General features: G+C 32.6%; 43 protein-coding genes and 1 pseudogene. 23 read left to right on the top strand and 21 right to left on the bottom strand.

The window, feature by feature from the left end; genetic code table 11:
* Nucleotides 1–148: pseudogene (locus LS72_RS10890) on the bottom strand (hypothetical protein); the annotation flags it as partial.
* 127 nt (nt 149–275) lie between these two features.
* On the opposite strand from LS72_RS10890, the gene LS72_RS07895 reads away from it, so the two are divergent.
* The 11 genes from LS72_RS07895 to LS72_RS07845 all read left to right on the top strand — a co-directional run bounded on the left by LS72_RS07895 (nt 276) and on the right by LS72_RS07845 (nt 14,585).
* On the top strand, nt 276–821 hold the full coding sequence (locus LS72_RS07895) for a hypothetical protein (RefSeq protein WP_052087393.1): 546 nt from the start codon (nt 276–278) through the stop codon (nt 819–821).
* 14 nt (nt 822–835) lie between these two features.
* The gene (locus tag LS72_RS07890) at nt 836–1,852 is read left to right on the top strand and encodes a hypothetical protein (protein ID WP_034555359.1); all 1,017 of its coding nucleotides are present in this window, start codon (nt 836–838) and stop codon (nt 1,850–1,852) included.
* Nucleotides 1,853–1,946: 94 nt separating this feature from the next.
* On the top strand, nt 1,947–3,050 hold the full coding sequence (locus tag LS72_RS10885; protein WP_194145578.1) for a Cj0814 family flagellar-dependent secreted protein: 1,104 nt from the start codon (nt 1,947–1,949) through the stop codon (nt 3,048–3,050).
* A 321-nt stretch (nt 3,051–3,371) separates the two neighbouring features.
* Nucleotides 3,372–4,532 carry a metallophosphoesterase gene (locus LS72_RS07880; protein WP_052087200.1) on the top strand — a complete coding sequence of 387 codons (1,161 nt, stop codon included), beginning with the start codon at nt 3,372–3,374 and terminating at the stop codon, nt 4,530–4,532.
* Nucleotides 4,533–4,562: 30 nt separating this feature from the next.
* Nucleotides 4,563–6,947 (top strand): tetratricopeptide repeat protein, encoded by a 2,385-nt coding sequence (locus tag LS72_RS07875; protein ID WP_052087199.1) that lies wholly within the window; start codon nt 4,563–4,565, stop codon nt 6,945–6,947.
* On the top strand, nt 6,940–7,182 hold the full coding sequence (xseB, locus tag LS72_RS07870) for an exodeoxyribonuclease VII small subunit (protein WP_034552172.1): 243 nt from the start codon (nt 6,940–6,942) through the stop codon (nt 7,180–7,182). Before LS72_RS07875 ends, xseB begins: the two co-directional genes overlap by 8 nt.
* On the top strand, nt 7,182–7,958 hold the full coding sequence (locus LS72_RS07865; RefSeq protein WP_034552169.1) for a carbon-nitrogen hydrolase family protein: 777 nt from the start codon (nt 7,182–7,184) through the stop codon (nt 7,956–7,958). The genes xseB and LS72_RS07865 overlap by 1 nt, the downstream gene beginning before the upstream one ends.
* A 94-nt stretch (nt 7,959–8,052) precedes the next feature.
* Nucleotides 8,053–9,903, top strand: coding sequence for an RNA polymerase sigma factor RpoD (gene rpoD, locus LS72_RS07860; protein WP_034552166.1), 1,851 nt, complete (start codon nt 8,053–8,055; stop codon nt 9,901–9,903).
* A gap of 40 nt (nt 9,904–9,943) precedes the next feature.
* Entirely contained in the window at nt 9,944–13,462 is a 3,519-nt protein-coding gene (gene dnaE, locus LS72_RS07855) for a DNA polymerase III subunit alpha (RefSeq protein ID WP_034552163.1), read from the top strand.
* Nucleotides 13,450–13,821, top strand: coding sequence for an SUI1 family translation initiation factor (locus LS72_RS07850; RefSeq protein ID WP_034552160.1), 372 nt, complete (start codon nt 13,450–13,452; stop codon nt 13,819–13,821). Before dnaE ends, LS72_RS07850 begins: the two co-directional genes overlap by 13 nt.
* On the top strand, nt 13,821–14,585 hold the full coding sequence (locus LS72_RS07845; protein ID WP_138155245.1) for a pseudouridine synthase: 765 nt from the start codon (nt 13,821–13,823) through the stop codon (nt 14,583–14,585). Before LS72_RS07850 ends, LS72_RS07845 begins: the two co-directional genes overlap by 1 nt.
* Here LS72_RS07845 and LS72_RS07840 read toward each other — a convergent pair.
* From LS72_RS07840 to secA, 3 genes are read right to left on the bottom strand one after another with little or no spacing between them, the layout of a single operon-like run.
* Entirely contained in the window at nt 14,549–15,424 is an 876-nt protein-coding gene (locus LS72_RS07840) for a radical SAM/SPASM domain-containing protein (protein ID WP_034552158.1), read from the bottom strand. The genes LS72_RS07845 and LS72_RS07840 overlap by 37 nt on opposite strands.
* On the bottom strand, nt 15,417–16,652 hold the full coding sequence (locus LS72_RS07835) for an ABC transporter permease (RefSeq protein WP_034552155.1): 1,236 nt from the start codon (nt 16,650–16,652) through the stop codon (nt 15,417–15,419). Before LS72_RS07835 ends, LS72_RS07840 begins: the two co-directional genes overlap by 8 nt.
* The gene (secA, locus tag LS72_RS07830) at nt 16,649–19,207 is read right to left on the bottom strand and encodes a preprotein translocase subunit SecA (RefSeq protein ID WP_034552153.1); all 2,559 of its coding nucleotides are present in this window, start codon (nt 19,205–19,207) and stop codon (nt 16,649–16,651) included. Before secA ends, LS72_RS07835 begins: the two co-directional genes overlap by 4 nt.
* Before the next feature lie 117 nt (nt 19,208–19,324).
* Here secA and lolA point away from each other — a divergent pair, with 117 nt between their 5' ends.
* The 6 genes from lolA to LS72_RS07800 all read left to right on the top strand — a co-directional run bounded on the left by lolA (nt 19,325) and on the right by LS72_RS07800 (nt 25,634).
* A complete protein-coding gene (gene lolA, locus LS72_RS07825) occupies nt 19,325–19,843 on the top strand; it encodes a LolA-like outer membrane lipoprotein chaperone (RefSeq protein WP_052087198.1) in 519 nt (172 codons plus the stop codon).
* A gap of 175 nt (nt 19,844–20,018) precedes the next feature.
* Nucleotides 20,019–21,302, top strand: coding sequence for a citrate synthase (locus LS72_RS07820; RefSeq protein ID WP_034552149.1), 1,284 nt, complete (start codon nt 20,019–20,021; stop codon nt 21,300–21,302).
* A gap of 95 nt (nt 21,303–21,397) precedes the next feature.
* A complete protein-coding gene (locus LS72_RS07815; protein ID WP_034552146.1) occupies nt 21,398–22,744 on the top strand; it encodes a class II 3-deoxy-7-phosphoheptulonate synthase in 1,347 nt (448 codons plus the stop codon).
* A gap of 154 nt (nt 22,745–22,898) precedes the next feature.
* Entirely contained in the window at nt 22,899–23,570 is a 672-nt protein-coding gene (hsrA, locus tag LS72_RS07810) for a homeostatic response regulator transcription factor HsrA (protein ID WP_034552145.1), read from the top strand.
* Nucleotides 23,571–23,629: 59 nt separating this feature from the next.
* Nucleotides 23,630–24,850, top strand: coding sequence for a sensor histidine kinase (locus tag LS72_RS07805; protein ID WP_238700773.1), 1,221 nt, complete (start codon nt 23,630–23,632; stop codon nt 24,848–24,850).
* Between the two features lie 31 nt (nt 24,851–24,881).
* The gene (locus LS72_RS07800; protein ID WP_034552139.1) at nt 24,882–25,634 is read left to right on the top strand and encodes a hypothetical protein; all 753 of its coding nucleotides are present in this window, start codon (nt 24,882–24,884) and stop codon (nt 25,632–25,634) included.
* Nucleotides 25,635–25,638: 4 nt separating this feature from the next.
* Here the strand turns inward: LS72_RS07800 and LS72_RS07795 are convergent, their stop codons facing one another.
* The 6 genes from LS72_RS07795 to LS72_RS07770 form a co-directional block, all read right to left on the bottom strand.
* Nucleotides 25,639–26,703: a tyrosine-type recombinase/integrase gene (locus LS72_RS07795; protein ID WP_034552136.1), complete on the bottom strand. Its 1,065-nt coding sequence runs from the start codon at nt 26,701–26,703 to the stop codon at nt 25,639–25,641.
* A gap of 221 nt (nt 26,704–26,924) precedes the next feature.
* On the bottom strand, nt 26,925–27,749 hold the full coding sequence (locus LS72_RS07790) for an ABC transporter substrate-binding protein (RefSeq protein WP_034552134.1): 825 nt from the start codon (nt 27,747–27,749) through the stop codon (nt 26,925–26,927).
* A gap of 31 nt (nt 27,750–27,780) precedes the next feature.
* On the bottom strand, nt 27,781–28,548 hold the full coding sequence (locus LS72_RS07785) for an ABC transporter ATP-binding protein (protein ID WP_034552132.1): 768 nt from the start codon (nt 28,546–28,548) through the stop codon (nt 27,781–27,783).
* Nucleotides 28,545–29,522 carry a FecCD family ABC transporter permease gene (locus LS72_RS07780; RefSeq protein ID WP_034552130.1) on the bottom strand — a complete coding sequence of 326 codons (978 nt, stop codon included), beginning with the start codon at nt 29,520–29,522 and terminating at the stop codon, nt 28,545–28,547. Before LS72_RS07780 ends, LS72_RS07785 begins: the two co-directional genes overlap by 4 nt.
* Nucleotides 29,512–31,668: a TonB-dependent receptor gene (locus LS72_RS07775; protein WP_138155244.1), complete on the bottom strand. Its 2,157-nt coding sequence runs from the start codon at nt 31,666–31,668 to the stop codon at nt 29,512–29,514. Before LS72_RS07775 ends, LS72_RS07780 begins: the two co-directional genes overlap by 11 nt.
* Before the next feature lie 244 nt (nt 31,669–31,912).
* Complete coding sequence (locus LS72_RS07770; RefSeq protein WP_034552128.1) at nt 31,913–32,842, bottom strand: hypothetical protein; 930 nt, start codon at nt 32,840–32,842, stop codon at nt 31,913–31,915.
* 267 nt (nt 32,843–33,109) lie between these two features.
* On the opposite strand from LS72_RS07770, the gene prpB reads away from it, so the two are divergent.
* From prpB to LS72_RS07750, 4 genes are all read left to right on the top strand, one after another.
* Entirely contained in the window at nt 33,110–33,994 is an 885-nt protein-coding gene (gene prpB, locus LS72_RS07765; protein WP_034552126.1) for a methylisocitrate lyase, read from the top strand.
* The gene (locus LS72_RS07760; protein ID WP_034552124.1) at nt 33,981–35,108 is read left to right on the top strand and encodes a citrate/2-methylcitrate synthase; all 1,128 of its coding nucleotides are present in this window, start codon (nt 33,981–33,983) and stop codon (nt 35,106–35,108) included. The genes prpB and LS72_RS07760 overlap by 14 nt, the downstream gene beginning before the upstream one ends.
* A gap of 9 nt (nt 35,109–35,117) precedes the next feature.
* Nucleotides 35,118–36,572, top strand: coding sequence for a 2-methylcitrate dehydratase (prpD, locus tag LS72_RS07755; RefSeq protein ID WP_034552122.1), 1,455 nt, complete (start codon nt 35,118–35,120; stop codon nt 36,570–36,572).
* 69 nt (nt 36,573–36,641) lie between these two features.
* Nucleotides 36,642–37,562 (top strand): DMT family transporter, encoded by a 921-nt coding sequence (locus LS72_RS07750; protein WP_238700772.1) that lies wholly within the window; start codon nt 36,642–36,644, stop codon nt 37,560–37,562.
* Here LS72_RS07750 and LS72_RS07745 read toward each other — a convergent pair.
* Entirely contained in the window at nt 37,559–38,083 is a 525-nt protein-coding gene (locus LS72_RS07745; RefSeq protein ID WP_331250514.1) for an SLC13 family permease, read from the bottom strand. The two genes, LS72_RS07750 and LS72_RS07745, sit on opposite strands and share 4 nt — an antisense overlap.
* Nucleotides 38,084–38,447: 364 nt before the next feature.
* On the opposite strand from LS72_RS07745, the gene LS72_RS10880 reads away from it, so the two are divergent.
* Nucleotides 38,448–38,612: a hypothetical protein gene (locus LS72_RS10880; RefSeq protein WP_194145577.1), complete on the top strand. Its 165-nt coding sequence runs from the start codon at nt 38,448–38,450 to the stop codon at nt 38,610–38,612.
* Nucleotides 38,613–38,631: 19 nt separating this feature from the next.
* Nucleotides 38,632–39,762, top strand: a complete 1,131-nt coding sequence (locus tag LS72_RS07740; RefSeq protein WP_034552119.1) for a hypothetical protein — start codon at nt 38,632–38,634, stop codon at nt 39,760–39,762.
* A gap of 23 nt (nt 39,763–39,785) precedes the next feature.
* Here LS72_RS07740 and LS72_RS07735 read toward each other — a convergent pair whose 3' ends face one another.
* From LS72_RS07735 to LS72_RS11405, 10 genes are all read right to left on the bottom strand, one after another.
* Nucleotides 39,786–40,079, bottom strand: a complete 294-nt coding sequence (locus LS72_RS07735) for a hypothetical protein (RefSeq protein WP_034552117.1) — start codon at nt 40,077–40,079, stop codon at nt 39,786–39,788.
* 21 nt (nt 40,080–40,100) lie between these two features.
* Entirely contained in the window at nt 40,101–40,640 is a 540-nt protein-coding gene (locus LS72_RS07730) for a hypothetical protein (RefSeq protein ID WP_034552115.1), read from the bottom strand.
* Nucleotides 40,641–40,674: 34 nt separating this feature from the next.
* Complete coding sequence (locus LS72_RS07725; protein ID WP_034552113.1) at nt 40,675–42,300, bottom strand: hypothetical protein; 1,626 nt, start codon at nt 42,298–42,300, stop codon at nt 40,675–40,677.
* A complete protein-coding gene (locus LS72_RS07720) occupies nt 42,281–42,724 on the bottom strand; it encodes a hypothetical protein (RefSeq protein ID WP_034552111.1) in 444 nt (147 codons plus the stop codon). The genes LS72_RS07725 and LS72_RS07720 overlap by 20 nt, the downstream gene beginning before the upstream one ends.
* 9 nt (nt 42,725–42,733) lie before the next feature.
* Nucleotides 42,734–43,210 carry a hypothetical protein gene (locus LS72_RS07715; protein ID WP_034552109.1) on the bottom strand — a complete coding sequence of 159 codons (477 nt, stop codon included), beginning with the start codon at nt 43,208–43,210 and terminating at the stop codon, nt 42,734–42,736.
* A gap of 101 nt (nt 43,211–43,311) precedes the next feature.
* Nucleotides 43,312–43,806, bottom strand: coding sequence for a hypothetical protein (locus LS72_RS07710; protein WP_034552106.1), 495 nt, complete (start codon nt 43,804–43,806; stop codon nt 43,312–43,314).
* Nucleotides 43,806–43,991, bottom strand: coding sequence for a hypothetical protein (locus LS72_RS07705; RefSeq protein WP_034552103.1), 186 nt, complete (start codon nt 43,989–43,991; stop codon nt 43,806–43,808). The genes LS72_RS07710 and LS72_RS07705 overlap by 1 nt, the downstream gene beginning before the upstream one ends.
* The gene (locus LS72_RS07700) at nt 43,981–44,250 is read right to left on the bottom strand and encodes a hypothetical protein (protein ID WP_034552102.1); all 270 of its coding nucleotides are present in this window, start codon (nt 44,248–44,250) and stop codon (nt 43,981–43,983) included. The genes LS72_RS07705 and LS72_RS07700 overlap by 11 nt, the downstream gene beginning before the upstream one ends.
* Before the next feature lie 96 nt (nt 44,251–44,346).
* A complete protein-coding gene (locus LS72_RS07695; RefSeq protein ID WP_034552099.1) occupies nt 44,347–46,098 on the bottom strand; it encodes a portal protein in 1,752 nt (583 codons plus the stop codon).
* Nucleotides 46,099–46,107: 9 nt separating this feature from the next.
* Nucleotides 46,108–46,578 carry a hypothetical protein gene (locus tag LS72_RS11405; RefSeq protein WP_238700771.1) on the bottom strand — a complete coding sequence of 157 codons (471 nt, stop codon included), beginning with the start codon at nt 46,576–46,578 and terminating at the stop codon, nt 46,108–46,110.
* Nucleotides 46,579–46,877: the final 299 nt, after the last annotated feature.

Here is a 46,877-nt window from a genome sequence, read left to right as displayed (position 1 = left end):
TGGCATTTCCTGTGCTAAGCAAAGAAAAGCTTGTAATACTCCTTAAACCAATTTGTTTTTTAAAGAGATTATCAATATTGAGTTCATCACTAGCTAAAACACAATTTGTTAAAAACAAAAACAATAGAGTAAGCAAAAGTTTTTTCATTCCAATCCTTATTAAAGATATTGACTAGAATTTTAAAGAATAAATCATTACAAAGTAAAGTAAAACTTGATTTTAAAATAAAAATATACTATAGTGAAAACTCAAAATTTTCAAAAAAGAAGAAATTATGTTTAAAAGGGTTTTGAGTATCTTAGTTTTAGGTTCTTTACCTTTAAGCTTAGCATTAGCACAAGAAGATGTTTTAGCGTTAGTGAGTAAAGGCAAAGTTACTAGTGAGAGTGCAGGCGTTACTAAATTAAACACTGAAGAGAAAAAACAGGTGAAGGGGGGGATTCGCTATAGTCCATATAGGGGTAATACATTAATTGATAATTATGGTAATTTGATAATGAAGTATGGCTATTATGAGTTTATTCTATCTGATTATGAACAAAGTCGAGGTATGGCTATTTTGAAAAATGGAGAAAGCACTTATCAAAGGGTTCAAAACTATTCAGACTTTAAATGGCTAACTGTTGTTGATCCAAGATATGAAAGAGCGATGATGTTTGTGCGAATTGATTATAAAGCAAGACAAATTATGACTGAAATTGTGGCTTATGATACACGATATAATACCCAAAGAAGGATTTATCAAGGACATCCCATCATTGAGAAGTTAAATGAAAGATTTCGTGAAGAATTAATCTTAAGAACAGCCTATGGTTTATAGATAATAGGGTAATTATGTTAAGCCAAACTTCTAATATTGCTTGGGCTATTTTAAGAGGTAATCAACCTACACAAGAGCAAAATAAAGCGGTTAAATTCCCTATAGAACCAGCACAAATAATGATAAAAGATTTATTGCATATACCTTTTCAAGGAATTTCAATAGTTGGAAATAAACTAGTAATAAAAACTTTATCAGGAGAAGCAGGAGATATTCCAATTTGGCCAAAGGTTGATTTAAATCCTATGCCAATAGATAAAAAATATCGTTCTTTAATAGACGCTGGCAGGATTAACTATGGTGTTATAGAGGAACATTCCCAAAGATTTACTAATGTAAGTGAAGAAAGATACCAAAGTGCTAAAGCTTATATTTATCAACAAATGGAAGAAATTGCTCTTGCTGTTTATGAAGAAGAGGGAAAATCAGAATTCTTTGATACATTGATTGCAGAAGGAGCGTTTAGGAGTTTTTTAGATTGGGCAGAAGATAGTAAAGAAAATAGACTAGAATCGAGTGCTAGAGAATTTGCTTCATCATTAAAGACAAAAGATAAAGAAAGGATTGTAAAAGCACAAGAGGATTTAGAGTATGAGTTAAGCATAGTGCAAATTGCCAGTGGCGGAATAACTACTATGTGGTGGTTCTTTGCACTTGCAGATAGCAAAATACCTACAGAAAATCTCCAAAAGATTAAAGATTCTTTAGGGATAATGAAAAGTTATATTCAGGATAATTACGATATTTCAAATATTAAAACTAAAAATGGTCTTATTATTGAAAGTAGTGTAGAAAAAGGAATAAGAACTTTAAGTGTTACACTCCCATTTGATAAAGTAGAGAATTTAATCTTAAGCTATAAAGAAAAGAATCACCAAACCCTTTTAGAAATGTTTAAGTATAAAGAAAAACTCTCTAAAGATTCTTCTATAAATTCTAGGGATTCTTTAATGCAAACTTTATTAAAAGAGGGCAAAGAAGAAAGAGAAAAGAGTATTGATAAAGATAGACAAACCCCTATGAATATTTAAGGAATATCTTTTGCTTTGATACCTTGTAATGAATGGAAGTATAAAGTATCAAAGCATATTGATAGATTTAATCTTGAAAAAGGAGAATATAACTATGATAGGTTCTTTAAACTCTAGCTTTTCTTTTAATAGTTATTCTTTAAACATTAGCAATAAACTTCGTATCAATAATACTAATGCAGATAATGCAGACAATACTAATATACAAAAAAATAACCAAAGCATAGAATCTAAAAAATCCTCCTTAGATTCTAAAGAAGTTTTAGGTTATAAAGTCGATAAAGAAGGGTATTTTACCAAAGAATTTAATAAAGCAGCAGGAATACCAGAGGATTATAAAATTCACTCCTCCACAATGCAAAACTTAGTAGCAAAAGAGACAGATGGTAGAAAGGTTTTTCGAGAATATAAAAGCATAGATATAGCCCAAACTTTGGGTAATGCCTATAAGATAGTTTCTCAACTTTTAGAAAAAAGTCCTAAATTGGCTCTAAAAGAGAGTTTTAGTGGGGAGGATTTAGCAGAGCATTTTCCACAAAACTACAAGATAGATAAACAAAGTGGAAAGGTTAAAGAAGTATATTCTTATAAAGAAGTTAAAAACATCTTAGCTAATGATGGCTTTAAAGGTGTTTCTAGTAATGAAAGCATTGCCCCTAGCTTTTTTACTAAAGATGATAGTGTTATTTCAAAGCCTTTTGATATTAATGTTTTCAATAATGGAAGTTTTGATGTTATGCTTCAAAAATACACCGATAAAGACGGAAATATTACTAAAGGTGGGCTTTTAGTAGGGTTTTTAAGTAGCAATATGCATACTGGCACAACGCCTACTCCTTTAATTGCTGGAGAAGTAACTATTTGGGGGAAAATGCAGGGACTTGACCCCTCTATGAGTAAAAGTGCGGTAGAGGATATAAATAAAGAATTAGATTCATTATTGGATTTTGATCACTTTGGAGAATTTTTAGAAGCTGTTAATGGCACAAATATAAAGGAGTTTAAACAAAAGATGTTTAAGCTTAAGATTAATTCCCAAGTAACAGGGGAAAATAACAAAAGCATTTTTGAACTAATGGATACTATAGAGGAAAAAGTTAAATATCTACAATATCTACTTAATAGCAAAAATTTAAAGGCAAAAAATCTAAAATCTCAAAACTTAAAACTAAAACAATCTCTTAATGTCGAAGCGTAGAATAGCTGATGAGCTTTCGTGTTTCCGCAATTAAATTCCATTATCCAAAAAAATTAAAGCCCCCCCCCATAATGAAAAAACTTGATATAAATGTTTAAATTTATCACTATCTTTCACGCTTAAATATAATTCTCAATTTGTGATTAAAGCATACCTTAAAACTTATCAAGATTGTAAAATAGCCTTATTAGAGCGGCAAAGTATCCCTTATAGATTAAGCAGTATCTTGAAAATTCTCTTAGAGAATGGTATAAATTTGAAATTTTAGAACTCCTTAAGAGAGATTAAATCTGTTTATAGACAAATAAAGGATAAAATTTTATGAAAAATCTATTCCCCTTTTTAGCTTTAATAGTTTTTTTGATAATGCATCTTGGCATTTATTTTTTGTTATTTAAAAGAATGATAAAGACAAGATTCCCACTTTTGCTTTTAAAATATTTTTTAGTCTTTAACTTTTTGGGAATTTTGTGTTATTTTTGGGGACGTTATTATCTCAATATACCCTTAAGTCTTTATTTTTTAGTCTCTTTATCTATTGGTGTAGCTTTTGTTTTATTTGTTGTTATGCTTATTTATCAACCCTTATCTTTAATCCCTTATTTTAGTAAGAAGCGGAGAGGGTTTTTTAGAAATATTGTCAATATAGGAAGTGGAATCTTCGCAGGTGGTTATTTGGGTTGGGGTATGATTGAAGCGGGGTTAAAACCTAAGATAGAAGTCATAGAACTCCCATTATCAAAATTACCCGCATCTTTTAGTGCTGTGCAAATTAGTGATTTACATATTGGGGGATTAATAGAAAAAAATGCGGTAAGAGAGATTGTTAAACAAACTAATGTGCTTGAAGCCGATGTTATATTTCTTACAGGCGATATTATTGATGCTAAAATCTCTCAAGTTTCAGAAGCACTGCAAGAATTATCAAATTTAAAAGCCCCGCTTGGTATTTATTTTATTACTGGTAATCACGAATATTTTCATAATATTGGTGAATTATTAGGAACCATTAAGTCAATGGGTATAAAAATTTTAGAAAATCAAAATATTCTTTTAGAAAAAAATGGAGAGCCTTTAATTAATCTTGCAGGAGTTTATGATTTATTTGGTAAGAGAATTGGCGTTTTAGAGCCTAATTTACAAGAAGCTTTAGAAAATAGGCAAGAAACTTTACCAACTATCCTCTTAGCCCATCAGCCTAAATTTATCTTTGAAGTAAAAGAAGAAAATCAGGTAGATTTAGTTTTAAGCGGACATACGCACGGCGGTCAAATTTTTCCTTTTAGATTTTTAGTAACTCTTGATCAACCTTATTTAGCAGGACTCTATCAACATAATGCAAAAACACAAATCTATGTAAATCGCGGAACAGGGTTTTGGGGTCCTCCTATGAGAATTTTAGCAAGGGCTGAAATTACTTATTTTAAATTTTTACCAGCACAAGAAAAGTTTGATGAGAGTTTTAATGCAAAAAAAGTATAATACACAGAATTTTAAAGAGCTTGGAAGTATATGAAACAAAAATTTATTCTTATTTTTTTGTATTTTTGTAGCTTAGAATTTGCATTTGGGCTAGAGCTATATATTAATGGCGGTAAAGAAAACAATAAAAACTTCGCAGTTTTAAATATTATTCACGATAAACCTTTTTTATGCCAAGAAACTTTAAATAGAAATTCCGAAGTAGAAAGTATTTTATGCAAGTTTGATCAAAAACTAGCATCAAGGGTTTCAAGTAGCAATACTTTGTTTTTTGTAATCGAACCAGAATTGCAAAAAAAAGGTTTTTATCTGCGAATAACCCCTAATAAAAAAATAAAACTTTTTAACACAGCCTTTAATATTAATACCCCTTATCCTATCCCTTTAGAAACCAATATAGAATCTAAAAGGTGGCAGATTGTTGGTTATGAGGATACCTTGCCCTTTTTAGAGGATAAACCAAGTGAGGGTTTAAATTTTCCTATTACTTTTAATGATATTATTGGCTATCCAAGTATTGGTGTTTTAGATGTTAGAATGTCTCCTATAAGTGATAATACAGGGAGTGCTGATAAAGATTCTTTTTTAAAAATTCAATCCCTAATAGCTAATAAGTCTTATAGAGAAGCCCTAATAGCTATTGATGAAATGTCTTCTTTATTTCCTAATACCATTTTTAAACGTGATATTTTGTATTTAAAGATAATAGCTTTAGATGGTTTAGCAAGTGAGGAAAACTATGAGGATATTATTACACTTGCTAAGACTTGGCAAAATGCCTATCCCACAGATATTCACATTTCAGAGATTTTATATATTATAGCTAAGACCTATGCAAAGATGGATTTCTTTGAAGAGGCTAGTTATTATTATAGACGATTGTTTGATGAATACAAAGGGGATCAATTTGAACTCCTAGCGCGATTAGATTATGGAAAAAATCTTTATTTAAGGGGGGAGAGGAAATTAGTATTAAATCTTTATCAATCCGTGCTTAATGAAACACAAAATTTAGATATTGCTTCTTTAGCTTCCATCGCTTTAGGGGAATACTACAGAGAAATGGATAAAGAAGAAGCCCAAAAATATCTCCAGAGTGTTTTACAGGCTAATCCAACTTTCTTTGAAAAAGATGTCCCAACTTATTATAATATGTTAAAACAATGGACAGAAAAAGGCATTTATACAGTTCCAGCACAAATTGCAGAATTACTATTTTTATCCCTTGATGAAGATTATCCAGAATACAGAGATATACTTAAAGATGTCGCTATATGGTATGATAAATCAGAAAATCTCCCTAAGGCTCATCATTATTATCAGCTTTTATTACAAAACCCAACAGATGGCAAAGAAGAAGAGGAAATTAAGGAATTAGATGATATTTTGCTCTTAAAACTTGATGAAGATGATGTAGAAAAACGTTTGGAACATTATGACTATGTTCTTAAAAACTATGAAGGCAAAGAAGAAGCTAAAAAGGCTTTAGAGAAAAAAATAGAAACCTTATTTCAAGAAAAACATTATGAAGAAATTTTTGCCTTGCGTAATGAATTAGAAGAAAACAATCCTTTATTATTAGGTGCAGTGGCTGCTTTAGTCAAAGATTCCCTCTCTGAAGATAACTGCAAAAGTGCTGCTTATTATGGTAACTTATATGCAGAAAAAATTCCTCTTGAAGAGAGTGAAAAATTTGATTTATTACAATGCCTTTACCAAAACCAACAATATATTCCTGCTCAAAAAATTGCACAAGAAGCATTACAAAAAATTACCAAAGCAGAGAATAAAGAAAAATGGCTTTATTATTTAGGGTGGGTGGAATACCAACTTCAAAATTATCCTAAAGCGGCTCTTGCGTCCAGAGATGCCCTTAATCTCCTAAGTAAAGAAAAATATAATGATATTGCGTGGGTGTTATTTATGGCTTTAAATCACGAAAAACGTAAAGAAGAAGCTTTTAACCTTTTACCAATTTTAGAAGAAAAACTAAAAGACAATGAAAAAATGATTGAAATTTATCGCATTGTCTTACTTAATGCACTTGAAAAAAAAGATGATACGGCTATTAAAATCTATGCTCAAAAGATTATTGACCTACAAAATAAATACCAACATTATGAATATTCTCCTTGGGTTGAATTAAGTTTAGTTGAAACTCTTAATCGTGAAGCTAAGTTTCAAGAATCTTTACAATTGCTTTTATCAGCCCAAACACATATCTCAAAACCACAAGAAAAAATACAAATCTACTATTTACAAGGTTATTTAAATCACAAATTAAATAAGATTCCAGAAGCAATACAAGCTTACACAGAATGTGAAGCAGTAGATATTCAATCTCCTTGGAAGAATCTTTGTATAGATGCAAAAAAACTTTTAGAGAGTGAAACAACAGAGCAAAACAATGAATAAAAACAAAAAAAATGACAATATTAAAAGCGATAGTTTTGAAGATTATTTGATGATTGTTCAACAATATATTGAAAAGCTAGGTGATGAAAATATAACCTTACATCAGAGTATGGAATTTTATAAAGAAGGAATGCAAGCCTTAAAAAAGGCACAAAAAATGCTTGAAGATGCAAAAATACGATGCCAAGAATTAAAAGCACAATTTGATGAGCAAGTTGATAAAAAGGAAGTATAATGAAAATTGCTGCACTTCAGCTATCAGCCCTTAGAGGTGAAAACGAAATAAGATCTTATTTGCAAGTTGCATTAGAACAAAAAGTAAAAATCATTCTTTTTGGGGAGTATTTATTAAGCCCATTTTTTAAAAAATTTGAAAATACAAAGAAAAGCTTACTGATTCATTCTATACAATCTAGCAATGAGCAGTTGATAAAAATCTCTAACTCTTACGCTCTTACCATAGTAACGCCGATATTTGAAGTAGTGGGGAATAAAATTTATAAATCTATAGCCATTATTAATAAGGGAAAAATTCTTTTTTATCGAGCACAAAGATTGATGCCCTATGAACATTGGAATGAAGCAAAATTTTTTGCTAATACTATTCCTAAAAATATCAAAATCCCTCCCGTTTTTAATATGGGCGGACTAAAGTTTTCTATCCTATTTGGTTATGAGTTACACTTTGATGAGTTTTGGTTACAATTTAAAACTCATCAAGTCGATTGTGTTTTACTCCCTAGTGCTTCTACTTTTGATTCTTCTTTACGTTGGAGAAGTATTATTAAAATGCGTGCTTTTTTAAATAATTGTTATATTCTAAGGGCTAATCGTATAGGGCAACATCAAGATGAAATAACACAAACTTTATGGAATTTTTATGGGGATTCTTTACTAGTTAATCCTAATGGTGAGGTTATAGATTGTTTAGGCGATAGGGAAGAGCTATTAATTGTAAGTTTGGATAAAAAATATTTAAAACAAATGAAAGAATGTTGGCAATTTCGTTAAAAATAGAATAAAATATTCTTAATAAAGTTTTAAATAATTTTATGTATAATCCAGGACTTTTGACAAATCATATATACTGCTTTTGGAGTTTGCTATGTCTGCGAAAAATGTTAATCAACAGCTTGATGAGTTATTTAAAAATACAACAAAATACATTTCTTATGAAAAGGTTGCACAAGTCTTAGGTAAATTACCAACAGCTGCTCAAGCAAAAAGAGTGCTAGAATTAGCTAAAAAATATAATAAGCAATTAATGTCTGCTTCAGAAGTTGCAAAACTCCTTAATCAAGATGAGGCAAAGAAAATAAAAGAAGAAAAAAAACGACTTTTAGATGAGGAATTAGAAGAAGAATTTGATTTTATGAAAGAGCGAGAACTATTAGAATGGAGTCGTAGTGATAGTCCAGTAAGAATGTATTTAAGAGAAATGGGACAGATTCAACTTTTAACTCGTGAGGATGAAGTAGAGCTTAGTAAAAATATAGAATTGGGTGAGAATATTATTTTAGATGCGATTTGCTCTGTGCCTTATTTGATTGATTTTATCTTAGATTATAAAGAAGCCTTGATTAATCGGGAAAGAAGAGTTAAAGAGCTTTTTAAAAGCTTTGATGATGAAGAAGCAGAAGAGGGTGAAGAGGAGGAGGAGGAAGAGATAGAAGAGGGAGAAGAAGGTGGAGAGGCAAAAAAACCTATTAGCAAAAAAGATCAAAAAAGAATTGAAAATGTTTTAGTGAGCTTTAAAGCTTTGGAGAAAGCTAAGAAAGATTGGTTAAAAACTTGGGAGCAAAGCAATGAGAAAAAAAGCGATAATGATATGCTTTTTCTGCTTATTTTAGCCCATAAAAAACAATTCCTAAAAGAAAAATTATTAGATTTAGGTCCTACTAGTAAATTGATTAATGAGCTTGTGAAGGCTATGGAGAATACTATAAAAAGCGATGAGGGCTTTGATAGGGAATTGAAACGTTTAGAATACCGCTTACCCCTTTTTAATGATTTATTGCTTAATAACCATAGGAAAATCTTAGAGAATATTACACAAATGAGTAAAGCAGAAATTACCGCATCTGTGCCAGAGACTACAATGGTATCTACTTATATGGAGATAAAAAAACTCTTTCAAACTAAAGCAGCCAGTGAGGGAAGCTTTGATTTAGAGCCAGAAAAACTCAAGCAGATTTTAGAACAAATTAAACGTGGAAAAGATATAGCCGATAAAGCAAAGACAAAAATGGCAAAGTCTAATTTGCGTCTTGTGGTAAGTATCGCTAAACGTTACACTAATCGTGGATTGCCTTTCTTAGATTTAATTCAAGAGGGGAATATCGGGCTTATGAAAGCTGTCGATAAATTTGAATATAAAAAAGGTTATAAATTTTCCACTTATGCAACTTGGTGGATTAGGCAAGCGATTTCAAGAGCAATAGCCGATCAAGCAAGGACTATTAGGATACCTATTCATATGATTGAAACCATTAATCGTATCAATAAGATTATGCGGAAATTCTTGCAAGAGGAAGGTAAAGAGCCAGACATTGAAAAAATAGCAGAAGAGGTTGGGCTTCCTGTAGATAAGGTTAAAAATGTTATTAAAATCACCAAAGAACCCATTAGCCTTGAATCCCCTATTGGCAATGGAGAGGATGGAAAATTCGGAGATTTTGTTGAGGATAAGACTTTAGCAGGACCTATGGAGCAGATTTTAAAAGAGGATTTAAAGTCTCAAATTGATGATGTTTTAGACCAGCTTAATGAAAGAGAAAAAGCTGTTATTCGTATGAGATTTGGACTTTTAGAGGATGAATCAGATAGAACCTTAGAAGAAATTGGAAAAGAATTAAATGTAACAAGAGAGAGGGTAAGGCAAATAGAATCTAGTGCGATAAAAAAACTTAAACACCCAAAAGTAGGGAGAAAACTCAAAAATTATATTGAGGATTAAAAAGATCTTTTAAAGCTTAAAAAGTTTAGAGGGGGCATTAATGAGCAAAACAGAAATACAAAATTCTAACACAACGTTAGAGGGTTTTACACATCTACATTTACACACAGAATATTCTTTATTAGATGGGTTAAATAAAATCAAAACATTAGCAAAATGTATTAAAGAATTAGGAATGAATAGCGTTGCAGTTACAGATCACGGAAATATGTTTGGTGCTATTGAATTTTATAAAACAATGAAAAGCGAGGGTATTAAACCTATTTTAGGAATGGAAGCTTATTTGCACAATGCCGAGGAAATAGGCGATAAGAGCAACCAACGTTTTCATTTATGCCTTTATGCAAAAGATTTAGAGGGTTATAAGAATCTAATGTATTTAAGCTCTCAAGCTTGTTTGTATGGCTTCCATATGAAGCCACGTATTAGCAAAAAAATGCTAAGGGAGTATAGCAAAGGCTTAATTTGCTCTTCAGCTTGTTTAAATGGTGAAGTGCAATGGCATTTAAATCTTAAAAAAGAGGATAACAAAGGAAGAAAAGGCTATGAAAGAGCTAAAGAAGTAGCTTTAGAGTATCAAGATATTTTTGGGGAGGATTTTTATTTAGAACTTATGAGGCACGGTATTGAAGAGCAACAACTCATTGATACACAAATTATTCAAATTTCTCAAGAAACAGGGATTAAAATTATCGCTACCAATGATACACATTACACCAAACAAAGCGATTCTACAGCTCAAGAGGTTGCATTTTGTATTGGTTTTGGCAAAGACTTTAATGATCCTAATCGTATGCGGCATACCGTGCAAGAATTTTATATTAAAAGCCCCGAGCAAATGGCAGCTCTTTATGCAGATATTCCAGAAGCCCTTGCAAATACGCAAGAAATTGCTAACAAATGTAATTTAGAATTAAATTTAGGGAATCCAACTCCACCTACTTTTAAATTTACTAAAGAATATTCTAAACAAGAAGGGTTAGATTGTATCGAAGATAGTGAATATTTTACCCATAAATGCAAAGAGGGTTTAAAGAAAAGATTAGAAAAAATCCCTAAAGAAAAACACCAAATATATGAAGAACGTTTAGAGCACGAAATAAATGTTATTAATGCTATGAAATTCCCGGGATATATGTTAATTGTTTGGGATTTTGTGCGAGCTGCTAAAGAGAGGGGAATCCCTGTAGGACCTGGTAGAGGAAGTGCTGCAGGGAGCTTGGTTGCCTTTTGCTTAGAAATTACTAATATTGATCCTTTAAAATATGATTTACTTTTTGAGAGATTTTTAAATCCCGAACGCGTAAGTATGCCCGATATTGATATGGATTTTTGCCAAAGCAGACGCGGAGAGATTTTAGATTATGTAACAGAAAAATATGGGCGGCATAATGTAGCCCAAGTTATTACTTTTGGTATGATGAAAGCAAAAGCGGTTATTAGAGATGTAGCAAGGGTGATGGGTATGCCATATGGCGAAGCAGATTCTATGGCAAAACTCATCCCTAAAGAATTAGACATTACACTACAAAAAGCTTATGAAAAAGAACCAAAAATTAATGAATTAATCCAAAAGAATCCTTTAGCAAAAAAGGTATGGGAATTTGCCCTAATCTTAGAAAACACTAAACGCAATCCCGGAACTCACGCTGCTGCTGTTGTCATAGATTCTGAGCAAGAACTTTGGAATAAAGCCCCTTTATATTGCTCTACACGTGATGGTATCATCGCAACGCAATATTCTATGAAATACTTAGAAGATGTAGATCTAATAAAATTTGACTTTTTAGGCTTAAAGACTTTAACACTTATTGATAATTCTTTAAAACTTATTAAAAATAGATTTGAAAAAGAAATTGACTTTTTAGAAGCAGATATGGATGATCAAAAGGTTTATGAGACTTTACAAGATGGTAACACTTTGGGTGTTTTTCAAATAGAATCAAGTATGTTTCAAGGCATTAATAAACGATTAAAGCCTAATACTTTTGAAGATATTATAGCTATTATTGCTTTGGGACGTCCTGGTCCTATGGAATCTGGAATGGTAGATGATTTTATTGATAGAAAGCACGGCAGAAAACCTATTTCTTATATGTTTGCAGAACTAGAGCCTATTTTAAAACCTACTTATGGAACCATTGTCTATCAAGAACAAGTTATGCAAATTGTGCAAAAAATTGGTGGCTTTAGCTTAGGAGAGGCAGACTTAATACGAAGAGCAATGGGAAAAAAAGATGCTCAAATTATGGAAGATAATAAAAGCAAATTTGCACAAGGAGCACAAAAACAAGGATTTGACGGGGTTAAAGCCGAAGAACTTTGGGAATTAATTGTTAAATTTGCTGGTTATGGATTTAATAAATCACATTCCGCTGCTTATGCGATGATTACTTTTCAAACTGCCTATTTAAAAACTTATTATCCAAAAGAATTTATGGCAGCCCTATTAACTTCAGAAAAGAATGATACCGATAAAGTTGTAGAATATATTGAAGAGGCTAAAAAGATGAATATTCAAGTCTCCCCACCCAATCTACAAAAATCTGAATTAGAATTTAGTGTTGCAGATATTGATGGTGAGAGTAATATCTTATTTGGTTTAGGTGCTATTAAAGGAGCAGGTGAAGTTGCTATTAATATTATTTTAGAGGAGAGAAAAAAGAATGGAGAGTTTAAAGATTTAAAAGATTTTTTAAAAAGGATTGATTCCCAAAAGGTTAATAAAAAAGCTTTAGAATCTTTTATTAAAAGTGGGGCTATGGATTGTTTTGGATATACGAGAAAAACACTCTTAGAGCAAATAGAGACTATAACAGAAGCTTCAAAATCTGCCCAACTCGCTAAAAAAGTTGCTGAAAATTCACTTTTTGGAGATAGTGAGGAATTAATGGCAGTTGATATTAATCTAATAGATAAAGAGGAATATTCCCTTAAAGAGATCTTAGAGCTTGAAAAAGAGAGCTTAGGGTTTTATGCTTCAGGACATCCTCTTGATGAATACAAAGAGGCTATTAAAAAACTTCATTGTGCCTTTACGAATCAAATCCAAGATATTGCAGAAAATAGCAGTATTTTGTTAGTGGGTAAAATTGAAGATATTATTAGTAAATTTTCAAAAAGTGGCAAACGTTATGGAATCTTAAAGCTTCAAGATCTCTATGGAAGTGTAGAGCTTACTATTTTTGAACAAACTTTAAGCAAGCTTGAACTATGGGATAGGGAAAAGCCCGTTGTGGTTAAATGCACAGTGCAAGAACAAGAAGAAACCAAAAAACTTAAAGCCGATAAAATTTTGCATTTAGAAGAGGCACATAATGAAAAGGTTGAATTTGCTATGCAAAAGGCTGATACCAGTGATCCTTTAATTCTCCTTTTAGATACGCAAAGTAATGAAAATACTATTATCATTTTGCGGGAAGCTGCTCTTAAGCATAAAGGAAAAAGAGAGCTTAGGATTCGTTATCAAACCAAAACACAAGAATTAGAAATGATAAGCTCTTTTTATGTGCATAGTCAGATTAAAGAGGAATTGAAAGAATTGCAATGGGTGGGTTAAATTTCAATCATTTCAAATTAGAAGCAAATTTTTGTGATGGGATTGATGAAGTTTGTAAGCAATGCAAGAATCTCCAAAGCCAATGTGTTTGCAATATTCCCTTAGAAGTTAAAAACAGGGATTCTTATACTTTATGGATAAACTCTCAAAAACGTAAAGGAAAAGATATTACACTTTGTGGAATATTTTATGAAGAAAAATCCACTATGCAAAAGGTTTTAAAAAAAATCAAGAAAACCCTTGCTTGTGGGGGGAGTTTAAAAGTCTATAAAAAAGGGTATTTACTAGAGTTTCAAGGGGAGCATTTAGAGATTCTTAAAAAACTTTTAAAAAAAGAATTTTTTTGCTTTAATAAATAATGCGTCTTAATCAATATATCGCCCATCATTCTACATATTCAAGGAGAGAAGCCGATAAGCTTATCCAAGAAGGTAGAGTTTCTATCAATAAAAGGATTATTCAAGATTTTTCTTATCAGGTTGAAAATCAAAAAGTCTATGTCAATGATAAATTACTAAAAGAAAGGGAAGCATACACTCTTATTGTTTATAATAAACCAAAAGGTGAACTAGTTAGCAAAAAAGATGATAGGGGACGCAAGACCATTTTTGATTCCTTGCCTAAGAGATTTGCTCATTTTACACCTATTGGTAGGCTTGATTTTGCTAGTGAAGGGCTACTCTTATTAAGTGATGATATAAGTGTTGTAACAAAACTTATGGAGAGCAAATTAGAGAGAGTTTATTTATTGAAATTTTCTGGTTTTATTAAAGAGAGAGTTTTTGATACTATGGAGAGTGGGTTAAACTTAGAGGATGCTACCAAAGGTGGGCATTTTAAAAGCCCTATCCAATCTATGGAATTTTCACCTTTTTTAGGCTATGAAGTCATTAAAAATACAAAAAAATTTTCAAAGCTTAAAGTGATTATCAATGAAGGTAAGAATAGGGAGTTAAGGAGGTTTTTTAGCCATTTTGGGTTAGAAATACTAGATTTAAAACGCATTGCTTATGGCTTTGTCTCTTTAAATAATCTCCCCAGTGGAAAAGTTAGGTTTTTAACAAGGGGGGAATACAATAAACTTCATCAATTCCTACAAGGAGACTTAGAGGCTAAATATTGAGGATAACTGCAAGATTGACAAAGCAATTCTACAAGATTATTATCTTTAAATCCCTGCACTAAAGATTTTATTCTTTGCTTTTGTAAAATCTCCTCTAAAGATTCTTCTAAAATATTGCCTAAGTTGATAATACCCTTAGTATCAAAGCAACAAGGAACAACTCTCCCATCACAAAGGATTCCAAGCTGCTTTATACCCCCATAACAAAATCCTTTTTTATATGAAATTGTAGAATCTACATTTGCCCACTCAAAACATCTTGCTTGATGAAGAAAAATTTTGTAATTTAGGCGAATCTTCAAAGCAGAGGTTTCTCGAAATGCAAAATATCGCTTTAGCAAATTATAAACTTCTGTATTGAGGGCAGGGGGATTGAAATTTTTATCTAAATTCCAAAGTCTTAAATTAATAAATTTTTCACTTTTTAGTTCTTGGTGCATCTTACAGAGTCTTAAAATCGGTTGAAAATATTCCTTAAGATTAACAGCTTTACTTTGGTATAAAGCACTCATTAAGGAAATATTAATTTGGTGGATACAAGGAGTATTTAAAAGTAAATCAATGTTATCTTCAAGATAAAATCCACTACTAGTTATTTCTAGTTTTAAATTATAAGATTGTGCGATTTGTAGATATTGCGATAGATTTTTAACACTAAGGGGATCACCTAAAATATGTAAAGCACAGAGTTTTGTATAAGGTGAAACTTTTTGTGTAACTTTCTTAAAATCCTCAAGTGGCATTAGCTTTTTTACTTGTTTTTTAGGTGTACAAAAGGAACAATCAAGTCCGCAGAAGTTTGTAATTTCTATAAAGATTTTTTCAAATTTTTCACTCATTGCGTAAAACTTGTAAAGGATCCATTTGTATAGCTTTTTTAGCAGGATAATAAGAGGAAAGGAATATAATTATGAGTGAGCCACTGATAATAAAAATCAAATCAATTAAAGAGAGTTCTAATGGGAGTTTCGAACTTCCATAAACATCAGCAGGGAGGGAAATTACAGAGAAATTTGATAAAATAAAAAGAATGATAGCAGCAAGCGTGCAACCACAAAGCATTCCACTAATCCCAATAAGATTCCCTAGATAAAGAAAAGTTTTTTTAATTTCTTGAATACTTGCTCCCATAGTCAGTAAAAGGGCAATTTCTTTTCTTCTATTCATTATTGTCATTAATAAAGAAGTAATAATATTTAAAGAAGCTATCAATATAATAAGCATTAAAACAATAAAAAGCGCTCTTTTTTCTAACGCTAAAGCGGCAAAAAAATTCCCATTTTGTTCCCACCAGCCAATGATTTTCGTCTGCGGGTATCTTTCTTGAAGCAGTAAAATATCTTTTTGGGGATTATTAGAGTAGATATGTATCCCATCATAAGTATCTTTAGGCATATTTTTAATAATACTTAAAGATTCAAGAGTAGTATAAATATAGCCTTTGTCATAAGCTAATAACCCAGAATGAAAAAACCCATTAACATTAAAACGTTTTATAGTTGGGGAAATACTCATTGCATTAGGCATTGCATTGGTAAAAATTAAAAGCAAATTAGATTGGTATTGTAATCCATAATATTCTTTTAACCCCTCACCAACAATTACATCAAAAGTATTTGGTATATAAGGTGCTTGGTAGATTTGTTTATAAGAAGTTTGTGCTTCTTGGTAAGCTTTAGCAAATATAGGATTTATTAAAGCCTCTCTTTGAAAATCTACACCAAAAACAATACCACCTTCTAATCTCTGTCCCATTTTGGAAAATGCTTGTGTTTGGATAAAAGGGCTAAATTTCAAATGAGGAAAATCCGTTTCTAAAGTTTCTAAAGTTTGTTTGTCTATTTTCTCTAAATAATTAGAAAACATTGTTAGGGGATAATTCATCACAAAGAGTTTGCGTTCAAACTCTTTATCAAAACCATTCATTAATGCCATTGCAACAATTAAAACCATTACACCTACACAAATCCCAAAAAATGCAAGAATAGCGGATATAGAAATAAAGGGTTGTCGTTTGTTAAAACGTAAATAACGTTTGATTAAAAAAGGGATTATTGGGGAACTCATTGAGCTAAGATTCCTTGTTTAGGACCGCTTTTTCCACAACAATTTTTATATTTTTTTCCACTTCCACAAGGGCAGGGTTCATTTCTAACAGGTTTTTTAGACATAAATGAAGAATCATTGGTTTGTAGATGAGTATTATTTTGTTCAAGTTTTAATTTAGTGTGTTTTGCCTCTTCTTGTATATCTTCATTAAGAGGGTTTAGTTGAACTTTATGTAGCATTTTAATACTTGTGTATTTAATTTGCTTAATAAGATCTAAAAAAAGATTAAAACTCTCTTTTTTATACTCCACTAAAGGATCTTTTTGGTTATACCCCCTTAAGCCAATCCCTGTTTTTAAGTTATCCATTGTATATAAATGCTCTCTCCATAGATTATCTAATGTTTGTAAATAGATAAGCTTTTCTATTTCATTCCGCGTTTTTTCATTTAAAGAAGACATTTTTTCTTCATAGGCTTGTGTTAAAACCCTATCTAAATAGGTTTCAAAATTATTATGCTTTTGGTAATATTCTTTAAGTGCTTCTGCTTCTAGGGTAATATTAAAATCCTCTAAAGCTAATCCACAAAGTGCATTTAAATCATCCTCATTACTAAAAACTTCAGCTTTTTGCAAGAGCAGGGCAATACATTCTTGTCTATTTTCAATAATACGATGCGTGATATTTTGGTTAGGATCTAAAAGCTCATTCCTTACACGATAAATAGCCTTTCTTTGCTCATTAGCCACATCATCATATTCCAAAAGATGCTTTCTTGCTTCAAAATGCATACTTTCAATTTTTTTTTGTGCGCTTTCAACAGATCTTGTTACAAGTTTAGATTCTATATGCTCTCCCTCATCAAGCCCTAATTTATCCATAATATTTTTAATCCTATCACTACCAAAAATCCTCAATAAAGAATCCTCTAAACTTAAATAAAATTGACTTGTTCCAGGATCTCCTTGTCTTCCACTTCTACCCCGCAATTGGTTATCAATTCTTCTAGATTCGTGTCTTTCTGTCCCTATAATATAAAGCCCCCCAAGCTCTCTTACTTCATCATCAATCTTTATATCCACTCCTCTTCCTGCCATATTTGTAGCAATGGTTACCGCCCCCTTTTTTCCAGCATCTTTGATAATCTCTGCTTCTTGTGCGTGTTGTTTAGCATTTAAAACAGAATGCGGAATCCTTTGTGCCTTTAAAAGTTCGTGGATTTTCTCACTTTTTTCAATCGAAGCGGTCCCTACTAATATAGGTTGCCCATTTTTATGAAGTTCTATGATTTTTTGTATGAGAGCTTTAAATTTCTCTTTTTCTGTTTTATAGATTAAATCATTCAAATCCCTTCTATGAACAGGAATATTAGTTGGAATAGAAATTACTTCAAGATTGTAAATTTGTAAAAATTCACTAGCTTCTGTTTGTGCTGTCCCTGTCATACCCGATAACTTTTCATAAAGCCTAAAATAATTTTGGTAAGTAATATCTGCAAGGGTTTGAGATTCTTCTTTTATTTTTACATTTTCTTTAGCTTCTAAGGCTTGATGCAATCCCTCACTAAATCTCCTTCCCTCACTTAATCGTCCCGTAAATTCATCAACAATAACGACTTCCCCATCACGCAATACATAATCTTTATCCTTTTTAAAAAGATTATTAGCTTTTAAAGCTTGGTCTAAATGGTGGGCTAAAATTGCATTTTCTATACTATATAGGTTATCAATATTAAAAAGCCTCTCTGCTTCGCTAATCCCAGATTCTGTTAATAAAATAACACGATTTTTCTCATCAATACTATAATGCTCTTCTTCTTTCAATTTTAAGGCAACTTCATTAGCGATTTTATAATTATCCAAAGTCCTATTTGCAGGACCAGAGATAATAAGCGGTGTCCTTGCTTCATCAATAAGGATTGAATCTACTTCATCAATAATGGCAAAATAATGATGTTTTTGCACTTTTTGTTGAAAATCATATTTCATATTATCGCGTAAATAATCAAATCCAAATTCATTATTAGTGCCATAAACAATATTACAAGCATATTGTTTTAGCCTATCTTCATCATCATAATATCCACCCACAATAACCCCAACACTAAACCCTAAAAACTCATATAAGGGTCGCATAGTCTCTGCATCTCTTTTAGCTAGATAATCATTAACCGTAACAATATGCACACTTTCCCCCGTCATTGCATTAAGGCATACTGGTAAGGTTGCTACAAGAGTTTTTCCTTCTCCTGTTTTCATTTCAGCAATTTTACCTACATGTAATACCATACCCCCAATAAGCTGCACATCAAAATGACGCATATTGAGAATCCTCTTACTAGCTTCTCTTGTAATAGCAAAAGAGCGAAAAAGCACTTTTTGCAACTCTTCTTGGGGATCTGCTGATTGTCGAACTTGACTCTTTAATGCCTCAAAGGCTTCTTGCAACTCTTTATCATTTAAGGCTTCATAGTGAGATTCTAAATTATTAATCTTTTTAACTTCTTTTTGATAATGTTTGACAAGACGATCATTCCTACTACTAAAAAAATTTTTTGTAAGATTTGCTATCATTATAAATAACCTTCTTTCTCGAATTTAAAATATGGGGATATTAAAAGCAAGATTTTATCATAATTGCGATACTAGTTAGCTAAAATGCTAAAAATAATCAAAATTGAGGAAAATTTAATGAAGAAAATAATTGTATCTTTATGTTTTTTGAAAATCTTATCGTCTGCGGTAGAATTAAATGAGATTCAAAGCTTTGAAGCACAATTTATCCAAACACTTACTTCCCAAAATGAACAGATTCTTTATGAGGGAGAAATTTATATTCAAGCTCCAAGTAATGCTTTATGGAGATATACTAAACCAATCCCTAAAGATATTTATATCCAAGAGAGCATAAGCATCATTTATGAACCAAAACTCCAACAAGCCATTATTACAAATATCCAAGAAAATCTTAATATTTTATCCCTCATACAACAAGCAAAAAAAATTGATAAAAATACCTATGAAGCTAAGGTTGCAGGAGTAATTTATACAATTTTAGTTCAAGATGGTATCCCTAAGGAAATCACTTTTATAGATGCTTTAGAAAACAAAATACATATTGTTTTTAAAAATATAAAACTTAATACATTAAAAAATGAAAATATTTTTGATTTCAATCCTGGCAGTGATATAGATATTATCTATAATTAATGTGTAAAAATAGTAAATCATTCTTTAACTATTTAAGTAAAGATAAATTTTATTTGACTTTTTTTTTAAAATTCCGTAAAATCAAAAGGCATAAGCACCAAAGATAGAGGTAAGAAACTTAGGGTTTATAACCTACAACTTACTGATTAACATACAATAACTTTAAGGAATTAAAATGGGAACAATAACACTAATTAATAATGAAACAGGTGAAAAATTTGACTTTGAGCTTATTGAATGCACAAGGGGACCCAAAGCAGTTAATTTTAGTAAATTATTTGAAAAAACCAATATTTTTTCTTATGATCCCGGTTATAGCTCTACTGCAGGCTGTGAATCAACTATTAGTTATATAGATGGCAAAAATGGTCAATTACTTTATAGAGGACTACCTATTGAAGAATTAGTAGAAAAATATAAATTTACTGATGTTGCCAAATTATTAATTACAGGAGAATTGCCAAAAGATGATATTCAATCCCAAGAGTTTGATTTAGAACTTAGACACCGCTCTTTTTTACACGAGGGATTAATCAATATCTTTAGCGCCTTTCCAGATGGTGGGCATCCTATGGCAAATCTTAGTTCCGCAGTATCTGCGTTATCTACTTTCTACTTTGACCATAAAGAAATGGGTGATGAAGATGATTACCAAACTATGGCAAGAAGAATCATCGCCAAAATCACAACTTTAGTCGCTTCTTCTTATCGTAATTCTGTTGGTATTCCCTTTGTTTATCCAGATGTTAGTCGTAGTTATGTAGAAAACTTCCTTTATATGTTAAGGGCATATCCTAATGGAAGATTGAAATATTCTTTATCCGGAGAAGAAGAGATTTTACCCCTTGAAGTGGAAGCATTAGATAAAATCTTTACCCTACACGCAGACCACGGACAAAATGCTTCTACTACAACGGTTAGGAATGTAGCTTCAACAGGAGTTCATCCTTATACAGCTATTTCAGCAGGTATTAATGCTTTATGGGGACCATCACATGGAGGTGCCAATGAAAAAGTACTAGATCAATTAAGAGAAATAGGGGATGTTAAAAATGTGGATAAATTTATCGCAAGGGTGAAAGACAAAAGTGATCCTTTCCGACTAATGGGATTTGGACATCGCGTTTATAAGAGTTATGATCCTAGAGCTAAAGCAATTAAAGGCTTGAAAGATGAATTAGCTAAAAAGGGGATTAAAATGAATGATCGTTTCAGTGAAATTGCAGAAAAACTTGAGGAAGTAGCTTTAAATGATGATTATTTCAAAGAAAGAAATCTTTATCCCAATGTAGATTTTTATAGTGGCATTATCCTAACAGCTCTAAGAATCCCTGTGTCACTTTTTACCCCCATTTTTGTAATTGGTAGAATGCCTGGTTGGTGTGCACAAGTTATGGAACATATCAAAACTCCAAATATTAGAATTACTCGCCCAAGACAGGTTTATTTAGGCAAATAATACTATTACTAATTTACTAAGTAGAACCCCTTACTTAGTCCTTTTTAATCTTTTTTAACTACAATTACATTTACAATATATATAGAGGAAATTTTATGCAAGAGTGGAATCTAAAAAGTTGGAGAAAAAAAGTTGCCTTACAACAACCAATTTATAATGACATAAAACTATTAAAAGAAGTTGAAGAAGAATTAAGTAAATTCCCCCCCCTAGTATTTGCAGGTGAGGCGAGGGCTTTAAAGAAACATTTAGCTAAAGTCTCTAGGGGTGAAGCCTTTTTGTTGCAAGGTGGAGATTGTGCAGAAAGTTTTGCGGATTTTAATACCATCAAGATTCGTGATTTATTTAAAGTTATTTTACAAATGGCGGTAGTTTTAACTTATGCAGGTGCTTCTCCTGTGGTAAAAGTTGGACGACTTGCTGGACAATTTGCTAAACCAAGAAGTAATGATACAGAAACCATTGACGGTGTTACATTACCTAGCTATCGAGGGGATATTATTAATGGAATGGCTTTTGAAGCTAAAGCTAGAGAGGCTGACCCTAAAAGAATATTGCAAGCCTATCATCAATGTGCTGCTACCTTAAATCTCATTCGTGCATTCGCACAAGGTGGATTAGCCAATTTAAACAAAGTACAAAAATGGAATCTTGATTTTGCACACGGAGCTTCTACGGATAGATACCTACAAATGACAGATAAAATCAATCAAGCTCTAGCTTTTATGGAAGCCTGTGGTATTAATACTACTAATACACCTACCTTGCGTGAGACAGAATTTTATACTTCTCACGAAGCTTTGTTGCTAAATTATGAAGAATCCCTTACAAGACAAGATCATCTTACTGGGCAATGGTATGATTGCTCTGCACATATGCTTTGGATTGGTGAAAGAACGCGTAATTTAGAGGGTGCTCATTTAGAATTTTTACGCGGTGTAGATAATCCTTTAGGGGTAAAAATAGGACCTAATGCAACAAAAGAGGATATTTTAGGCATTTGTGAGATTTTAAACCCAAATAACGAGGCGGGGAGATTAAACTTCATTATTCGTATGGGGGCTACAACCATTAAAGAAAAATTACCTAAACTCTTAGAATCTATTAAAAATGAGGGCAGGGAGATACTTTGGAGTATTGACCCTATGCACGGAAATACTATTAAAGCAGGGAGTGGGTATAAAACACGCAATTTTGACAGCATTTTAGAGGAAGTTAAAAGTTTTTTTGAGATTCATAGAAGCATCGGAACTTATGCAGGTGGTGTGCATTTAGAGATGACAGGTGAAGATGTAACAGAATGTGTAGGAGGTATGCAAGCCATTACAGAAGAAAATTTAGGCTGTAACTATAATACACAATGCGATCCTCGATTAAATGCTAATCAAGCAATTGAATTATCTTTCTTAATTGCCGATATTTTAAAAAATCGCCAAATATAATCAAGATAAAAGTTTAAAAAAGTCAATGAGAGATACTTAAAAAATTAGATTTATTTTTATCCTTAAATTTAATTTTTTATAAAACTTTTTTTAAAATTAGCTAAATTTATGCTATAATGGCAGCGGTATCAAATTTGTAAAGCAAGGATATTTAATGCGTATCTTAATTATTGAAGATGAAATTAGTCTTAATAAAACAATTACTGAAGGACTAAATGAGTTTAATTATCAAACAGATGTAGCAGAAAATCTCAAAGATGGTGAATATTATATTAGCATTCGTAATTATGACTTAGTATTAGTTGATTGGATGTTACCAGATGGAAGTGGATTAGAAATTATTCAACAAGTCAAAAGTAAATCCCCTAGAACCCCTATTATAATAATTTCTGCACGAGATGATGCAGAGAGTGAAATAGAGGCTTTAAAAGGTGGTGCGGATGATTTTTTAGCCAAGCCTTTTGATTTTGGTGTTTTGGTCGCGAGAATTGAAGCGAGATTGCGATTTGGAGGAACAAATCTAATTGAAATTGAAGATTTAATCATTAATCCAGATGAAGAAAAAATTACTTATAGAGGGCAAGAAATAGAACTTAAAGGAAAGCCCTTTGAAGTTTTAACACATCTTGCAAGACATAGAGAACAAATTGTATCAAAAGAGCAATTATTAGATGCTATTTGGGAAGAACCAGAGCTTGTAACTCCTAATGTTATCGAAGTCGCTATCAATCAGATTCGTCAAAAAATGGATAAACCTTTAGATATTTCTACCATAGAAACTGTAAGACGCAGAGGTTATAGATTTTGTTATCCAAAAGGAGTATAAGAGGAGATTATACAAAGCAAATTATAATCTCTTTTGTTGCTTTTTTAACGATATTTTCTTTGTTGCTTTATTCCTATCTTTATTATGCAACCTATACAAGCGTTAAACACAATATTTATAAATACATTGACCATATTTTGCAAAACAATATTCATTATAAAGCAGGAAAAATTTTTTATATTCAAGATTTAAATCCACTAACCAATGAAAAGCTAAAAATAGAAGTCTTTGATGAGAAAATACCAAAAAATCTTTATGAAAGCATTCAATCTCATCAGAGTTATTACTATTCCATCTCTACACCTTATTTACACAATAAAACCCTAAAGATTACCCAAAACATAACCAAAGAAGTAACTTTTTTAAATACCTTATTAGAAGGAATCATTGTTGTATTTTTTTTCTGTCTCATCTTAATTCAGCTTTTTGCTTTAGCTTTTTCTAATATTCTCTATAAACCTATTCAAAAATTATCAACAACTCTAAGTAAGCTTAAAGAGTATGATTTAGAATTAATTGATGAGAGGGTATTGCCCTTAGAATTTAACCCTCTTGTAACCTCTATCAATAATCTTTTGCAAAGAATTAAAAATTACTTTAACACACAAAAGCAGTTATTTATCGGTATAGCCCACGAACTAAAAACACCTCTAGCTGTTATTAAAACTAAATGCGAAGTAACACTCATTAAAGAGCGTGAAAAAGAGATTTATATTAATGCTTTAAAGGAAAACATTCATAGCATCAATGAAATTAATACTATTGTTAAAACTTTATTAGGATTAGGTCGCCAAGAGAGTGCGCAATTTGAAAAATCTATCCATCTTGATATAACCAAAGCCCTAAGGAATATCGCAGAAAATTTTAAAATCTTAAGCCAAAAAGAAAAGAAAAATTTTACCTATAAACTGCAAACTCAAGGACTTTTCTTAATGATTAAACCAACACTCCTAACCCAAGTTATACAAAACTTTTTACAAAATGCTTTTAAATTTACCCCAGAGGGTAAAAATATATTTCTCCAAAGCCTTATTGTCGATAATGAGATTTTAAAGATTGTTGTAATTGATGAAGGATGTGGTGTAGATTCAGAGTTAGAAGATATTTATGCACCCTTTAAAAGAGCCGGGAATAAAAGTGGGGCAGGGCTAGGACTATTTTTAGCCAAAAATGCGGCTACAAATCTTGGTGGATCTATTTCTTTGCAAAACCGAATGGACAAAAAAGGTGCCATTGCAACTTTTGAATTAAAGATTCCAAAGTGGAATAATAATTGCTAATTTTTGTTTAATTTTAAGATAAGGAAATTTTATGCTTAAACTAGCCTTGCAAGGGTTATTAATTGCTCTATATAGTGTTTCCTCCTATGCTCTCCCAAAGGTAGATTTTAAGAATTCTTGTGTCCCCCTAGAGCAATTTTCCCCTTCCCAAAAAGAGGTTTTACTCCACGCTTATTTAGCTGGAGAAGCAGAAGGATTTGGTTATACTTTAGCAGCCATAGCTTGGAAAGAATCTTGTGCTGGAGTTTATAAAATGAATTTTCAAGACCCAAGTGCAGGAAATTTTCACGCTTATATTCCAGGAGTTATTAAACGTTATCCCGAACTCAAGCAAAATGGATTTACTCAAAATATGGTTGGAGCTATGTTAGTAGATGATGATGATTTTGCTGCAAAAATTGCTATTACAGAGCTAAAATTTTGGTATAAAGAACACAAGGGGAATTGGAAAAATATTATCAAATCCTACAACAAGGGTTATACTTGGCAAAAAAACTCTCAATCTAACACTCAAGCAGAGTTTTATTATACAGATATTGCTAACAAAATTAAACAACTTCAAGGCTACTTTCAAACACCCCAAATGCAAAGTATTGCTTTAAATCTTTCTAAAAAATCTAAGAAAAATGATCAACCTTTCTACGCCCTCAAAGAAAAGCCCAACAAAGAAGATAAAAAAGAGATTTTTTCTTTACCAATCTACCAAAGAGCTAATGAATTTGCAGCTCCACTTATCAAAAAACCAACTATTTTTAAAGAATTTGACTTAATAGACATTGATTAAATTATTATTCTATAATCTCTGTTGTAGCCCTTAATTTTTGTTTATCAAAATGTGTATAAATCCTTGAAGTATCTAAACTTGCGTGTCCTAAGGCTTCTTGCACCAATACTAAATCTTGAGATTTTTGGTAGAGTAGGGTGGCAAAGGAATGCCTTAACATATGTGCGCCATTTTTTTCTTTGCGAATCCCATTAGTTATTAAGACTTGCTCTACAATCCTACTAACATAAGCTTGAGTAAGCTTTTTGCCTTTATGATTACAAAAAAGTAAATCATCTTCAATTTCAAGCGGTCGAGATTCTACCCAAGCTGAAAAATCTGAAGCTATATTTTTTGCTTTAACCATAACGACACGTGGTTTATTGCCTTTACCCCGAACTTGTATAATATAAAGTTCCTTATCAAGCATAATATCTTTAACCTTAAGGTTTAAGGCTTCTCCAACGCGTATCCCTGTGTAAATAATAATTTTTAATAAAAGTCTATTCCTAGCACCCAAATTCATATGCTTAAAAGGAAAAGAATCAATCCCATCTAAAAACCTTTTTACTTCCTCTTCATTCATATAAGAGGGAAGCTTTTGTCCGCTTTTACCGCGTAATCCTCCCCAATTCTTTAATTCAATACGAAAAATATAAGAAGAGCCATCTTCTTCCTCATTTTGCTTATCTACAAAGCCAAAGAAGTTAATTAACGCGATTCGATAGTTTTTTTTAGTCGCATCCGATAACGCACTTGTATGGATAGTTAAAAATTCTTTTAGCATTTCTTCATCAACTTCCTTTAAAGAAGCAAATCCCAAATAAGTTAAATACTCATACAATTTTAGAAGTGGATTTACATAAGTATTAATGCCAATTAATCCCGCATTTCTACATTGTTTGCAAACTTCTTGCAAGGTTTCTATATTTTCAACCCCTTTACGCAATATATTAAGACTCGTGATAATTTCCTTTTTATTATTGACTTGATGATTAGAGAGGCTATTAAGTTTGCTATAAATAAATCTCTCAATCCAAAATAATAGATTCATCGCAAAATCATCTTTAAAATCTATAGGATAACGCATAAGCTTCCTTTTTCTTAACCTTTTTCTTAAAAATTTATTAAAGTTTAAATACAGCCATAATTAATAAGTTGTGATTATAGCAAAAAAAATATTATTTTGTATTGAAAACTATAATTTTCAAACTTTTTTATTTAAAGAGTGCCTTTACATTAATGATTTACCCATAAGTATCAAAGATTTCCCTCTCCTCTTTTAGATTGGCTATGTTGCCAATCTTTTAATCATCTTTTAGAATTTTGGGTTATTTTTGTTTTAAACTCTGCGATTCTATCTGTGATTTTTGGGCTTAGTCGCAGTAAAATATAGGTATTAGAATTAAAGAAAATGGCAGAATTTTTAAATGCTGGAGTATTTTTTAAAAGAGGATTAGCTTCTTTAAACTTTTCAACATTCCCTATTCCAACTCCAAGGATTAAAATATCAGGCTTTGCTTTTGCCATAAATTCACTAGAGATAATAAATCTCTCAATCTCACTTTTAGGGCTTAGATTGCTAATTCCAATGAGATTTAAAATATCAGCCATTAAAGAGTTATCCGAAAAAGCCATTAAGGGATTACTAGAATAGAGATAAAACGCACTTTTTCTAATGGGGTTTTCTCTTAGTTTTTCTAATTCTTGATTAAAGTTTTTAAGTAAACTTTCCCCCTCCTTTTCTTTATGAACTAATTGAGATAATGTTTGAATATTGCTTTGAATATCCTCTAGCCTATCAGCCTTTAAATACAAGCTTTTTATCCCAAACTTTTTAAGCTCGTTTTCTAAATTTAAAGAATAAGAGCTTAGTATTACTAGAGTTGGCTTAAGTTGAACGATTTTCTCTAAAGAAGGATTAGAAAAAGTCCCAACAGAAGTAATTTTACTTGTTTTCTCCTGTGGATAAATACTAGAATGTTGCAAATTAGCAATTCCTACAATTTTATCCCCACTCTCTAGCATAAAAAGCGTTTCGATACTCGCTGGGTCAAGCACAACTAATCTTAACTCTTCTGTATTAGCAAAAACAAGTCCAACAAAAGCACACCATAAAAAAATTATCTTTTTCATTCTTTTCCTTTTATTTCAATCTCTACCCCAATTACTTGATTGCTAAAATATAGGGTTTGTCCTCTTGCATAAGCACTTTACAATTTAAATCATAAATTTCTTTTAATCTCTCTTCTGTAAAGAGTTCATTAACTTTTCCATCATAACAAATTTTGCCCTCTTTGATAAAAAGAATACGCGAACAAAACATAGACGCTAAATTCAAATCGTGCAAAATCGCTACAACTGCTATATTACGCTCTTTAATTAGGGATTCACACAAATTTAAGAGTTCAATAGCATAATTTAAATCAAGTGCAGAAGTTGGTTCATCTAAAAACAAGATTTTTGGATTTTTTAGAATCGCTCTTGCTAAAAGCACCCTTTGAAATTCACCACCGCTTAAAGAAAGCACATTTCTTTCTAAAAAGTCTTCAAATTTTAAACTCTTAGCTAACTTCACCGCTTCATCCTTGTCTTTTTGGCTATAACCGCTAAAGCTATGCTTAAGCCCTACATATTTACTCATTAGCAAAACATCAAGCACTTTAAGCGGTGTTTTAAGTTGTGAGCTTTGTGGAACATAGCCTGAAATTCTAGCAAACTCCTTTAAGCTAAAGTCTTTTAAATCTTTACCTAAGACACAAATTTCCCCACTCTCATAATCTAAATTTTTCAACATATTTTTCATCAAGGTGCTTTTGCCACCACCATTAGGTCCTAAAATCCCTAGAAATTCCCCCTGCCCTACTTCAAAGCTTATGTTTTTAAGCAGAGATTTTTGGTAATAAGAAAAATGCAAATTTTTAACTTCTATCATAGCATACTCCTAGATTTCAGTGCTAAAAACAAAAAAATAGGTGCCCCAAAAAACGCAGTAAGGATTCCAATAGGTAAGATAACAGGGGCTAAAAGTGTCCTTGCAAGAGTATCACAAATAATCAAAAACAATCCACCTAAAAGTGTGCAAAGTGGAATCACAAGTGCATTATTATAATTTTTTATCGCTAAGCGGACAATATGAGGAATGATTAATCCTACAAAACCAATAAGCCCAGTAAATGCGACCGCAAAGGAGACAGCTAAACTAGAGACAACAAGTAATTTGATTTTAAGTCTAGTGGCATCAACACCTAAATTTCTAGCTTCATCATCACCACTTAAGAGAATATTAAGCTCATTTTTATGTTTATAAAAATAACAGATACAAAAAGTTAAAGGAATAAAAAGCAAAACTACCCTAAACCACGATGCAAAACCAATATTCCCCATAAGCCAAGTAACAATCTTAAAAGAATCTTCACCAATAAGATAGGTAAAAAACGAAGTAAAAGCACCTAAGAATGAAGAAGCTGCTATGCCTATAATGAGTAATGTAACTAAACTAGCCCTATTTGAAACCTTAAAGATCCCAAAAGAAAAAATAGACGCACAAATAAAGCCAACAATCCCAAAATAAACATCCCCTAAACCAACAAGATAAGCAAGAAAAGCCCCAAAAGTTGCCGCAGAAGCTATGCCTATGATATAAGGATCTGCTATGGGATTTGAAAATATTGTTTGTGTAATAGCTCCACTACTTGCAAGTAACATTCCAATAAGAATCGCCATTATAATACGCGGAAGTCTCCCCTCTAATATAATCATTCTTTGAATTTCATCTCCTCTTACAAGAAAGTTAAAAAGCTCAATGGGGCTTAGATTTTCATCACCTAAGCATAAACTAGCAAGGATAATAAAAAAATAAGCGACAAAAATAATAGTTGTAAAGATAAAGGGCTTTTTAGAATACATATTTAAGTTCTAAATAATAGTTTCTTCCACTACCCACCAAGTATTGATTATCTACCGAGTTTTGATAAGTATAATAGCTCTCATCAAAAAGATTATGAATACCGCCTAAAATTTGCCAATCCTTATAAGTATAGCTTGCACCTATATCTGTTAATAAATACTCCTTTATCCAGCCCATATTTGAAATTTTCCCAGTGTTTGTATCCTTTGGCAGAATCCTGCCACCATCTTTTGCCCTTGAATAATAACTCCAATCAGTGAATATTTGAAAATACTTATTTAAGGCATATTCAAGTGAAGCTGTGGCTTTTACCTTTGAAACATAAGGCACCCTCTTACCATCATTTACACCTTTTGAAACCTTTGCGTCTAAAAAGTTAAGGCTTTGCTTAAGTGTGAGTCCATTTGAAAAATTTTGGTGCAACGCAAGCTCTACACCTATGCGTCTTGTCTTGTCTATATTATAATACCTCCAAAAGGATCCCGTTGCAGAATGGGGATCTCCTGTATAAGAGATTTCATCCTTGCTTTGAGTATAAAAGGCTACTACATTTAAACCATAAAAATCCCACCAAAGGTCGTTTAAGCCCATCTCAAAGGTATTATACTTTTCAGAATTCAAATTAGCAGTATAGTAAGGGGGTAAGTTTGGGTTTGTCCTTGTATTGTTACGATTCATAAATTGTGCTGGAGCTGGGCTTACAAAGCCTCTTTCATATTTGAAGTATATTAAACCTGTATTAGAATATTGAAATTTAGGGGTAAGCTCAAAGGCAAAATTATGGGTATTTTTCTTATCCATACTAAAATTTGTGGTTGTATCAGTAGGAGTGCCATTAGGAGGAACACGCATAGCCATCTCACTACGATAAGTCCTATCCCCTCTATAAGTAGCATATTCATACCTCACTCCCCCTCTAAGAGAAAATTGCTCTGTAAATTGATGAGAATCTAAGACAAAAAGCGAATGGCTTTGCTTCTTCATATCCATAATAGTTGTCATTTTATGATATACAATAGGTCCTACATTGCCATAACTAACCCTACTATCTCTTTTTGCATCGTGATGTTCAAAATCATAACCAACAACGAAATAAGAATTATCCCTATAATGGTATTTATTCTTAAGCTTTAGTCCTGTTAAGGTATCTTTAAAAGAGCTTCCACTTTGGGTTAGATTATAACTAGTATTATTCTGTGTCTTTAAAGCTTGAATATTTTTTATATATTTTATAGTTTGACTTTGCCAAAAAGTATTAGCGTTAAACTCCCATTCATCACTAAAGTTATGGGCGAAATCAAGACTAATCTCTGGACGCGTGATTTTTTGCAAAACATCATCGGCTCCTGCTTGTGTTGGATTTGAATCCACTTGAGCTTTTGTTAAATAACCGGTGCTTGATTTTTTATTCCTAAAAAATCCATATCCAAGCACTAAATTTGAATTATTTTCAAAATCTAAATAAGCCTTAGAATTTACAAAAAACCCTTTTTCGTTACTTCCATTTTGAAAACCATCTTTATTAAAACCATTAATATCCGCAGAAACAGCAAAATTTTCGTTAATTTTTTTACTTAGATTAGTATTGAAGCTTCCACCCCAATGCCCAGCATCAAAAAATTGATTTTTCAAAGCCACACCTAAACTATCTTGCTTACTTTTTTTGGTAATGATATTAATCACTCCACCTCTAGTGCCATTTCCATAAAGCACCGCACCTCCTCCAGGGATTATCTCTATCCTTTCAATATTCTCTAAATTGATAACTTCAAGAGGCGTAACGCCGTGTGAATTATCTAGCACATTAATTTCTCTACCATCAACTAAAACTTTCACCGCAACATTTGCTTTGCTCCCCTGCCCCCTCATATCAATATTGCGTCCAAGCCCACTATTAACAAAGGAGATTCCCGGAACTCTTTCTAAGGCTTGTTCTAATGAAGAATAACCTTTTTTAGTTAATTCCTCTCCTTCAAGGACTAAAATATTCCCCACTTTTAAATCCACATTTTCTTCAAGCCCGGTAGAGGAAACAATTACATTAGGAATTTTATAATTCTCTTCAGCATTAACACTTAATGCCAAAGAATACACAATTAAGAAACCTAAAAAAGACTTTTGGTGCAAAAGGTTTTTACTATCCATATAAATACTCCATAAAAGATAAATTTAACATAATTATAATAATAAGAATGTATATTAAAATATAAAACGGATTGTAAGAAACCATTGATAAAAATCCACTTAAATTGATAAAAAACTTTTAACCAAAATTATGAAAATATAAGAGATATTCCAAATTATACTTAGATATGGGATTTTAGTGGCAAAAACCAAACTAAATCAACCAAAGTATAAAAGTATAAGGCTTTAGTAGCTTATCCCTGCCCTACTTCCTATAATCTAAACTCAAACTTTTAAGGAATAAGTCTTTAAATAAACTCTTCTCCTTTATCACTTCACAGCTTTGTTCAAAGCTTAAATTCCTCTGAATACAATCCAACAAAAGACAAAGCGTTTCAATAGCCCCATTAGAAGTGATATGTATCGGACATTCTTTAGCGTTAGTATAATGCCTATGAAGCTTTTTGACAAACTCACTATTACAAATTTCTATAATCAAAGATTCCATAGGTGCTTTAAAAAACATTTTTTCCTCTTTAATATTAATAGAAGTATAAATAAGATCTAATCCATAAATTTTTTTATCATAAGAATCAAAAAAATAAAGATTTTTATTAAGATTATCTTTAAAGGTTTCAATCATTAATTCAAGAATTGCTATTTTTTGGGAATATGTATAGAAATTCCCTATATTAGCAAAGCAAAATTCCAATAAAGATTTAATCGAATACCACTCACTAACCGCAAAAGAGTAATTTTTCATTTTCTCCCACCTTTTAATCCTATAAACTTCTATATCCTCATTTTTACTCTCTTTATACACCGCAGGACAGATAAAATCCCTATAAGCAGGATTAGGAAAGCTAGGGTGGATAATCAAAGACCCCTCATTCTCATTTTCAAAGATATATTTCAATCCCCCATAATACCCATCATCAATAATTTTAATTTCTTTTGTTTGAATCTTATGCAATAGGTTAAAAAAATCTACATCCTCACAAAACCAAATCTCTCTAGGATAATAAAAAAGCTCACAAATCTTTTCTTTAATCTCCTCACTAAGCTCTTTTTTGGTTTTAAGATTAATCCAGCTTACAAGCGTCCTCCTATCTTTATGTAGAATCTCTGCAAACTTATTGATACTCAATCTTGACTTTTTAAAAATCTCTCCTAATCTCTCCATTGAGTTTAACATATTCTAGCTCCCCATCTTTGCAATGTTACTTTTAGTAATACTTTACTCTTATTTTTAGGTAATTAAAACCCAAAAATATAGTATAGAAAATCTACACTTTGTATAAAAGTTGAATATATTTTTAAGAAAAAGTTTATTTGTACTGCATTTTACCAAAAGAAATAGCATTTATTTTTATAGAAATTGGTTTTATAATGCCTTAAACACAATTATATAAGGAGTATCACTAAATTTAACTTATGAAAACCATCACATAAAGGAGAATAAATGAGTGCAGGAAAGAGATTTAGAGAAGCTTTAAAAGAAAATTCACCGCTACTTATAGTAGGGACTATTAATGCTTATAGTGCATTACAAGCTACGAAATTAGGGCATAAAGCCTTATATCTTTCAGGAAGCGGAGTTGCAAGTGCGAGTTATGGACTACCCGATTTAGGCATAGTAGGGCTTGAAGATGTGTGTATTGATGTTAGACGCATTACCTCTTGTGTAGATACTCCCTTGCTTGTTGATGCAGATACAGGCTTTGGAGGTGCTTTTAATATCGCAAGGACTATCAAAGAGCTAATAAGAGCAGGTGCAGCAGCAGCCCATATAGAAGACCAAGTAGCACAAAAAAGATGCGGACATAGACCCAATAAAGAGCTTGTTAGCACCGAAGAAATGTGCGATAGGATTAAAGCGGCGATGGACGCAAAGATTGATAATAATTTTGTGGTAATGGCAAGAACAGACGCACACGCCATAGAAGGGCAACAAAAGGCCATACAAAGGGCTTTAGCCTATGTAGAAGCGGGTGCTGAAATGATTTTTGCCGAAGCTATCCATACTTTAGAGGAATACAAAGAATTTACCAACACCATTAAAGTGCCTGTTTTAGCAAATATTACAGAATTTGGCAAAACCCCCTACTTCACCGCTAAAGAGCTTAAAGAAGTAGGAATCTCTATGGTGCTATATCCACTCTCTGCTAATAGAGCGATGAATAAAGCAGCGGTTTTAGTGTATGAGAGCATACTCAAAAATGGACACCAAAAAGAAGTATTAGAGCTTATGCAAACAAGAGAAGAGCTCTATACAATGCTTGATTATTATGCTTATGAAAACAAACTTGATAAACTTTTTAAAGGAGAAAAAAATGAGCTTAAGTGAAGCGAAAAAAAAGCAAGGCGGCTTAGCCGGAATTATAGCTGGAGAGAGTGCGATTTGCACTTGCGGATTAGGCAATGGGTTAAATTATTATGGTTATGCGATTGAAGATTTAGCAAAAAATGCAGAATTTGAAGAAGTCGCTTACCTTTTACAATTTGGAGAACTACCCACCCTCTCACAACTCAAAGAATATAAACAAAAGATTATCGCACAAAGGGCTTTAAGTGAGGAATTAAAGGCAATTTTAAGGGCAATCCCCAAAAACGCCCATCCTATGAATCTTATGCAAACTGCAGTATCAGCTCTAGGGGCATTAGAGGGGGAGAAAGAGGATTTTAGTAATCAAGATGAAAAAATCATTAGACTTTTAGGAATCCTGCCCTCAATCCTTGTATTTTGGCATCATTATGCAAATTTTGGCAAAGAAATTAGCTTTAATTCTAAACAAGAGAGTATAGGAGGATATTTTTTAGAAAAACTTTTAGGAAAAGAACCCAAAGAGGATTTTATCAAAGCTATGCACTGCTCCCTTATCCTTTATGCAGAACACGAGTTTAACGCTTCTACTTTTACCGCTAGAGTTTGTGCTTCCACCAAAAGTGATATATTCTCTGCCATATCCGCAGCCATAGGTGCTTTAAGAGGACCATTGCACGGAGGAGCAAACGAAGCAGCGATGTATTTAATACAAAGCTTTAATAGTGTAGAAGAAGCCCTCAAAGGCGTGAATGAAAAACTTAGCAATAAAGAACTCTTAATGGGCTTTGGACATAGGGTTTATGGAGCAGGAGGAGACCCTAGAAATGCTTTAATCAAAGAATGGAGTAAGCACTTAGGGGGCGATACCCTACTCTTTAAAGTTAGTGAAGCTATTGAAACTCTAATGAAAGAGAAAAAACCAAATTTGCCCCCTAATGCAGATTTTTATAGTGCATCAGCCTATCACTTTATGGGGATTAAAACAGAGTATTTCACCCCTATTTTTATTATGAGTAGGGTAAGTGGGTGGAGTGCACATATCAAAGAACAAAGGGCAAATAACAAAATCATCCGCCCAAGCAGTGAGTATATCGGCGTAGAACCTAGAGAATTTGTAGAGATTGACAAGAGATAAGGAGAACAAATGAGTAATATGGGAATCTTAGAGGCAAAAAGACCAGAATTTGATGAGTTGCTAACAAAAATCGCTAAATATGTGGATGAATATGAAATCACTAGCGAATTAGCCCTAGAGACTGCCAGATATTGTTTAATGGATACTTTAGGTTGTGGGCTTTTAGCCCTCAAATACCCCGCTTGCACGAAGCTTTTAGGACCCAGTGTTGAGGGAGCAGAGTTTAGACCACTAGGGAGCAAAATACCCGGAACTTCTTATCAGCTTGAACCCATAAGAGGGGCTTTTAATGTAGGTGCTATGGTAAGGTGGCTTGATTTTAATGATACTTGGCTTGCGGCAGAATGGGGACATCCAAGCGATAATTTAGGAGCGATTTGGGCGGTTAGTGATTATATAAGTCGCAAAAATATTAGCGAGGGTAAAGAGCCTTTGAAAGTAGGTTGTGTGTTAAAGGCTATGATAAAAGCTCACGAAATTCAAGGAGTTTTAGCACTTGAAAACTGCTTTAACAAAGTAGGAATGGACCATGTTTTACTTGTCCGTATCGCCTCTAGTGCAGTAAGTGCGAAGCTTCTAGGTTGTAGCTTTGAAGAGATTAGAAACGCAATCTCTCACGCTTTTATTGATGGGGGGGCATTACGAACTTATCGCCACGCTCCAAATACAGGGAGTAGAAAGAGTTGGGCAGCAGGGGACGCCTCAAGTAGAGGCGTGGATTTAGCCCTCAAGGCAAAGAGTGGTGAAATGGGCTATCCCTCTGCTCTAAGTGCTAGTTTTTGGGGTTATGAAGATGTGAAAATGAAAGGTGCAAAGCTTACCATTCCTCAAGAATTTGGCTCTTATGTAATGGAAAATGTATTATTTAAAATCTCCTTTCCTGCAGAATTTCACGCACAAACTGCGGTAGAAGCAGCCTTAAAACTCCATAATGAAGTCAAAAACCGCCTTGAGACAATAGAAAAAATCATCATTACAACCCAAGAATCAGGACACCGCATTATCAATAAGGTAGGAGAACTTGCAAACCCAGCCGATAGAGACCACTGCATACAATATATGGTGGCAATTCCTCTAATCTTTGGTAGGCTTGTCGCCGACGATTATGAAGATAATATAGCCAAAGATTCAAGAATAGATAAGCTAAGAGAAAAAATGCTTGTAGAAGTCGATGAGCGATACACTAAGGAATACTTAGAAGCCGATAAAAGAAGTATCGCAAATGCAGTGCAAGTCTTTTTCAACGATGGCTCTAAAACCCAAAAGATAGAAGTAGAATACCCAGTAGGACACAAAAGGCGTAGAAATGAGGGAATCCCACTACTCTTAAACAAATTTAAAGAAAATTTAGCTACCAAGTTTGACCCTAAAAAAGCAGCGGTTATTCAAGAAATTTGCAGTAACCAACAAAACTTAGAAGCTATGAATTTCAATGAATTTAGCGATTTATTTTGGCTAGGCTAAGAAAATCCATTTAGTCTTAATTAAGACTAAAAATCAAATTTTAAAACTTTCAACAACTAGGGGACAAAAATGCGTTTTGAAAAGAACATTATCAAAGATTCTAACGCTATTTTTTACGCCACTCTAGCCGCTTTATGTAATGCCTTTGTAGGGATTTTTAGCGTATTGCTCTTTCAAGAAAATTTTACAAGTTTTGAAGTGGCTTTTTTGAAATGCCTTATAGCGGGATTGATTCTATTGTCGTATTTACACTTTTTTAAAAAGTTTCAAGATTTATTAGTGTTGATAAAAAAACATTTTAAAGCCCTGCTCTTATGTGCGTTTTTTGGAATTTTTATGCTTTATCATTTTGAAAGTTCCGCTTATGTGGGTATGAGTGTGGCAAGTGTTGTTTTTACACTTTTTGCAAGTTCCCTATTTTGTGCTTTTTTATGCCAATGCGTATATCAAAAAAGATTTTTTACACCTAAAGAGATAATAAGCCTAATCCTAGCTTTTATCGGGCTTACTTTAATATTCATAAGCGAGGGAGGAAGCTTAGAAGATTTTAGCAATATTAAAGCTCTCATTCAGGCTATTTTAGCAGGTTTTGGTTATGGCTTATTTTTGTTTTTTACTAAATACTTTAATCTTAAAACAGGATTCTTAGGGCTTTGTGCTTTACTCTTGATAGGAAGCTTTTATTTAGCTTTTCCGATGATTCTTAATACACATTTAAATTTTAATCTAAACTTCCAAAACCTAAGCCTCCTCTTAGCCCTAGCCCTCCTACCCACCATTGGTGGATTTTACTGCACAATAAAAGCCCTAAGTCTAACAAGCTCAAACTCTGTCGCACTTATAGAACTTAGTGAGCCTATTTTTGCTATGATTTTAGCCTTTGCTCTCCTAGCCCAAAGTCCAAATTTATCCCAAATCTTAGGAGGGCTTTGCATTTTAGCAGCTATTATCTTTTATGAATTTAAAACTCCCAGAGTAACTAAAGATTAAAAAAACCACCGCCAATACAGCATACCAAAGATAATGATTAAAACAATCCCCGCCATACTTAATAAGAATCCAAACCTAAACATATCCCAGATTTTCACCCCACCTTTGCTAAAGACTATCGCATTAGGAGGAGTAGAGATTGGGAACATAAACGAAAACCCCACACAAATCGTAGCAATAAGCATAACTAAGCTTCGCATAGGCACATCTAAAAAATCTTTGGTAGAAGCAAAAATAGCAGAAAGCAAAATAGCGATCAAAGCGGTAGAACTAATAAACATCGTTAAGCATAAAACTAGCAAACAGACACATAATAAAAAGATTAGAATAGGCAATGTCCCAAAATACTCAAAAATAGGTTTAAAGGCATCTCCTAAATGCATTTTAGCTATTGCCATAGCGATACAAAACCCAGCACCGAACAAAAACATAACTTCAATAGGAATAGCCTTAGAATCTTCCCAACGCAAACAACCAATCTTAGGGACAAACATTAATAACCCAAAAGTTAGCAACAAAATATTTTCATTAAGACCAATCCCACTATAAATAGGCTTTATATTTATATTTTTTCAAATCTTGTAGTTCCCTTTTTTAGGGGGGTGAAAAAATGCAATTTTTAACTTTTTGACACAAAATTGACACAAAAAATTAACAAATTATTCAGGCAAAATTATAATCATATTCTTCGCTAAAAGTCAAGTATCTAGGATTTTAGGCGTTTCTTGCCAGAAAAGCCTTTTTTGTCCTTGCTTTACAAAAAGACACAAAATTTCGCACTTTCGCAAACTTTTTCAAAAACAACAATCGGGGTGCAGTTTTGTAACAAAATAACCAAATTAAATCTTTTTAAATAGATTTTTAAACTTTTAAATTACTTAAGTTATGTTTAAGAAAAAAATTTCGGATTCGTGTGGGGCGGGGCAAAACAAATCGCAAAAGACAATACAAAACAGGTGGCATAGTGTGCCATTGATTTATGTTATAATGCCTCATTTAGATAGACTTTCAAGGGAGAATTTTCACAAGGGGGATTTATGCAAACATTAATATTATTGGGGGGTGTAGTATGAAAAAAATTCTTTTAGTGTTGTTGGTTGTTGTAGGGATATTAAGGGCAGAAATTTCCCAAAATGAGATTTTAATTATAGAAAAAGCTAAAAATGAGTTTTTAAACGCAAATCCTAATGTGGATATTAAAGACCTAATGGAGTTTTTCTTAGAGGAAACAACCCCTAAACAAAAAAAAGAATTAGAAACGCTAGAACCTTTAGACTTTTTTAATGCAGTATATGAGTTATTTAAAGAAAAAACCACAATTATAGACCAGAAACGAGAAATTGCCTATAAAATAAACGATGAGATTATTCGTGCAAACCTTTTGTTAAAGCTTCTGAACACTTCAACTGCTATAAGACAAGAAATTAAGACAAATTTTTGGGATTCTTTTAATAGAGATTTAAATAGTAGTTTTTCTTGGATTCCATTAACTGAAACCAATAGTTATTTTAATAATTTGATGAAAACAAATGAGTTTGTTTTTCTTGATGTATTCCAAACAATAGGGCTTTTAAATAATTTAAATATTGACATCATAAAACGAGCTTTTGACATAGGGAATAGCGCAGAAGATTTTAAGACATTTACAAATCAAGTTTATTTTTTAATCATTCGCTATCTAGCAGATAAATATGAAGAATTAAGAAGTATCTCTCTAACTCTCACAAAAACACTAACAATAGATGAAGTCTTGAGGGAAGTAGAATTGAATGTAGAGCTATTAAAGTTGTTGAAAAAAAATAGAGAATCTACAGAATGGCAAATGTTATTAAATGATATTTTGGGAGTTTGGGACAAAAATTTTGATTATGATAAATACGCAAAGTTGTCCAAGAAAAATAACAAAAAATTCTCGCAAGAAGAAATATCTGCTCTTGTAACAGCATATAAAACAATATCTGAAAATGGGATTACTATTGTAGATTATTATCAATTAAATGGAGACAAAAAACTTATTAGATTGGCTATAGAAGAGTTTTTAAAGGTAAATCCTAATGTAGATATTGGGAAATTAATGGATTTCTATCTTGAATTACCAAAAGAGGAAAGGGAAGAGCTAGACATATCAACTCCTTTACTCTTTTTAAACATTCTTAATTCTCGATTTAATAATTCTTTAAATCTCTCCAAAGGGGATTAATTTTCCTTAAACAATATGCTTTGCTACCCAAATATCGCAGCAAGAGCTATCAAGCTAAAGAAAGTAATAACAGGCCACAATGCGATAATGAGTTTGAACCAAAAGCCAAACTTTGTGCCTTTTTGTTTCTTATATCCACTTATTATCCAATATAATAGTGCGTTAATTAGGGGCAAAGAACACCAAAAAGCAAATATACCCCATTCCCATCTGCTAGAATTGCCAAAAGAATAGAAAAAAAATGGAAGTATCACATAAATGGCATTAACTCCAACAACGACTCTATTTTCAAAAGAAATATTTTGCAGTTTCAGCATTGCTTTCTCCTTTTATTTGAATTATCTTAGAAATTTTTTAGCCCACTCATCATAATCAAATGTTTTTATCCCTTTCTTTGTCTCCTGCAGGTATATACTCGCTTCAACAAAGGGCTCAATATGTTGTTGCATTGTTTGTATTTGTTTTGAAGGGAATCCTTTTTCTTTTAAGCACTCAATATCCCACAATGATTCTTTTACTATCTCACTATAAATATCAGTGAGTATTTCCCTTTGCCTCTTATTACTCTCACCAGAAATAGAACTTTCGATTTCATAATTAGCTAAAACCCACTCAACGATGTGCTCTTTTGTTTTAATATAAGTATTTTGTGCGTTCAGATGAAAAAAACCAAAACTAATTTCATACATTAACCCATTAAGTTTATTTGCAAATTTTAATCGGATATTAGACTCACCTATAAAATCCGACAAGGTCGCAAGTGAGGTTTTCCTTGAATAAAAAGTATCTATATGATTCCATTCATTATCATTGCATCTAGCTTCTAAAAGTCCCCCACCAACAAGCAATAGACATAAAAGTATTTTTATTAATCGCATAACTCTCCTTTATTAAAAAGGAAGTTTAACACAATTATTTAACAAATGTGATGATGGTTTGGTTGTCTTTGTCGGTATTTACCTCTATGCCTAAGATTTCACCAAACTTTGTATAACTAAATTTTTCAGGTGTTTTGATAGTAGATTTTAAATATGCCAAAGCTTCCTCATGAGGTTTGAGTTTTTTTTCCATCAATTCTATTTCTTTTTTATTGTAACGCTTATCTTTTAAAGCATTGATCTCTGCTCTTGCCATTTCTACAATTAATTCATAGCCAGGATACAAAGACGCTCTTTGCTCCTCACTATCTTTTCCTAAAATAGAATATACTCTAGCATCATCTTTTTCTCTATTTGTTGGATTGGCACCTGCTAAGCCTCTTGCCATTATTGAAATTATATTTTCATCTCTTGTAGCAAAAGTAGAATTTTCAGAATTTAGAGGGACAATACCTCTAGAGCCGTAATGAACTCCTCTTTGAAACATATTGACAACCCCCGCTTGAGTTTGTCCCTCCAAGATGAAATTTGATATTTGGTTAAGAGCAGGAATCCTATAATTAAAATGATCTATGTTCTTGCTTATTTCATGGGTTCTTAAACTTAATTTTTGTTCATCATCATATTTCAGCCCCATAAGATTTGCGACATATTTATCTTGTGCGCTAAGTGGCATATCATTATCGAGCTTAATAAGCACCGCTTGATAGGCAGGGATTAAAAACTCTTGCGTGTTTATCTGTCGGGGTTTAGCCTTTGAAGCAGGAATAAAATATTTCGCCAACTCATCTTTAGGTTTTTGTGCTGCCAGACTTACTGCATTTGTAGAATGTTTTTGCGGCATTTGTGATTTTGAATATATTGTATAAAATCCTCCCACCTTTGCTGCTTGTGTTAGCTTATCTTGTCCTAACGCCGCTGTTAAAACATCTTTGCCTGTAATATTTAACCCACCATTAGAGGTAGAATCTTTTTGCGGCATTTGTGATTGCATATATTTTGTATAAAATCCTCCCGCAATGGGTGCAGTATTCGCAGCAGCACCAAATCCCGCAGTATTTGTCCCCGCAACACTTCTCCCTACTATCCCAAAATTCACTTCTGTATTTCTAGCACTTCCACCACTTCCACCACTTCCACCACTTCCACCATTGGTAGGACTTACTCCAGCACTTCTCCCTGCCACCCCAAAGTCTTGAGTTGTCGGCACTTGCAATAAAGGATTTATGGATAAGCTTGTTAAAGAATCTAGTTGGTGTTGTTGCAATCCTATACTAGGTTTATCCCTCTCTTTTTGGTAGGCTAATTGCCTATTAGCTAGGTCAAACTGCAAATTTGCTACTCTTGCACTCTCTTGCATTTTTTGCTTCTCTAGCTTATTTTGTTCCGCCCACTGCTTCTTTGTATCCCACCATTGTTGCACTTGGTTTGTGATTTGTTGCTTTTGTAGATTTAAACTTTCTTGCTTAAAAGCATTTTGCTTTTCTAGCTGCTCTTGTTGCAGATTTAGAGCATAAGCGTCTGCTAGTTTGTTATACGCATCTTTTAAATGATTGCCTACTATTAAATTATTCTGTGCTTGGGTATCTGCCATATTTTTAGTATTTGCTACCAGTAGTCCTAATGTGTAGCTTCCTGTATTAATAGGGTCTTGTTTCATTGCCTCTCCTTTGTATTTGTCCTGAAATTAAAGCTTTATCCAGCTTTTCAAAGTTAAGTGGTGCTAGGTAAAGACTATTTTTGAGTATGTTTTTATCATACACTTCTACAAACTCTTGTATTTTTCGCTTGATTAAATTACTTGCATTAGGGCTATGCTCTTTTTTGCTTAAAAAATAAGAGAGGAAGCTAAAAGGCAAATTGCTAAAATCAAGATATTTTAAACAATCCTCCCACTCTAGCACCCCCTCACCTGCATAGACAAAAAACCTATTGCCTGTATTATCCTCATAAAAATCCCCTCCTGTGGTAAGCTCTAAAGATTGCTCCCCTTGCACTAGCTCTACTTCTTTTATGGTGTGGCAAAAGGCATTTTTCAAAGCCCCACTATTGCTAGGATAGGGATAATTTATAACTCTTTTCACTACCGCCCTTTATTGTCGCTCAAAAGGTAGAGGTTGCTCTTTGGGTTTGGGTTTAGGGTTTGGGATTGTATTTTTAGAATTATCTACAACACTTGCAGAATCTGCGATGATTTTATTTGCTTTATCCTGCTCTGCTTTCCTTTCTTGGTAGCGTGCATTTTCAATGCCATATTGCTTCTGTAGCAAATCATTCATTCTCTTTTGCTCTTTAAAAGCCTTTTTGCCCTGTGTAAAACTAGCATAAGCTTGAAAAGCCGATACTGCAGTTCCAATCCCTGCTAAAGCATTGCCACCCCCTAACTTACTCAAAAAAGAGGTCGTGGTGGGATTGTTTGCACTCCCTGTGTTTAAAAGCCCTTGTGTGATATTCGCACTAGGGTTAAGCCCATTTGCTGCACGATTAGCACTTAGAATACTTGAAACCGCACTGCCCTTGTTAGGGTTAAATATGCTATTAACAAGTTGAAAACTTCCATAATCTGCCATTTCTAAACTCCTTAAATTTTTGCAAGAAGTTTAGAGATTTTGGCTTTTTAATTCAAGGGTTAAAACTAAAAAACCCTTATTTTAGGGATTTTAAGCTAATCTTATTTTATTAAAATCTTTTTTAAAACCTCAAAATCAACAAAGTTTTCGATATTTTCTCTATACACTGCAGAGACAATAGCTTTAATTTTCTCTTGGGATTCTGCTTCTAGCTCTTTAGGGGGATTTTGTAAAAAAAATTCAAGCTCTTGCATTTCCCCTCTTATTTCTAAAGTCTCTAAATTAATGCGATATTCTCTAAATTTCACCACATCCTCATTTAAAAAATGAAATCTCTCTACATTGTTGATGGTGTTATGGACTAAATCAATGGAAGTGAAATCAATCACGATATGCTCTAAATCGATGATATTTTGTTTAAGAATTGCTACATCACTCTTTGCGTTAATAGGCTCAAAAATACACTCAAAGTTTGTATCGTGTAATTCCCCTAAATCATCATAATAGAGTATTTTCCCGCTTTCGCAAATGGCAATATTGCTATCAAGCAAATATATTGCCTCTCCCTCTTGGGTTTTTTGGGGTAAAACCTGCATTATCTGCCTTTATTTTTAAAATATTTAAACTTCTTAAGCAAAAAACTCTCATCACTCCTTTTTAAGAGCCAATAGAGTTTTACTCTATAGCTTTCTTTATCTTTTTTCCATTTTGCTAAAGTGATGCGTGGAATACCTGTTATGTTGCTAATATCAGCATCACTTAAGCGTTTTTTAGAAGCCATAGTATAAATACTCCCCTTTTGTATTTAACCACTCTCCCCGACCATCATTTGCAGTTTGATATTTAATGGCATACTTTGCTTTAAAGAAGTCTCTAATTTCTTGCTTACTATTGTTGCAATATAAAAGATTTCTTAAATCACCAAAAGTAGGAGGCTGGGGTTCTAAATCTATAGGCTCTGCATAATAATTGCTGCTACCAAAAGTAGATTCAAAATCGCAGTTATCAAAACCTATTTTCTGTATTTGTTTTAAAGTCATCTTGTATCCTTTGTTTTAAGATACAAAATTATAAATATTATTTACTTAAATATATATTAATATTGTATATATAAGATATATTTTTAAATAACAAACCTACCTTAAATCCATCCCTTTAGCGGTTTGTAAAACCTTATTAGCTTGGTTATTATAAGTCGTATCTGCCTTTTTATGGTATTTGCTAAAATCTATCTCTGTTTGTTGTCCTTGTGCTTGTTCTTGGCTATTGGCTAACTTTTGGGCTAACTCCCCTTGTGCGGCATATTTCATAGCCTTGCCCTCTAGCTCTTTAATCTTAGCCTCTGCTTCTTTTAAAGCTAATTGCATTTGCAGTTGCTCTACTTGGGCTTGTTGCTCTGTGCTTTGCTCTTGGGCTTGTTGTTGCTTTTGGATAATCTCCTCTACATCTGCTACTATTGGGCTATCAGTATCTTTAAGCATAAGAGGCAATAAAGAAGCCACTAAATCAGGTCGTATTTGTGCGATGGTTTTTAGCATCTCGCTCCAGTGAGCAAATCTCTCCTCTCTACCTTGTGTTTTAAGTTGGGTTTTATAGACTAAATCAAATTTGCCTACCTTTATCTTATTTCTCTCATTAGTATTGATTTCAAAATACCTAAGTCCTACTTTCTTATCTACGATTTTAAAGATTTGCTTTTTAGTAAAATAATGCTGGATTAAAGAGATGGCTTTTTTAAATATGAGTTTATCCATCTCATCGCTTGTTTTGATGAAGTCTTGCAGTCCCATTAATCCTGCATCTCTCCTTTGGGCTATGGCTACTCCACTTTGGCGATTTATCGCCATTCCTAAAGCCTCATCATTGAGACCACTTAACACTTTAGCAAGATTCCTTTTTTCATTGACCTTCTCACTTAAAGTAGCAATATTACCTCTATGCTCTACAAAGTGAATTTTACCATCTCTAATCGCTCCACTTGCCACTTTCACCACTGCATTATCTAAAGAAGCCTCATTGGCAAAGCTCTCTACATTAATAACCGCGTCTTCCTCATAAAAGGCTTTAAAACTCCCCATCATATTCACCATTCTATTCTCTGCAAAATTAATATAATCTTGCAAAGGCTTTATATCGCGGAAGAGTCCATACCAGCAATTCTTCTCATCAATGCCATATTTAGCGATAATGTAAGGATGAGAGCCATCTCTAAAAGGTTTTGGTGTGTAGCTTAACACACTGCCCCCTTTTTGCCATATATAGCGTGCAAACCCGCCCTCCTCTTTTATCCAACTCTCTATCAAATTAACCCTATATTCTATATTATCTTGTGTAGTTACAAAGTTTTTAGCAGGGAATAATTGCTTAGCAAAATCTAAAGAAGTATTAATGCTTCTATGGAATCTCCTAGCATCTTTTGCATTAGAATCTATGCTATATTTATCGATTAAAAAACTATCAGGAGGGATATTCTCTATTTCTAAAGCAAAATCTTGCTCCTCTTTGCTAACCCATATTTGCATAACACAAAGACCAAAGATTAAATCTTTATCCCGCTTTAATATCTCTTTGTCATAATTTTCACTTTGGATGAAAACATCTAAAATATCATTAAGTAACTCCGCTAAAGGCTTATCTTGCTCTTGTCTGCCACTAACCCGCACTTCTTGAATACTTTGAGCCTTGTATCCTAGTATTTTATTAACAACCATTCTATAAATGTTTTCATACACAGGCACCGCCCCTCTTTGTTCTATGATATTCTTTACATCAGGCGGGAGTTGATTAGAGTGATAATATTTCTTAGCCTCTTTATATTCTTGCAAAGAGGATTGGTTAAACTCATAGTCTTTAGTGTATAATCCCTCTAGCTGTGTTATACTTAGCATTCTCTCTCCTTATTTAGTGCAATCTTTTGCGATACTCTCTACTTCTAAATAATAAATCAATAATTCTTTATGGCTTTGAAAGCTTCCATCCTCTTTAGGTTTGTTAGGCAGAGTTAAATTGCATTTTATAGGGATAAATACTTCTTTTGTATCAATTCTTACAATAGGCTTTGAAGCGCAACCAGCTAAAGAAAGTAATAAAAAAGCGATAAATAGGGTTTTTTTGAAGTATTTAGAAAGTTTAAGTATAATACTTTTGGAGGTTTGCCTTAAAGGGGCGCAACCCTCTAAGGTAAGTTTTAACCTCTGAAATGAGGTGATGAATTTGTCTTTTAAAAATCTTACTAAACAAATAACAAGAGTAATTATACTCCTTTGTGTATTTGTAGTCAAGGCATTGTAGCCTTGCACCCTTATGGGTGTTAAGATTCCCCTTTTTAAATCCACAAAAAAGCCTAATAAAAAATCCATAAAAAACATTGCAAACCTTTTTTAGAGCAATCATTACACAATAGCTTTTTCAATTAAAGGGTTAAAGTTTTTTGCTTCTATTAACCTTAGCTCTGCACCTTCACCGCCACCTTGTAATTTTAAAAATTACACCCAAAAATATTCATTGTCTTAGCTTCCAACTTATTTTTAAAAGGTGCAGAATTAAAGCTAATTTTTAAAACCTAAGGGGGTTGCCCTAACTCCTTAAAGAGTTGCTTATAAGCCTCTAGCTCTGCTTTGCAGCTCTCATCTTTAATAAAAACCTTTTCTATCCTTTGTTTTTGAGG

Origin of the sequence: Helicobacter apodemus, from assembly GCF_000765745.2 — a bacterium.
In the GTDB taxonomy this organism is placed as follows: Bacteria; Campylobacterota; Campylobacteria; order Campylobacterales; family Helicobacteraceae; genus Helicobacter_D; species Helicobacter_D apodemus.
Note: the sequence above shows the minus strand (reverse complement) of the source record. Positions and strands in the feature narration are given on the sequence as shown.

What these genes read in the sequence shown, in the direction of transcription:
- LS72_RS07895 (WP_052087393.1), top strand. Translation starts at nt 276, where the DNA reads ATGTTTAAAAGGGTTTTGAGTATCTTAGTTTTAGGTTCTTTACCTTTA.
- LS72_RS07890 (WP_034555359.1), top strand. Translation starts at nt 836, where the DNA reads ATGTTAAGCCAAACTTCTAATATTGCTTGGGCTATTTTAAGAGGTAAT.
- LS72_RS10885 (WP_194145578.1), top strand. Translation starts at nt 1,947, where the DNA reads ATGATAGGTTCTTTAAACTCTAGCTTTTCTTTTAATAGTTATTCTTTA.
- LS72_RS07880 (WP_052087200.1), top strand. Translation starts at nt 3,372, where the DNA reads ATGAAAAATCTATTCCCCTTTTTAGCTTTAATAGTTTTTTTGATAATG.
- LS72_RS07875 (WP_052087199.1), top strand. Translation starts at nt 4,563, where the DNA reads ATGAAACAAAAATTTATTCTTATTTTTTTGTATTTTTGTAGCTTAGAA.
- xseB (WP_034552172.1), top strand. Translation starts at nt 6,940, where the DNA reads ATGAATAAAAACAAAAAAAATGACAATATTAAAAGCGATAGTTTTGAA.
- LS72_RS07865 (WP_034552169.1), top strand. Translation starts at nt 7,182, where the DNA reads ATGAAAATTGCTGCACTTCAGCTATCAGCCCTTAGAGGTGAAAACGAA.
- rpoD (WP_034552166.1), top strand. Translation starts at nt 8,053, where the DNA reads ATGTCTGCGAAAAATGTTAATCAACAGCTTGATGAGTTATTTAAAAAT.
- dnaE (WP_034552163.1), top strand. Translation starts at nt 9,944, where the DNA reads ATGAGCAAAACAGAAATACAAAATTCTAACACAACGTTAGAGGGTTTT.
- LS72_RS07850 (WP_034552160.1), top strand. Translation starts at nt 13,450, where the DNA reads ATGGGTGGGTTAAATTTCAATCATTTCAAATTAGAAGCAAATTTTTGT.
- LS72_RS07845 (WP_138155245.1), top strand. Translation starts at nt 13,821, where the DNA reads ATGCGTCTTAATCAATATATCGCCCATCATTCTACATATTCAAGGAGA.
- LS72_RS07840 (WP_034552158.1), bottom strand. Translation starts at nt 15,424, where the DNA reads ATGAGTGAAAAATTTGAAAAAATCTTTATAGAAATTACAAACTTCTGC.
- LS72_RS07835 (WP_034552155.1), bottom strand. Translation starts at nt 16,652, where the DNA reads ATGAGTTCCCCAATAATCCCTTTTTTAATCAAACGTTATTTACGTTTT.
- secA (WP_034552153.1), bottom strand. Translation starts at nt 19,207, where the DNA reads ATGATAGCAAATCTTACAAAAAATTTTTTTAGTAGTAGGAATGATCGT.
- lolA (WP_052087198.1), top strand. Translation starts at nt 19,325, where the DNA reads ATGAAGAAAATAATTGTATCTTTATGTTTTTTGAAAATCTTATCGTCT.
- LS72_RS07820 (WP_034552149.1), top strand. Translation starts at nt 20,019, where the DNA reads ATGGGAACAATAACACTAATTAATAATGAAACAGGTGAAAAATTTGAC.
- LS72_RS07815 (WP_034552146.1), top strand. Translation starts at nt 21,398, where the DNA reads ATGCAAGAGTGGAATCTAAAAAGTTGGAGAAAAAAAGTTGCCTTACAA.
- hsrA (WP_034552145.1), top strand. Translation starts at nt 22,899, where the DNA reads ATGCGTATCTTAATTATTGAAGATGAAATTAGTCTTAATAAAACAATT.
- LS72_RS07800 (WP_034552139.1), top strand. Translation starts at nt 24,882, where the DNA reads ATGCTTAAACTAGCCTTGCAAGGGTTATTAATTGCTCTATATAGTGTT.
- LS72_RS07795 (WP_034552136.1), bottom strand. Translation starts at nt 26,703, where the DNA reads ATGCGTTATCCTATAGATTTTAAAGATGATTTTGCGATGAATCTATTA.
- LS72_RS07790 (WP_034552134.1), bottom strand. Translation starts at nt 27,749, where the DNA reads ATGAAAAAGATAATTTTTTTATGGTGTGCTTTTGTTGGACTTGTTTTT.
- LS72_RS07785 (WP_034552132.1), bottom strand. Translation starts at nt 28,548, where the DNA reads ATGATAGAAGTTAAAAATTTGCATTTTTCTTATTACCAAAAATCTCTG.
- LS72_RS07780 (WP_034552130.1), bottom strand. Translation starts at nt 29,522, where the DNA reads ATGTATTCTAAAAAGCCCTTTATCTTTACAACTATTATTTTTGTCGCT.
- LS72_RS07775 (WP_138155244.1), bottom strand. Translation starts at nt 31,668, where the DNA reads ATGGATAGTAAAAACCTTTTGCACCAAAAGTCTTTTTTAGGTTTCTTA.
- LS72_RS07770 (WP_034552128.1), bottom strand. Translation starts at nt 32,842, where the DNA reads ATGTTAAACTCAATGGAGAGATTAGGAGAGATTTTTAAAAAGTCAAGA.
- prpB (WP_034552126.1), top strand. Translation starts at nt 33,110, where the DNA reads ATGAGTGCAGGAAAGAGATTTAGAGAAGCTTTAAAAGAAAATTCACCG.
- LS72_RS07760 (WP_034552124.1), top strand. Translation starts at nt 33,981, where the DNA reads ATGAGCTTAAGTGAAGCGAAAAAAAAGCAAGGCGGCTTAGCCGGAATT.
- prpD (WP_034552122.1), top strand. Translation starts at nt 35,118, where the DNA reads ATGAGTAATATGGGAATCTTAGAGGCAAAAAGACCAGAATTTGATGAG.
- LS72_RS07750 (WP_238700772.1), top strand. Translation starts at nt 36,642, where the DNA reads ATGCGTTTTGAAAAGAACATTATCAAAGATTCTAACGCTATTTTTTAC.
- LS72_RS10880 (WP_194145577.1), top strand. Translation starts at nt 38,448, where the DNA reads ATGTTTAAGAAAAAAATTTCGGATTCGTGTGGGGCGGGGCAAAACAAA.
- LS72_RS07740 (WP_034552119.1), top strand. Translation starts at nt 38,632, where the DNA reads ATGAAAAAAATTCTTTTAGTGTTGTTGGTTGTTGTAGGGATATTAAGG.
- LS72_RS07735 (WP_034552117.1), bottom strand. Translation starts at nt 40,079, where the DNA reads ATGCTGAAACTGCAAAATATTTCTTTTGAAAATAGAGTCGTTGTTGGA.
- LS72_RS07730 (WP_034552115.1), bottom strand. Translation starts at nt 40,640, where the DNA reads ATGCGATTAATAAAAATACTTTTATGTCTATTGCTTGTTGGTGGGGGA.
- LS72_RS07725 (WP_034552113.1), bottom strand. Translation starts at nt 42,300, where the DNA reads ATGAAACAAGACCCTATTAATACAGGAAGCTACACATTAGGACTACTG.
- LS72_RS07715 (WP_034552109.1), bottom strand. Translation starts at nt 43,210, where the DNA reads ATGGCAGATTATGGAAGTTTTCAACTTGTTAATAGCATATTTAACCCT.
- LS72_RS07710 (WP_034552106.1), bottom strand. Translation starts at nt 43,806, where the DNA reads ATGCAGGTTTTACCCCAAAAAACCCAAGAGGGAGAGGCAATATATTTG.
- LS72_RS07705 (WP_034552103.1), bottom strand. Translation starts at nt 43,991, where the DNA reads ATGGCTTCTAAAAAACGCTTAAGTGATGCTGATATTAGCAACATAACA.
- LS72_RS07700 (WP_034552102.1), bottom strand. Translation starts at nt 44,250, where the DNA reads ATGACTTTAAAACAAATACAGAAAATAGGTTTTGATAACTGCGATTTT.
- LS72_RS07695 (WP_034552099.1), bottom strand. Translation starts at nt 46,098, where the DNA reads ATGCTAAGTATAACACAGCTAGAGGGATTATACACTAAAGACTATGAG.
- LS72_RS11405 (WP_238700771.1), bottom strand. Translation starts at nt 46,578, where the DNA reads ATGTTTTTTATGGATTTTTTATTAGGCTTTTTTGTGGATTTAAAAAGG.